General features: G+C 65.1%; 50 protein-coding genes and 1 pseudogene (2 of these 51 only partly in view). 37 read left to right on the forward strand and 14 right to left on the reverse strand.

The features are described 5' to 3' along the window. Nucleotides 1-378, reverse strand: the start of a protein-coding gene (gene mexE, locus DQ397_RS11545; protein ID WP_043214066.1) for a multidrug efflux RND transporter periplasmic adaptor subunit MexE. The gene continues 867 nt to the left of window position 1, outside the view; only the first 378 of its 1245 coding nucleotides appear in the window; it begins with the start codon at nt 376-378; its stop codon lies beyond the left edge, outside the window. A gap of 180 nt (nt 379-558) precedes the next feature. Then, on the reverse strand, nt 559-1041 hold the full coding sequence (locus tag DQ397_RS11550) for a GNAT family N-acetyltransferase (protein ID WP_043214063.1): 483 nt from the start codon (nt 1039-1041) through the stop codon (nt 559-561). Nucleotides 1042-1186: 145 nt separating this feature from the next. Here DQ397_RS11550 and DQ397_RS11555 point away from each other — a divergent pair, with 145 nt between their 5' ends. The 3 genes and pseudogenes from DQ397_RS11555 to DQ397_RS25015 form a co-directional block, all read left to right on the forward strand. Next, nucleotides 1187-1807: a LysE family translocator gene (locus DQ397_RS11555; protein ID WP_043214061.1), complete on the forward strand. Its 621-nt coding sequence runs from the start codon at nt 1187-1189 to the stop codon at nt 1805-1807. A gap of 21 nt (nt 1808-1828) precedes the next feature. Next, nucleotides 1829-2704, forward strand: coding sequence for an alpha/beta fold hydrolase (locus DQ397_RS11560; RefSeq protein WP_043214059.1), 876 nt, complete (start codon nt 1829-1831; stop codon nt 2702-2704). A 54-nt stretch (nt 2705-2758) separates the two neighbouring features. Further along, nucleotides 2759-2854, forward strand: a pseudogene (locus DQ397_RS25015) (AraC family transcriptional regulator); the annotation flags it as partial. Between the two features lie 11 nt (nt 2855-2865). Here the strand turns inward: DQ397_RS25015 and DQ397_RS11565 are convergent. Next, the gene (locus tag DQ397_RS11565) at nt 2866-3564 is read right to left on the reverse strand and encodes a pirin family protein (protein WP_043214056.1); all 699 of its coding nucleotides are present in this window, start codon (nt 3562-3564) and stop codon (nt 2866-2868) included. 220 nt (nt 3565-3784) lie between these two features. On the opposite strand from DQ397_RS11565, the gene DQ397_RS11570 reads away from it, so the two are divergent. Then, on the forward strand, nt 3785-6256 hold the full coding sequence (locus DQ397_RS11570) for a UvrD-helicase domain-containing protein (protein WP_043214054.1): 2472 nt from the start codon (nt 3785-3787) through the stop codon (nt 6254-6256). Here the strand turns inward: DQ397_RS11570 and DQ397_RS11575 are convergent. Then, complete coding sequence (locus DQ397_RS11575) at nt 6250-11220, reverse strand: dermonecrotic toxin domain-containing protein (protein WP_052352497.1); 4971 nt, start codon at nt 11218-11220, stop codon at nt 6250-6252. The two genes, DQ397_RS11570 and DQ397_RS11575, sit on opposite strands and share 7 nt — an antisense overlap. A gap of 193 nt (nt 11221-11413) precedes the next feature. Between DQ397_RS11575 and DQ397_RS11580 the strand changes: the two genes are divergently transcribed. The 6 genes from DQ397_RS11580 (at nt 11414) to DQ397_RS11605 (ending at nt 17576) form a co-directional block, all read left to right on the forward strand. Next, the gene (locus DQ397_RS11580; protein ID WP_043214052.1) at nt 11414-12340 is read left to right on the forward strand and encodes an alpha/beta fold hydrolase; all 927 of its coding nucleotides are present in this window, start codon (nt 11414-11416) and stop codon (nt 12338-12340) included. Nucleotides 12341-12424: 84 nt separating this feature from the next. After that, nucleotides 12425-12835 (forward strand): VOC family protein, encoded by a 411-nt coding sequence (locus DQ397_RS11585; RefSeq protein WP_043214049.1) that lies wholly within the window; start codon nt 12425-12427, stop codon nt 12833-12835. A gap of 125 nt (nt 12836-12960) precedes the next feature. Beyond that, nucleotides 12961-13626 carry a DUF2238 domain-containing protein gene (locus tag DQ397_RS11590; RefSeq protein ID WP_232092024.1) on the forward strand — a complete coding sequence of 222 codons (666 nt, stop codon included), beginning with the start codon at nt 12961-12963 and terminating at the stop codon, nt 13624-13626. Between the two features lie 63 nt (nt 13627-13689). Next, nucleotides 13690-15015, forward strand: coding sequence for an erythromycin esterase family protein (locus tag DQ397_RS11595; RefSeq protein WP_043214046.1), 1326 nt, complete (start codon nt 13690-13692; stop codon nt 15013-15015). Nucleotides 15016-15019: 4 nt separating this feature from the next. Further along, nucleotides 15020-15709, forward strand: a complete 690-nt coding sequence (locus tag DQ397_RS11600; protein ID WP_043214044.1) for a phosphoribosyltransferase — start codon at nt 15020-15022, stop codon at nt 15707-15709. A 190-nt stretch (nt 15710-15899) separates the two neighbouring features. Beyond that, nucleotides 15900-17576, forward strand: a complete 1677-nt coding sequence (locus DQ397_RS11605; protein WP_043214043.1) for an MFS transporter — start codon at nt 15900-15902, stop codon at nt 17574-17576. A gap of 39 nt (nt 17577-17615) precedes the next feature. Here DQ397_RS11605 and DQ397_RS11610 read toward each other — a convergent pair whose 3' ends face one another. Continuing rightward, a complete protein-coding gene (locus DQ397_RS11610; protein WP_043214041.1) occupies nt 17616-18185 on the reverse strand; it encodes a hypothetical protein in 570 nt (189 codons plus the stop codon). A 132-nt stretch (nt 18186-18317) separates the two neighbouring features. On the opposite strand from DQ397_RS11610, the gene DQ397_RS11615 reads away from it, so the two are divergent. Genes DQ397_RS11615 through DQ397_RS11645 form a run of 7 tightly spaced genes read left to right on the forward strand, consistent with a single transcriptional unit; the run spans nt 18318 to nt 24609 of the window. Then, entirely contained in the window at nt 18318-18998 is a 681-nt protein-coding gene (locus tag DQ397_RS11615) for a thermostable hemolysin (protein ID WP_043214037.1), read from the forward strand. Then, on the forward strand, nt 18988-20454 hold the full coding sequence (locus DQ397_RS11620) for an AMP-binding protein (RefSeq protein ID WP_043214035.1): 1467 nt from the start codon (nt 18988-18990) through the stop codon (nt 20452-20454). The genes DQ397_RS11615 and DQ397_RS11620 overlap by 11 nt, the downstream gene beginning before the upstream one ends. An 8-nt stretch (nt 20455-20462) precedes the next feature. Next, a complete protein-coding gene (locus tag DQ397_RS11625) occupies nt 20463-21143 on the forward strand; it encodes a TenA family transcriptional regulator (protein ID WP_043214033.1) in 681 nt (226 codons plus the stop codon). Further along, nucleotides 21130-21936 (forward strand): SDR family oxidoreductase, encoded by an 807-nt coding sequence (locus DQ397_RS11630; RefSeq protein WP_043214031.1) that lies wholly within the window; start codon nt 21130-21132, stop codon nt 21934-21936. Before DQ397_RS11625 ends, DQ397_RS11630 begins: the two co-directional genes overlap by 14 nt. After that, the gene (locus DQ397_RS11635; RefSeq protein ID WP_043214029.1) at nt 21933-22574 is read left to right on the forward strand and encodes a tetratricopeptide repeat protein; all 642 of its coding nucleotides are present in this window, start codon (nt 21933-21935) and stop codon (nt 22572-22574) included. The genes DQ397_RS11630 and DQ397_RS11635 overlap by 4 nt, the downstream gene beginning before the upstream one ends. A gap of 2 nt (nt 22575-22576) precedes the next feature. Beyond that, on the forward strand, nt 22577-23239 hold the full coding sequence (locus DQ397_RS11640; RefSeq protein ID WP_043214027.1) for a response regulator transcription factor: 663 nt from the start codon (nt 22577-22579) through the stop codon (nt 23237-23239). After that, nucleotides 23236-24609: a sensor histidine kinase gene (locus DQ397_RS11645; protein ID WP_148921549.1), complete on the forward strand. Its 1374-nt coding sequence runs from the start codon at nt 23236-23238 to the stop codon at nt 24607-24609. Before DQ397_RS11640 ends, DQ397_RS11645 begins: the two co-directional genes overlap by 4 nt. Here DQ397_RS11645 and DQ397_RS11650 read toward each other — a convergent pair. The 5 genes from DQ397_RS11650 to DQ397_RS11670 all read right to left on the reverse strand — a co-directional run bounded on the left by DQ397_RS11650 (nt 24603) and on the right by DQ397_RS11670 (nt 29374). After that, nucleotides 24603-24989 (reverse strand): VOC family protein, encoded by a 387-nt coding sequence (locus DQ397_RS11650; RefSeq protein WP_043215929.1) that lies wholly within the window; start codon nt 24987-24989, stop codon nt 24603-24605. The genes DQ397_RS11645 and DQ397_RS11650 overlap by 7 nt on opposite strands. 170 nt (nt 24990-25159) lie before the next feature. Then, nucleotides 25160-26266, reverse strand: coding sequence for an acetoin dehydrogenase dihydrolipoyllysine-residue acetyltransferase subunit (locus tag DQ397_RS11655; protein WP_043215930.1), 1107 nt, complete (start codon nt 26264-26266; stop codon nt 25160-25162). Then, complete coding sequence (locus DQ397_RS11660; protein WP_148921550.1) at nt 26263-27285, reverse strand: alpha-ketoacid dehydrogenase subunit beta; 1023 nt, start codon at nt 27283-27285, stop codon at nt 26263-26265. Before DQ397_RS11660 ends, DQ397_RS11655 begins: the two co-directional genes overlap by 4 nt. Nucleotides 27286-27318: 33 nt before the next feature. Continuing rightward, the gene (locus DQ397_RS11665) at nt 27319-28296 is read right to left on the reverse strand and encodes a thiamine pyrophosphate-dependent dehydrogenase E1 component subunit alpha (RefSeq protein ID WP_043215900.1); all 978 of its coding nucleotides are present in this window, start codon (nt 28294-28296) and stop codon (nt 27319-27321) included. 22 nt (nt 28297-28318) lie between these two features. After that, the gene (locus DQ397_RS11670) at nt 28319-29374 is read right to left on the reverse strand and encodes an ATP-NAD kinase family protein (RefSeq protein ID WP_043215899.1); all 1056 of its coding nucleotides are present in this window, start codon (nt 29372-29374) and stop codon (nt 28319-28321) included. 277 nt (nt 29375-29651) lie between these two features. Between DQ397_RS11670 and DQ397_RS11675 the strand changes: the two genes are divergently transcribed. The 20 genes from DQ397_RS11675 (at nt 29652) to DQ397_RS11770 (ending at nt 53018) form a co-directional block, all read left to right on the forward strand. Next, the gene (locus DQ397_RS11675; RefSeq protein WP_090342603.1) at nt 29652-31505 is read left to right on the forward strand and encodes a sigma-54-dependent Fis family transcriptional regulator; all 1854 of its coding nucleotides are present in this window, start codon (nt 29652-29654) and stop codon (nt 31503-31505) included. A 268-nt stretch (nt 31506-31773) separates the two neighbouring features. Next, nucleotides 31774-37620: a manganese-oxidizing multicopper oxidase MnxG gene (mnxG, locus tag DQ397_RS11680; RefSeq protein ID WP_043215047.1), complete on the forward strand. Its 5847-nt coding sequence runs from the start codon at nt 31774-31776 to the stop codon at nt 37618-37620. 17 nt (nt 37621-37637) lie between these two features. Beyond that, the gene (locus DQ397_RS11685) at nt 37638-39614 is read left to right on the forward strand and encodes a cytochrome D1 domain-containing protein (protein ID WP_043215045.1); all 1977 of its coding nucleotides are present in this window, start codon (nt 37638-37640) and stop codon (nt 39612-39614) included. Beyond that, the gene (locus DQ397_RS11690) at nt 39611-40276 is read left to right on the forward strand and encodes an SCO family protein (protein ID WP_043215041.1); all 666 of its coding nucleotides are present in this window, start codon (nt 39611-39613) and stop codon (nt 40274-40276) included. Before DQ397_RS11685 ends, DQ397_RS11690 begins: the two co-directional genes overlap by 4 nt. Continuing rightward, entirely contained in the window at nt 40273-40950 is a 678-nt protein-coding gene (locus tag DQ397_RS11695) for an SCO family protein (protein ID WP_043215039.1), read from the forward strand. Before DQ397_RS11690 ends, DQ397_RS11695 begins: the two co-directional genes overlap by 4 nt. A 5-nt stretch (nt 40951-40955) precedes the next feature. After that, nucleotides 40956-42479, forward strand: coding sequence for an ABC transporter substrate-binding protein (locus DQ397_RS11700; protein WP_080642157.1), 1524 nt, complete (start codon nt 40956-40958; stop codon nt 42477-42479). An 11-nt stretch (nt 42480-42490) separates the two neighbouring features. Next, complete coding sequence (locus DQ397_RS11705) at nt 42491-43132, forward strand: SurA N-terminal domain-containing protein (protein ID WP_043215036.1); 642 nt, start codon at nt 42491-42493, stop codon at nt 43130-43132. Nucleotides 43133-43398: 266 nt separating this feature from the next. Further along, a complete protein-coding gene (locus tag DQ397_RS11710) occupies nt 43399-43929 on the forward strand; it encodes a response regulator (protein ID WP_043215034.1) in 531 nt (176 codons plus the stop codon). A gap of 68 nt (nt 43930-43997) precedes the next feature. Further along, on the forward strand, nt 43998-45776 hold the full coding sequence (locus tag DQ397_RS11715) for a GspE/PulE family protein (RefSeq protein WP_080642156.1): 1779 nt from the start codon (nt 43998-44000) through the stop codon (nt 45774-45776). Beyond that, nucleotides 45757-46539 (forward strand): hypothetical protein, encoded by a 783-nt coding sequence (locus DQ397_RS11720; RefSeq protein ID WP_043215029.1) that lies wholly within the window; start codon nt 45757-45759, stop codon nt 46537-46539. Before DQ397_RS11715 ends, DQ397_RS11720 begins: the two co-directional genes overlap by 20 nt. Before the next feature lies 1 nt (nt 46540). Then, the gene (locus DQ397_RS11725; RefSeq protein WP_043215025.1) at nt 46541-47083 is read left to right on the forward strand and encodes a pilus assembly protein; all 543 of its coding nucleotides are present in this window, start codon (nt 46541-46543) and stop codon (nt 47081-47083) included. Next, nucleotides 47070-47621, forward strand: a complete 552-nt coding sequence (pilO, locus tag DQ397_RS11730; RefSeq protein WP_090342622.1) for a type 4a pilus biogenesis protein PilO — start codon at nt 47070-47072, stop codon at nt 47619-47621. The genes DQ397_RS11725 and pilO overlap by 14 nt, the downstream gene beginning before the upstream one ends. Then, nucleotides 47621-48130 (forward strand): hypothetical protein, encoded by a 510-nt coding sequence (locus DQ397_RS11735; RefSeq protein ID WP_043215023.1) that lies wholly within the window; start codon nt 47621-47623, stop codon nt 48128-48130. The genes pilO and DQ397_RS11735 overlap by 1 nt, the downstream gene beginning before the upstream one ends. After that, nucleotides 48127-49983 carry a secretin N-terminal domain-containing protein gene (locus DQ397_RS11740; protein ID WP_148921551.1) on the forward strand — a complete coding sequence of 619 codons (1857 nt, stop codon included), beginning with the start codon at nt 48127-48129 and terminating at the stop codon, nt 49981-49983. The genes DQ397_RS11735 and DQ397_RS11740 overlap by 4 nt, the downstream gene beginning before the upstream one ends. Continuing rightward, nucleotides 49980-50453 carry a type II secretion system protein gene (locus DQ397_RS11745; RefSeq protein WP_070575883.1) on the forward strand — a complete coding sequence of 158 codons (474 nt, stop codon included), beginning with the start codon at nt 49980-49982 and terminating at the stop codon, nt 50451-50453. Before DQ397_RS11740 ends, DQ397_RS11745 begins: the two co-directional genes overlap by 4 nt. A 5-nt stretch (nt 50454-50458) precedes the next feature. Then, a complete protein-coding gene (locus DQ397_RS11750; RefSeq protein ID WP_043214435.1) occupies nt 50459-50833 on the forward strand; it encodes a type II secretion system protein in 375 nt (124 codons plus the stop codon). Then, a complete protein-coding gene (locus DQ397_RS11755) occupies nt 50808-51335 on the forward strand; it encodes a type II secretion system protein (RefSeq protein WP_043214439.1) in 528 nt (175 codons plus the stop codon). Before DQ397_RS11750 ends, DQ397_RS11755 begins: the two co-directional genes overlap by 26 nt. Continuing rightward, nucleotides 51332-51733, forward strand: coding sequence for a curli production assembly/transport protein CsgE (csgE, locus tag DQ397_RS11760; RefSeq protein ID WP_043214441.1), 402 nt, complete (start codon nt 51332-51334; stop codon nt 51731-51733). Before DQ397_RS11755 ends, csgE begins: the two co-directional genes overlap by 4 nt. After that, nucleotides 51730-52149 (forward strand): curli assembly protein CsgF, encoded by a 420-nt coding sequence (locus DQ397_RS11765; protein ID WP_043214444.1) that lies wholly within the window; start codon nt 51730-51732, stop codon nt 52147-52149. The genes csgE and DQ397_RS11765 overlap by 4 nt, the downstream gene beginning before the upstream one ends. A 29-nt stretch (nt 52150-52178) precedes the next feature. Continuing rightward, a complete protein-coding gene (locus tag DQ397_RS11770) occupies nt 52179-53018 on the forward strand; it encodes a CsgG/HfaB family protein (RefSeq protein WP_043214446.1) in 840 nt (279 codons plus the stop codon). A gap of 120 nt (nt 53019-53138) precedes the next feature. Here DQ397_RS11770 and alkB read toward each other — a convergent pair whose 3' ends face one another. From alkB to DQ397_RS11790, 4 genes are all read right to left on the reverse strand, one after another. After that, a complete protein-coding gene (gene alkB / locus DQ397_RS11775) occupies nt 53139-53783 on the reverse strand; it encodes a DNA oxidative demethylase AlkB (protein ID WP_043214478.1) in 645 nt (214 codons plus the stop codon). 249 nt (nt 53784-54032) lie between these two features. Next, entirely contained in the window at nt 54033-55478 is a 1446-nt protein-coding gene (locus tag DQ397_RS11780; protein WP_043214448.1) for a curlin, read from the reverse strand. A gap of 16 nt (nt 55479-55494) precedes the next feature. Beyond that, nucleotides 55495-55977 carry a curlin gene (locus tag DQ397_RS11785; protein ID WP_043214449.1) on the reverse strand — a complete coding sequence of 161 codons (483 nt, stop codon included), beginning with the start codon at nt 55975-55977 and terminating at the stop codon, nt 55495-55497. Nucleotides 55978-55992: 15 nt separating this feature from the next. Further along, nucleotides 55993-57413, reverse strand: the 3' portion of a protein-coding gene (locus DQ397_RS11790; RefSeq protein ID WP_102081715.1) for an Ig-like domain-containing protein. Its footprint extends 811 nt past the window's final position; the window shows 1421 of its 2232 coding nt (coding positions 812-2232); the start codon falls outside the window, past its right edge; it ends in the stop codon at nt 55993-55995.

Consider the following 57413-nt stretch of genomic DNA (forward strand, 5'->3'; position numbering starts at 1 on the left):
ACGACGGGCTTCGTTCTCGCTACGCAGCGCCGTGGCGCGGGCCTGTTGCAGTTGCGCCTCCAGACGGCGTACCTCGGCCTGGAACGGACGCGGGTCGATCTGGAACAGCAGGTCACCTTTTTGCACCTGGGCGCCTTCGGTGAAAGCCACCAGGTCGATCTGGCCGGAGACTCGCGGACGCACCTCGACGGTTTCCGGCGCTTCCAGGCGACCGGTGAACTCGTCCCATTCGTTGATCGGCTGCTCGATCACCTTGGCCACGCTGACCTTGGGCGCGGCAGGAGCCTGTACAGCCTCCGGAGTACGACCGCACGCGGCGATCACCAGCACTGCCAGGGCAGCGAGGGGAAAGCGCAGGGGTTTGAGTGATTGTTCCATGGAGAACTCCGCCAATGATTGGATAGTGGGCGGATTCTGCGAGTCTTGCGCGCGGGGAACGAATCGAACGGCGCGAAGGTTATTATCAAGCGGAATGATATGTGGCCATGCATCATCGATCAGGACACATGGACGCCAGGCGTCCCGGACGGGTAAGGGCCGGGACGCGGCCCCGGGGTCTCAGGTCTGCGCAGCAAATTGCGCCAACCGCTCCCCATCGAGCCGGTAACGCACCCACTCATCCTGAGGCTCGGCGCCGAGGGACTTGTAGAAACCGATGGCTGGCTCGTTCCAGTCCAGCACGCTCCACTCCATACGCCCGCAGCCTTTGGCCACGGCTTCGCGGGCAATGTGCCGCAAAACTTGCCGCCCGGCGCCGTCGCCGCGTTGTTCGGGCGTGATGTAAAGGTCTTCCAGGTAGATGCCGTTGCGTCCAAGCCAGGTGGAGTAACTGTAGAAGTACACGGCAAAGCCAATGGCCACACCGTCGCGCTCACAGATCAGGCTGTGGACGGTGCTGCCTTCGTCGAACAGGCTGTGTTCGATGTCGGCAACGGTGGCCACCACTTCATGGCGCGCGCGTTCGTATTCGGCAAGCTCAGTGATGAAGGCGAGGATTTGCGCAGCATCGGTACGCACGGCAGGGCGAATGGTCAAGCTCATGTGCAGACGTCCTTGAGGGGGCAGGGCAAGTCGTTTGAAGTCGATACAGTCATGTGTATCGGTGCAATTTGTTGCAACTGTACGGGTCGCGCAGAAAAGCGCTCGGCTAGTGTGACAACACAACAACCCTTTGTGGAAGCCTGCCATGCTTGGATCAGCCGATCTGCTCACCGCCTTCGTGCTCTTTGCCTTCGTTTCATCGATCACCCCAGGGCCGAACAACACCATGCTGCTGGCTTCGGGGGTGAACTTCGGTGTGCGCCAGTCGATCCCTCATGCCCTGGGTATCAGCATTGGCTTCATGGTGATGGTGCTGGGCGTGGGCTTCGGCCTGGGCCAGTTGTTCACTGCCTGGCCGCCGCTGTACAGCATCCTGCGCTACACGGGCGCCGTGTATCTGCTTTACCTGGCCTGGAAGATCGCCACCTCCGGGCCGATCTCCGGCGATGCCACACACACACGCAAGCCTCTGGGCTTCTGGGGGGCGGCGGCGTTCCAGTGGGTCAACCCCAAGGCCTGGGTGATGGCAGTGGGGGCGATTACCACCTATACGCCGGCCCAGGGCTATGTGCTCAACGTGATCGTCATCGCAGCCTTGTTCGCACTGGTCAATTTGCCCAGCGTCGGGATCTGGGTGATGTTTGGCAGTGCTTTGCGCAACTTCCTGCAGAACCCGCGCTGGCTGATGCTGTTCAATGTCCTGATGGCCTTGCTGCTGGTGATTTCGCTGTACCCGCTGCTGTTTGTAGAATCGGCGTTTTCCTGAACCGATGAGTACACAAGGCCGATGCAGTTGATTCCCTGGTCCCACGAAAGCTCCGAAGGTTTCACCTTGCGTGGCTGGCGCTCGCCAGCCAGCGGGCGGCCCTTGTTGCACTTCTTGCACGGCAACGGTTTTTGCTGCCTGGCCTACCAGCCCTTGCTGATGCACTTGGGTGAACACTTCGATCTGTGGCTGAGTGATGTTCAGGGGCATGGCGACAGTGACCACGGCGGGGTGTTTCGTGGGTGGAATCGCAGCGCGGCGCTGGCGGTGGAAGCCTTCGACGCTGGACGCGGCGAATACGGCGACGTGCCCCGCTTCGCGGTCGGGCACAGTTTTGGCGGGGTGCTGACCGGCCTGATTCTGGCCACTGAGCCGCGCCTGTTCGAGCGCGCCGTGCTGCTGGACCCGGTGCTGTTCAGCCGTCGCATGATCGGCGTGATGGGTGCCGCCGCGCTGGTCGGGCTGCACCGTCGTCATGCCCTGGCACGCAAGGCTGCGACCCGCCGCAGCCACTGGCCGGATCGGGAGGCGGCGTTGGCCTCGCTGCAAGGGCGTGGCATTTTCAAAGGCTGGACCGATGCCTCGTTGCACGCCTATGTGGAGCATGCCATCGGTGAATGTGGTGAAGGTGTCGTGCTCAAGTGCCGGCCTAGCCGCGAGGTCGAAATCTTCAGTTCGTTTCCCGAGCGGATGTGGACCCATCTGACGCGGATCCAGACCCCCACCCGCATCCTTTACGGTGAACATACCTATCCCTTCGTACCCCACTCGGTGCAGCGGCTGGCCGCATTGAACCATCAGGTGAGTGCCCAGCAGGTGGCCGGAGGGCACTGCTTCATGCAGGAAGACCCGGCAGCGGCGGCCGAGCAGGTCATGAGTTTCCTGCAAACCCGCTGAGCCCTTCGACAGTCGGTCCGCTTTGAGCGGAGCATCTGATTAATCGCATCCGGTGAGCTCGCGCCGGACGTGGGCCATGAAAGCCCCAGCGCGTTCAGCGTACTGTTTCGCCGAACGCTTGGGGTTTCACCGTCAGCCTACTTCGGGCGTGAAGGCCGGAGTCAGGCCACATCCACCAGGACGATTTCGCTGTCCTCGATCGCAATGACCCGCAGCACGTCTTCTTGCTCGATGGCTACGCCATCACGCGCCTTGGCCCTGAGCCCATTGACCTCGACCAATCCCTTGGCTGGCACCAGGTAGCCCCGGCGGCCGGCGTCGAAGCGGTACTCGGCGGTTTCACCGGCACGCAAGGTGGCGGCCACCAGGCGCGCGTCGGTGCGGATGTGCAGGCTGTCTTCATCGCCGTCCCGGCCACTGGCCAGGGTCACGAAACCTTCGCCGCGCTCGCCTTTGGGGAAGGGCCGGGTACCCCAGGAAGGCGCTTCGCCGACGCGCTCAGGCATGATCCAGATCTGGAAGATCCGAGTGTCGACCTTTTCCAGGTTGTACTCGCTGTGCACGATCCCGGTGCCTGCGCTCATCACCTGAACGTCCCCCGCCTCGGTGCGGCCTTTGTTGCCCAGGCTGTCCTGGTGGGTGATGGCGCCTTCACGTACATAGGTGATGATTTCCATGTCGCGGTGCGGGTGAGGCGGGAAGCCGCTGCCCGCCGCGATCAAGTCATCGTTCCAGACCCGCAGGTTGCCCCAGCTCATGCGTGCTGGGTCGTAGTACTCGGCGAACGAGAAATGATGATGGGCATCGAGCCAGCCGTGGTTGGCGTGGCCGAGGCTTTCGAACGGGCGCAGTTGCAGCATGGTCGTGCTCCTTGAATGGGTGGAATGGCGCCATGATGCGCCAAACAAAGATCGAAAATAAGCGTAAATATCGGCTTGTTTTTATCTATTAATTAGATTCTTTTAGGTGCGCAAATACATGCGATTCATCGCCTAATACCCTGATCTGAAAGCATTCGCTGGCGATTTTTTGCGGATGAGGTGAACATGGCCCGCTGATTCGATCTTCAACGGAGTGACTGTGTCCCACGAGCATCCCCCGGCTCCGGCCGAGCTGACGCCACCCGCCCAACTGCCTTGGTTTCGCCGCTTGGCCGCCCGCCTGTTGGGCCGCGGCCTGACCCGATTGCAGGCACAGCACCGCGACTCCTGGTTCCTGGGCCATGTCACCGGCCAGCGCAGCGGCCATGCCGATGGCCTGCGTGAAGGCTACGAGCGTGGCCGCGTCGAGGGCTATGAGGCGGGGCGCCAGGTGCTGGTGATTCGTGACCTGCGCCCCGAGGCGGCGGCCGTTCCCGGCCAGGACTCCAATCTGTTCGACGACTGGCGTCTCCCACTGACCGTCGAGCTGAAAAAACGCTTCAAGGCCGATGTCGCCCAGCGCCTGCCAGCTTCGGCCCAACCCAGCGCCGCCCAGTGGAAGCTGATCTTCAGCGACACCCCATCCACTTGTGTGGTGGCCGGCGCCGGCGCGGGCAAGTCCACCTCCCTGGTGCTGCGCATCCTGTTGCTGCGCCATTACCTGGGTTATGAGCTGGACGCCATGACCGTGGTGACCTTCACTCGCGAATCGCGCAAGGATTTCATCAAGCGCCTGGTGCAGGTCTTTGCCCTGTGGCAGCTCGACCTGCAGCCAGCCCAGGCCCGGGAACTGGTGCGCACCTTCCATTCCCGCATCCTGCCGTTGGTGCGCAGCCTGCCAGGCTTCGGCCAACTGCGGGCCTTCGAGACCCTGGGTCAGGAACTGCCCGCAGGTGGCGAAGCCAACGCCGACGGCAACCCGTTCGACCTGCGCCTGAACGATGCCCAGCGCCAACAGCTCAATCTCTGCTACCGCGATCTGTTGCAAGCCAGCCCCCGCTTCGCCGAGCTCATCGGCACGTTGCGCCGGGAGGCATTGCAGCTAAAACCCCTGGACCCCGACCACCCCGATGTGCAGAAGCGCGTACAAGTGACCCAGTTGGCGGCCCAGCGCGACGAAGAACTGTGCGACGTGATCGAGGACCTGTGGTTCGCCGCGGGGGCCTGGCCGATCAAAGGCATCGAGCCCTGTCGCGACACGGTGCAGATCCGTGGCAGTCGTTTTCATGTGCATGGCCGTTTGGAAGGGCTGGACGCCTGGGTGGTGCTCGGTTTCGACCCATCCGAAAGTGCCCAGTACCAACGCCCCGGCGCCAAGCTCGGGGTGCGGGCGGAGTGGGCTGTAAAGCGAACGTTGTTTCAAGCTTTCTGCGATAAGCCACTGATATGGCTAGACAATTACACCTCCGCAAAGCGCCTGGCAGCTTCGCTGGCCGGTGATGCGATAGCGGGCCCCGGCTTTGAGTACAAGGTCAAAGGCGAGCTGGCACCGGCGCCGCTTCTGGATGCGTTCGTCGCAGCCGCCAGCTTCATCGAGAACCTGGGGCTGGAAGTGAACACTGCGGTGGCCGGCATGAGCTTCTCGGCCGATGACAGTGATGCAGCGTTCTTCGAGGCGTTGGCATTGTTCTGGAAAGCCCTGGAGGCGCACCTGCTGGCCCAGTCGCCACCGGTAATGACCTACAACCGTATGTTCGCCCTGTTCGGCGAGAACAATCCGGAGAACTTACGCCTGTTGCCTGACCCGCTGCTGCGCCCGCTGGCGCACCTGATGATCGACGAGTTCCAGGATGTCTCCCCGCAGATCGTCAGTTGGCTACGGGCGAGCCTGGCCGAGATCCGCCGACGTGGCCCGGCCATGCATGTCGGGCGCAACGCCGGTCACAGTTCATTGATGTGCGTGGGGGACGACTGGCAATCAATCTACGGCTGGCGGGGCAGCTCGCCGAAATACTTCATGGAGTTCACCAAGGCGTTCCCGTCACCGGCCAATACCCGAGTCATGCTGGTGGAGAACTACCGCAGCCAGCAGCACATCATCGATGCCGCCGAGCACCTGGTCAAAGGCGCGCCGGCCATCACCGGCAAGAAGGCCAAGGCCAGTGGTCTGGCCGCCGAGCTGCCGTTGTCGCCGGTCAAAGTCTTCGACCGCGATGAGGCAGCGCTGGCCGAGACCTTGATGGAACATTACGCGCGCGGCGAAACGGTGATGATGCTGTTTCGAAAAAGTTCGGATAAGGCTTTGATAGAACAGCATTTATCGTTTGTTTATAAAGCTGATTCTAGCTTGCCGCCCGACCAACGTCGGCTGCGCCAGCTCACTTATCACAGCGCTAAAGGGTTGCAGGCCGATGCCGTATTCATGCTCGGCGACTGTCAGTACCTGACCAGCTCGCCGTACAAGAACCAGGCGTACCGCATGGCCGGTCTGGGGCGTGCCGGTGATGCCCAGCCGTTCGACACGGCGCAAAAGGAAGAGGTGCAGCGCCTGGCCTATGTCGCGGTGACCCGCGCGGTCAGGCACTGCTATTGGCACGTGGAAGCCGCCAACGGCGAGTCGGCGGGTGCGCCTCGCGCGTCGGGCCAGGTGGCTGGCCGGCACGCGTTTTTCGAAGACCTCCGCGGTCAATGAGCGTTCGGGTCCTGTTGCTTGGTCAGCTCGAGCAGCAGGGCCTCTTCCTCTTCCCGACGAGCTTTGAGCAGTTCACTGGTCGCTTTGAGATGCACGCCCTCGTTGACCGCTACCCGGCGCGGCTGGCCAGCTGCATCCAATGGCTGCTCTGGCAACACGGGCTCCAGCACCTTGATCACGGCCTCGTCCAGGAACTCGACAGGCTCCGCTTCAGGATCCATGCAGTACTCCAGGTAATCGAGGCCTGACTGCCAGCGCTTGGTCAGGGCGTCGAAGTCTTGGGCATAGCGATCTTTGAGAAACCGCTGCCAGCTCGGCTCTGTGGCGATCCAGACCTGCCGCGGCCCGTCGCTTTTTTCGTCCTCCTCGAACCGTTCGACGGCGTTCACCACCTCGTCCGCCGTGTGATCGGAGATCATCGCGGTCTGACGGTAGAGCATCTCGTGGCTAGGCTCTGGAAATTCCAGCCGAGCAGCTACTGCCTGACGCAAGGCCAAGCGTATTTCGATGTCATCGACCAGGCTTTCCCCCAATTGCTCCAGACCGATGTCATCCAGCGGATCGAGGGGAGGAAGTGCTGGGAGAGGACCCCTCTGCATGGCTGGGAGGTTTTTCCATTCAAGGTATCGCGCCTGACGTTTCAGCCGGGTTGCATAGATACGCGATGCCAGCTTGTTTACTTGGTGGCGCCGGTACAGGCGACCGTAGAAGGTGAACAAGCGTGGCCCGGCAACCTCACCATCGGTGCTTTCGTCATACGCCAAGACTTCTACCTCGAGGGTACTCAGCCCGTCGGTAGCCGCATCGCCGCAGGTGGTCGGGAACTCACTGGCGATCCGATCCAGATGGGCACGCAAGTGTTCATCCTGGCTCGCCGTTTCCAGCAACCCCCAGATTTGCCGGGCCAACCCTTGCGGGCTGGTCCGTGCCTGTGCCGAGCGTCCGGAGCGCTCGATGACCTCACGTAGGTACGGGTAGGCGCCATCCTCGAACATGTGGTTCCACAATTCGCGTTGCGCGTCGGTCGCGTTAGCCAGCCACTGCACCGGCGCGACTTCAGGGGGCACTGCGGGCACGTTCGCCGCCGGGGGCTGAGGTAGCAGCTCGCGTGTTTCCAGAATCCTGACGCCTGCTCCACGCAAGCGCTCGGCCGTCTCTTCGGGGATACCGTTGTCGAAGAAGGTCCAGATGATCAAGCGCCTGCCGGTGCGCAATTCGGTGACGAAGTGGCTTTGCAGGATCCGCTCAAGCGCGGGGAACTCGGTGATGTGGTTGGTGCTCAGCTGCAAGTCGCGCAATCGGCAGTCTTGCCGCTCCATCAGTTCGGTCAGGCCGGTCGGCCATTGGGTGAGCAGGCAGCCGTCCAGGTAGAGCCCTTCGAGATTGTGCAGTTCACCCAACAGCGGGGCGTTCCCCAGCGGATTGTTCGAGAGACTCAGTTCGCGCAGCGATGTCATCTGGTTGAAATGCGCTGCCAAGCCCGGGGTGAGGTCGATGGCGTTGGCATCGAGTTGCAGTATCTGCAGCGGCAGCCTGGCCAGCACCTGCATGTCGGCGACACTCAGGGTCAAACCAGCACGCGAGATGTGCAACGTATGCAGGTGTCGCATGGTGCCCAATACCTCGCGGGCAGCCGCATCCAGTTGCGGGAGCGGTGTGCGGTTGACGGCCAGCGCTCGTAGCCCCGGCGCGCTGCGCAGTGCCCGGAACAGGGCGCGTGTGTCCAGTTGCGGGTTATTGGCCAGCTCCAACCGTTGCAGGTTCGGAAAGCTCTGCAGGAAGTCCTCTGGAATCGTCTGCAAATGCACACTGTCCATGGAGAGCTCGGTGATATGGGGAAACGGGACTGGCAACGAAGGCAGGGTATCGAGCACCAGATAGTCCAGATGCAGGTGCTGACCACCCTCGCGGCTCCACGTGCGGTTGAGCAGGCGGCTGAGCCTGCGGCGGTTATCGTATTCATCCTCCGTGCCCGTATCGGTCCAGTTTTGCAGCGTTTCGGCCAGGGTGGTGCGTTGTTCACCCAACACCCTGATTTGCCCCGCAACATCGCCGTGGCGGGCCATGTCTCGGGCCAGCGTGCGGATCTGCTCCCGGTTGAGCCCCGGATACAGGCTTTGCAGGTGGGTATGGATAGCGTCCCTGCCGCTTCTTAGCAGGTTGGAAAAACGGAATCTGCCGCTCAGTGGATAGCCCGCCCGCCCGTCGCTCAGGCGCATCGGCGAGCGCCAACGAGGCTTGATCGGTTGCTGGCCTATCAATCGAGCTGCCAGGTCCCGGTCTGCCTGCGCCGCTGCACGACGTTCATCCGGGCTGGCATCGGGTTGTTCCACCGCCAAGGCGTCAGCCAGGCGCTGGCTGTCGGCGTTGGCCAGGTCTGCCCGATTAAGCCCCAACAAGGCCCGATCCAACCGGGCACGGGCCTGAAGGCGCCGTGCCTCCTCGGCGATGCGCAACGACACACGGCCTGCTGCCAGGCGCTGTTTCTCGGTGGCGCTGGCATTGTCGATGATCGCGTCCAGGGCATCGATGGGTAAGCCACCAAACTGACGGGCCAACACTTGGGCTGGCGCACTCAAGGCCGGTTGGCGACTTTTATAGAGGCTTTCGAACATTGACGCGCGCTGGCCCGCCAAATGATTGGCCAGGATCTCGTTGAGGGCCAAGGCGTCTTGTTCGCTCACGTTATGGCCCGACAGTAGCGCGCGGATGGCCTGCGGGGCCATCTGCGATATGACCGTCTGACTGAGTTGGCCCTGTTCCAACTCGGTGCGCGTAATCTTGATTTGCACCTCGCCAGCGGTTTGTGCAGCGCCATATCGAGTGGCGTTACCGGTCGATTCTGCGCCTTCGAAAGCGAGGATGACATGATCCTCAGGCCAGCCTGGCAATGTGGGCAGGGCCGGAAGCGCATAGTGCTTGTAGGCGGCAAGCGGTTTGGCGTGGCGCACACGGGAAATGACATCGTCAGTCTCCTGGTCGGTGCGCAAACGCTTGAGCGCGTCGATGAGCAGCGCCGGTGGCCGTTGTCCATCGATGTGCACGCGACGCAGCACATCGGCATCGGTACCGGTGGCAGCCATGGCCATGATCAGGTCGGTATCTTCCAGCCCGTCGGTCACAGGCCCGAGACGACGCATCAGTTGAAGATCGCTCCAGTCCAGCGGTTGTTCCAGGGTCAGACGCCAAGCACCGTGGCCGTTATGGCTCAGGCGCGGACGGTAGGCATCGGTGGAATCGGGTTGGAGCAGGGACCACTCACCGTGCTCGTTTTGTTCGAGGGCATACATCTGGCCTTCGATGCGTACGTAGTGCTTACCGTCCAGCGTATACAGGCCTTGAGCATCGGCAGACAGCTCGGCAGGCAGCTCGACAGGGCTCTGGTAAGCCGTAAGATCAGGGCGCCACAGGCGTTCTTCCCCATCGTGTCGGATCGATTGCAGGGCATCGACGAAGCCCGACGCCTTCAGGGCCGCGAGTCCGGCACCAAGGGCTGCTGCGCTGGCGATGTCGACCGCGATGGATTCCACCTGGGCCAGGGCCTGGGCGGTATCGTCGTCCTCCCAGGCTTCGATGCCATGGAACACGCTGCCCATGATTTGCGCTGCACCGATGGTCATCATGATCGGGTTGAGCAGCGGAACGAACATCGCCGCGACGTTAAGCACGTCCAGCCCCACCGACAGCCAGTGCTCCAGACGCTCCAGGCGCGACTTGGCATCGGCATCGGCGGTGGGTACCGCAATGCTGGCGGCATCGCTCTTGAGTCGGCGTACGTGGTCGCGGTGCAGGGTGACCCAGGGAGCATCGGGCAAAGCCACGCGCTCATAGAGGAGCCTGGGCGCCTTCTTGTTCAGCCGGACCTTGCGTCCGAACAAGCGCTTTTGGACGAACAAGGCCTGACGCAGCTTGGTGGTCAACTCGCCCTGCAGGTTGTGAGGGGCGAAGCCGATCATCAAGCGCAACAGGTCAGTGTCCTGCATGCGCTTGGCGAGATCGCTTGCCGCTTGGCTCGCCGACGGATACTCCTGCAAAGGCGCATCCGGTGCGCCGGGAATGTAGACCATGCACGGGTTGGTCCCCTCCACTTGGTCCGGGCCGATCACCAACACTTCGTTCAGGGGCGTCTTGAACAGGTTGACGCGCCAGCATTTCAGGGTGTGGCCTTGGTAGTTCGGCTTGGCGGCGTTCTCGCACAGTTGCATGAGCGCAGCATGCCCTGCGTCGCTCACCTTTTCACGCAGTCGGGCAATCCATGCCTGGACCCGCAGCTCGTCCTGGCTGGCCTGGATGGACAGGCGCTGGATCCAGGCCGAGGCAGGACCGTCATAGAGGGCGCTGAGATGCGTCTGGTACTGCCGACCAAGGTCCAGATCGCGGCAGATCTTGACGAATCCGGCAGCGGTCAGCCCGGCCACGGGGCCTGTCACCGGGCTGGCGTCGGTCTTGCTGCGCTGCAAGGTACTGAAGGGGCCGGCTTCGTCCGCGCTTTCGAAATTGTGCAGCGCCGCTTCCAGCAGGCTGAGCCTGCGCGGCTTGCCCTCGGGGTCGCGTTCATAGCGTGCTGTGTCAGTCTGTGCGGCGACGGCGGCGGTCGTTTCTGTGAGCACCTCGATGATTTGCCTGAACGGCTGGAAGTGGTACTGCGCCTGATCGACGGGCTGATCGATGCCTAAGCGCGCTTCGAGCAGTGGCTTGCAGAAGTCAGTGATGCCCTTGAGTGGCTTCAGCGCATCCTGCAGGGTCCTGCGGCTGGCGTCCCGGCGGTCGATGGCAGTGTTCAGAGCCTGTTGATCCTCGGCGCTGGCTTTGGTGTACCAGGCGTGGGCGCTGCCATCGGCCTGGAGATAGTCCTTGCGCAGCCGGCTCAGCAGGTCGGGCACGCGCTGGGCGGGCAGGGCCTTGCACCAGGTCGGCAAGGAACGAACGATCTGTGCGTGATGGAAGGGGGGCTCGGTGGTCATGGTCAACTCCGTTACAAAGAGCTGCCATTGAGCGGTCTCGGTGCGTGGCGCGGGTGATAACGAGATAACACCCAAGGGGTCGGTGTCGAACACGTTACCGTCGGTCGCGGGCCAGCGAGCCTAGGCTGCCTGCGCCAAGGTAGGTTACCGGCCTGATGCGCGGGTGCCAGGCCAAAGCCAAGGGAGAGAGTTCATGCGTTCGCAGTGCAGTCCCAAGGATCACCTGCTAGACCTCGATGGCGTCGAAATTGCCGTGCGTTGCTGGGGGCCGGAGGACGGCATCCCCGTGCTCGCCTTGCACGGCTGGTTGGACAATGCCGCTTCGTTCGAGCGGCTGGCACCTTTGCTCGATGGGTGCTTCGTGGTGGCGCCGGACCTGGCCGGCCATGGTCGGTCGGACCACCGGCGCGATGACAGCGGCTATTACTTGTGGGAACACGCCGAGGACATGCTGGCCGTTGTCGACAGCCTGGGGCTCGGGCATTTTCATGTGGTGGCCCACGGCATGGGCACCGGCATCGCTTCGCTGCTGGCGGCGCTCACCAGCAGCATCGCCAGCATGATCTTCCTCGATGGCATGGGCGTGCCGTTTACCGTGGCGGCCGATGACCGCGTCCAGCACCTGGCCCGGGCCTACCGTCTCAAGCGTATGGTCCGGCGCAGCCGGCTGCAGGGGTTCGCCGAGCCTGGCGGCTGTCAGTTCGATGACGTGGAGTCGGCGTTGATGCAGCGGCGCAACCGTCTGGACAGTACGTTGTCGAGTGAGGCGGCACGTCTTTTGGCGTTACGCGATCTGCTGCAGGTGGGCGATGGCTACTGCTGGCGCCACGACCCGCGCCTGGTCTTGCCCGAACCGATGCCGTTGACCGAGCATGAGGCCTGTGACTTGCTCCGCCAGATTGCCTGCCCGCTGTACCTGATGCTGGGGCGCCAGGGGGCGTTCGCTGGCGACGGCTTCGAGCAGCGCCAGGGCGCCTTGCCCGAGCATGCCCGGATCACCTGGCACCCAGGTGGTCATCACTTCCATCTTGAGGCGCCTGACCGAGCGCTGGTCGACCAGATCCTGCGGGTGCTGGCCAGCCACGACAGCGCCCAGTTGCAGCGTCTGGTCAACGAGTAAGCAAAAGGCGGGGCTGTCGGCAGGCGTTGGGATGGGCTATGTTGCCTGGGTACCCTTTCAGGGTCCGCCATATGGAGCAGCGGCATGCCACCTTTCGCCATCCGGCACATCGATCATATCGTCCTGCGGGTCCAGGATCTGGAGCGCAGCATCGCCTTCTACCGCGACCTGCTCGGCTGCCAGGTGAGCCGAACGCGTGAGGATCTAGGAATGGTCCACCTGGCGGCAGGGACTGCGATGATCGACCTGGTGACCCTCGACGGTCCCCTGGGACGCCCGGGCGGGCCGGCGGCGAACGGGCAGGGCAACAACCTTCATCACTTCTGCCTGCGTATCGAGCCGTTCGACGAGCAAGCCCTGACCACCTATCTGCAAGCGGCCGGCGTGACCGTCGAACCTGCGCAGAAGCGCTACGGCGCCGAGGGCGAAGGCCTGTCGCTGTATTGCTTCGACCCGGACGGCAACCAAGTGGAACTCAAGGGGCCGCTGACTTGAACAGGGGGCAGTCGTGCCTCCCAGCGCCTATGGAGAGTACTCAGCTGCGCTAGGCGCTGGCTCAGGTTCAGAACCTCTTCGAAGGAATGACTCTAAGAGGAAACGGCCCTACGAAGAGCACCGTCGTGGTTCGACAGTCGATTGGCTCACCCGCTACCCCAGCTCAAGCGCTGGCCCTGCTGCTTCTGGCCCTGGCGATGATCGTGGTTTCAGGCGTGGCGCCTGCCCACCGCGCCGACTGGCTGATGGAAAACATCGTCCCCTTGGCCTTGCTGCTGGCCCTGGTGTCGGGTTGGCGCTGGCTGCGCCTGTCACCGTCGGCCTATGTTGCGATCGTGCTGTTGTTCGCCATCCATGAACTGGGCGCACATTACACCTATGCCCAGGTGCCCTATGACCGTTGGGCCAAGGCAGTATCGGGCCACTCCCTGGATGCTGCCCTGGGCTGGCAGCGCAATCAGTACGACCGCCTGGTGCACCTGAGCTATGGTCTGCTGTTCTATCGGCCGCTGCGCGAAACCCTGTGGCGCCTCACTGTGCTGCGGGGCGCCTGGCTGGTCGTGCTGACGCTCACTGTGGTGCTGGCCACGTCGGCCCTGTACGAGTTGATCGAATGGGTGGGGGGCCAGTACGTGGGCAAGGACACCGCCCAGGCCTTCGTCGCCACCCAGCGTGACCCGTGGGATGCACAGAAGGACATGGCACTGGCGCTGCTCGGCGCATTGACGAGTAGCGTGCTGGGCGGCCTGTGGCGCGCCTGGCGCGATCGTCGACCGCCGATGCAATGCTGAGGAACATCGCCGGCACTGCTGGCGTCTTCCGGGATATCGGAGCGCGGCCAACAGGAGGTGATCATGTCCGCTCAAGCCAATGCCCGCGAGGCCGCAGACAGCACACTGCTGGAGCTGTTGCGTCGCCATGCCGAGCCGTTGCCGCATATCGATACCCCGATGTTCGGCGCTCTGTTCGACCGATACGCCAATGCCAAGGTGGTGCTCATCGGCGAGTCCAGCCATGGCACGCAGGAGTTCTACCGAACCCGGGCGGCGATCACTCGGCATCTGATCGAGCGGCACGGCTTCAACATCGTGGCCGTGGAGGCCGACTGGCCCGATGCGGGCCAGCTCGATCGCAAGGTCAGGGGGATCGACCCCATGCCGGTCCAGGACCCGGCTTTCGGCCGCTTTCCCAGCTGGATGTGGCGCAACGCCGAGGTGAGCGAGTTCATCACCTGGCTGCGCGGCCACAATCACACCCTGCCGCTTGCCGAGCGCACCGAGTTTCGCGGCCTGGACATCTACAGCTTGCGAAATTCGATGGCACAGGTGCTCAGCTACCTGGACCGCACCGATCCCGCGCTGGCCCACCAAGCCCGCCAGCGATATGGCTGTCTCACGCCTTGGCAGGACGACCCGGCCCTGTACGGACATTTTGTCGAGCGCGCAGGCCAGGCCCCCTGTGAGGACGCGGTCGTGCAACAGCTCAACAGCTTGCTCGCCAAGCGTCTGGCAGATGACGGCGAAGCGTTTTTCAGCGCTACCCAGAACGCCCGGGTGGTGCGTGCCGCCGAGCAGTATTACCGCGCCATGTATCGTGGCGGGGCGGCGTCGTGGAACCTGCGGGACAAGCACATGTTCGACACGCTCCAGGCCGTGCTCGCCCATCGGGGCGCCTCGGCCAAGGCCGTGGTCTGGGCGCACAATTCCCATATCGGCAATGCTGCCGCCACGCTGATGGGCTGGCGCGGCGAGTTCAACCTGGGCCAACTGTGTCGTACCGCTCTTGGTCGTGAGGCGGTGCTGATTGGCATGAGCACCGACCGCGGCCAGGTCGCGGCAGCCGATGACTGGGACGGCGAGGTGCGCATCCAGGAGGTACTGCCTTCGCGGCCAGACAGCTGGGAGCGGCGCTGGCTCGATGCCGGCGTTCCCGCCTCGTTGACCGACTGGCGCGGGGACGGCGCCGAGGCCCTGCGCGACGCGCTGAGCGGGACCTTGCTGGAGCGCGCCATCGGGGTGATCTATCGGCCGCGCACCGAGCGCCAGAGCCATTATTTCGAGGCGGTCCTGGGCGAGCAGTTCGACGCCTTGGTATGGATCGAGCAGACCAACGCCCTGACGCCACTGCCGGTACCCGCCGGTGTCAGCCACGAGGACGATACCTTCCCATTCGGAGTGTGAAGCCATGAAGCCTGATGTTTCTGCGCACGTGTTGTTCAAGGACCGTCGCCAGGCCGGGCGGGCTTTGGCCCAGGCACTTAAACCCCGTCTGCAGGGGCGGCCTCTGGTGCTGGCATTGCCGCGTGGTGGCGTGCCGGTCGCCTTCGAGGTGGCCAAGGCGCTGGGTGCACCGCTCGATGTTGTGCTGGTGCGCAAGATCGGCGCGCCAGGTAATGAAGAGTTTGCCCTTGGCGCGGTGGCCGAGGGCAATCCGCCGTACTGTGTGGCTGACCAGGCGATGATGGCGCTGTTTGGCGCCACGCAGGTCTGGTTCGATGCCGAGCGAGACCGACAGTTGCTGGAAATCGAACGTCGACGGCAGGTGTATTGCGGCGATCGGCGGCCTGAAATCAGCTGGCACGAAGTGGTGCTGGTGGACGATGGTATTGCCACCGGCAACACCGCCCGGGCTGCATTGCTCGCCCTGATTGCCGCCGGGCCGTCGCGGTTGCTGTTCGCGGCGCCCGTAGGGGCGCGGGAGGCGCTGGCCATGCTGAGCCCGTTGGTAGATGAGCTGGTCTGTCTGGAAGCGCCCGAGCCGTTTCGCGCGGTGGGTCTTCACTACGAGCAGTTTGATCAGACCCGCGATGAAGAGGTGGTGCGGTTGCTGGCACAGAGCCGGGCATTTGAATCAGCGCCATCTGTTCGCGGGTAAATCGTCTGGGCGAACGCCCTGTGGTCGGTGTGCCATGGCTACATCGGCAAAGCCGATTATGCTTCAACTGACCTTGCTGCGACCCTTGGCGCTTCGCCTGTCGTGTTTCGCGCAAGTCCTAGGGCCTGGGTGTACGGGATGAGTGCATGAGAGGCACCTGCGGCCTGCAACCTAGAGACGGAGGCAACCCATGGCGGTCATCGACAGCACATCCACAGGCAGCGCGCCCCAGCGTGGCATCACTCGGGAGGAGCGCAAGGTCATCTTCGCTTCATCCCTCGGCACCGTGTTCGAGTGGTACGACTTCTACCTCTACGGCTCCCTGGCGGCGATCATCGCCAAGCACTTCTTCGCCGGGGTCAACGAGACCACTTCCTTCATTTTCGCCTTGCTGGCCTTTGCTGCCGGGTTTGCCGTGCGGCCGTTCGGGGCCATCGTGTTCGGCCGTTTGGGCGACATGATCGGGCGCAAGTACACCTTCCTCATCACCATCGTCATCATGGGCCTGTCCACCGCGGTGGTCGGCGTGCTGCCCGGCTATGCCGCCATCGGCGTGGCGGCGCCGATCATCCTGATCACCCTGCGGCTGTTGCAAGGTCTGGCGTTGGGCGGTGAGTACGGTGGAGCGGCGACCTACGTGGCCGAGCATGCACCCAAGGGTAAACGTGGTTTCTTCACCTCATGGATCCAGACCACCGCAACCTTGGGGCTTTTCCTCTCGTTGCTGGTGATCCTGGCCTGCCGCACGCTGCTGGGTTCGGAGGCCTTCGAGGATTGGGGCTGGCGCATCCCGTTCGTGCTGTCGATCCTGCTGCTGGCGATCTCTGTTTACATCCGCATGCAGCTCAACGAGTCGCCGGTGTTCATGAAGATGAAAGCCGAAGGCAAGGCTTCCAAGGCGCCGCTGACCGAATCCTTCGCCCGCTGGGACAACCTCAAGGTGGTGATCATGTCGCTGCTCGGCGGCACCGCCGGCCAGGCAGTGGTGTGGTACACCGGGCAGTTCTATGCGCTGTTCTTCTTGCTGCAGATGCTCAAGATCGACCCGCAGACCGCCAATCTGCTGATCGCAGGCTCGCTGTTGATCGGCACGCCGTTCTTCATCTTGTTCGGCAGCCTGTCCGACCGCATCGGGCGCAAGAAAATCATCATGGCCGGCTGCATCATCGCCGCGCTGACCTACTTCCCGATCTTCAAGGCCCTGACCGAGTACGGCAACCCGGACGTGTTCGTCGCTCAGGAGCAGAACCCGGTGGTTGTGGTCGCCGACCCGGACCAGTGTGCATTCCAGTTCGACCCGGTGGGTAAGGCCAAATTCACCAGCTCGTGCGACATCGCCAAGAGCTTGCTGGCCAAGCGGGCCATACCGTACCAGAACGAACGCGCCGAGCCAGGCAGCGTGGCGCAGATCCGCATCGGCGAGCGGGTGATCCCAAGCTTTGACGGCAGGGCGTTGCCCCCGGCGGACTTCAAGGCCCAGAGCGAGCGTTTCACCGCCACCCTCGGCAGTGCGCTCAAAGAAGCGGGCTATCCTGAAAAAGCCGATCCCGCCAAGACCCACTACCCGATGGTGCTGTTGCTGCTGACCTTGCTGGTGATCTACGTGACCATGGTCTACGGGCCGATCGCCGCATGGCTGGTGGAGCTGTTCCCGGCGCGCATCCGTTACACCTCCATGTCGCTGCCGTACCACATCGGTAACGGCTGGTTCGGCGGTTTCCTGCCGACCGTGGCATTTGCGATGGTGGCCGCGACGGGCGATATCTACTACGGGCTGTGGTACCCGATCGTCATTGCGGTGATGACCGCGATACTGGGGACTTTCTTCCTTCCCGAAACCAAGGATCGGGACATTCATCACGCCTGAGTGGCGCAGTCGAAGGGGCGCTATGCGCCCCTTCGCGGGTCAATCGAAACAGCCGCGCAAGGCGAAGCGGTAACCGATATCGACCCCGGTGGCGCTGCCGCGACCGGGGGTTTTCTTCAGCACGAATTCGAAGGCTGGCTCGTACAAGCCGTCGCGCAGCACGGCACCTGCGAGCACCTCCACGTGGTACCAGCCGTTGTCCAGCTCGATGATGGGTCGGCCGGGTTGCTGGTAACGTGCGAGCAAATCGCCCAAGGCCTTGGGCGTGAAGTGCTGCAGAATGCGCCAGGTAAACAGCATCAACGAGCGGTTCTGCACCTGAAGCACATAGCCCGGCCGACGGTGCTTGAGGCGGCTGCCGGCGGCGAGCAGGGCGGGGGTGTCGTCGCCCAGGCTGAAGATGATCCGGTAGGGCAGGTTCTCGACCCCGGCCAACGGCAGGACGATGCCCTCGAGCACTGCCTGGTCGCCGCTGTCGCCATGGGTAAAGGCGTGGGCCAAGTCGTCCGGCAGCGCGTGTTCTTCCTTGAAGCGATGAAGCAGCTGGATATCGCCCAGGATGAAGTAGTCGATCAGATCGTTCAGGACTTCGCTGAATTCGTAGCGCATTGGGTTTTCCTTGTTATGGCTGCGCTGGTGAGGGCCGCTGACTGTAGCGCAAGGCCTTGAGGCTGTCTTCAGATAGCCTTCAGATTAGCCGCCGATACTCCCCCCAACGAAACGTCCCCTGGGGGGATTTCCATGAGCGACGCACATTGGCGTGCCTTGTTTCCGCTGGCCATCGGTACTCATGCCGAGCGCGGTATGGCGCACCTGACCCTGAGCCTTGCGGGCGAGCCAGACCGCAACTCGATCGAACATTTCATCCATCAGCGTTTTGCTTCGATCCACCACGCCGATGTCCATCACTATCTGCCTGAGCTGCTCGGGCTGAGCGACAGCCATGGCCGCCTGATCGCCGCTGCAGGCATGCGCCTGGCCGGGGACGGGCCGTTGTTTCTCGAGCGCTACCTGGACGAGCCCGTGGAGCAGGCGGCCTCGCGCCTGGCCGGTGCACACGTCAACCGGCAACAGGTGGTCGAGGTGGGCAATCTTGCAGCGCTCAGCGCCGGCAGTGCCCGCATCATGATCATCGTCGTGACCTGGCTGCTGGCTGCGCGAGGGCTGGAGTGGGTCGCCTTCACCGGCGCCTCGACGCTGGTCAACAGCTTTCACCGCCTGGGTTTGGTGCCGACGTTGCTGGCCGACGCTGACCCGGACCGGCTCAATGGCGAGCGCGACCATTGGGGCAGTTACTACAACCAGCACCCCCACGTGTTCGCCGGCAACATCGGCCTGGGCCATGACGCGCTGATGCGCGCGGGCGTGTTCCAGCGCCTGGGGTTGCCTGCGGCGTTACAGGAGTCCGGTCATGCCGCATGAGTTGCAGGCGTTTCGCGAGGTGCTGAACCTGCATGCCCGTCAGCGCGCAGCGCTGGTCGCGCTGCAAGGGGCCGTAGGCCGTTATGACTATGGCCAGTTGTCGAGCGAGGTCCAGCAGCGCGAGGCCTGGTTGCGCGCTCAGCCGCCAGGTACCTTCGCCCTGGCCCTGGACAACGGGCCCGAGGCAGTGTTCTGGGACCTGGCGGCGCTACTGGCCGAACGCCCGTGCGTGATCGTGCCGCCGTTCTTCACGCCGGCGCAGGTCCGTCACAGCCTCGACGACAGCGGGGTGACCCTGATGCTGGCCGAACCTGACCTTGCACCGACGCTGCAGGCGGCAGGCTTCAATGAGAGAGAGGGCGTCTGGTCCCGCCAGGTGCAGGTGGCCAACGCCCTGCCGGCGGGCACCCTCAAGATCACCTACACCTCCGGCAGCACAGGGGCTCCCAAGGGGGTGTGCCTGGGGGCCGACGCGATGCTGCGGGTGGCCCGTGAACTGGAGGCGGCCAGTCGGCCGTCGGCGCCGAGCACGTACCTGGCGGTGCTGCCCTTGGGTGTGCTGCTGGAAAACCTCGGCCTGTACGCGGCCTTGCTGGCCGGCGCCCGTGTCATGGTCTATCCGCAGGCACACCTGGGCATGCGGGGCGCAGGACAGATCGACTGGAAGCGCTTGCTGGGCAGCATCGCCTTGAGCGGTGCCGAAAGCTTGATCCTGGTACCGCAGCTGCTGCTGGGGCTGGTGAGCGCCATCGAGCATGGCTGGACCCAGGTCGGCCCGCTGCGTTTCGTCGCCGTGGGCGGGGCACGCGTGGCGCAAAGCTTGTTGGCGCGCGCCGAGGCGGTGGGCCTGCCGGTGTTCGAGGGCTACGGGCTGTCTGAATGCGCATCGGTGGTTTGTCTGAACCGTCCGGGGGCACAGCGACCTGGCAGTGTCGGGCGCCCCTTGCCCCATGTGCAGGTGCGTATCGCCGAGGACGGCGAAGTGCTGGTGGCCGGCTCGACCCTGCTGGGCTACCTGGGCGAGCCGCCCTTCACCGGGCAGTGGTGGCCCACGGGCGATATCGGCCACTTCGACGGCGATGGCTATCTGTACCTCGCAGGACGCAAGAAGAACCAGTTCATCACCAGTTTTGGGCGCAACGTCAACCCTGAATGGGTCGAGGCGGAGCTGACCCAGGGTGGGGTGATACTCCAAGCCTTCGTCCATGGCGAGGGCTTGGCCCGCAACGTGGCGCTGCTCTGGCCACTGGACCCGAACATCGGGGACCCGCTGATCGAGCAGGCCGTGGCCCAGTGCAATGCCGGCCTGCCGGACTACGCCCGTGTACACGCCTGGCGACGCCTGCCCGAACCCTTCAGCGCCGCCAGTGCCACCCTGACCGCCAATGGCCGTCCGCGCCGGGACCAGATCCTGCAGCGCTACCACGGCTTGTTATCCGCGATTGCTGACTCATGAGGCCTGTCATGTCCTTCTTTGAAACCCTCCAAGCACGAACCACCCAGGAACGCGGCGCCCTGTTCAGCGTGCCTGTCATTCGCGATGCACTCGCCGGTACCGTCAGTCTGGAGGGTTACGTGGCTTTCCTGACCCAGGCCTATCACCACGTGCGCCATACCGTGCCGCTGATGATGGCCTGCGGCGCACGACTGCCCGTGCGCCTGGAATGGCTGCGCGGTGCGGTGTGCGAATACATCGATGAAGAATACGGCCACGAGCGTTGGATCCTAGATGACATCGCGGCCTGCGGCGGTGACCCCGACCAAGTGCGCAACAGCCGCCCGGCGCTGCCGATCGAACTGATGGTAGCGTTTCTCTATGACACCATCGCCCGGGGCAATCCGGTGGGGCTGTTCGGCATGGTCAACGTGCTCGAAGGCACCAGCATTGCCCTGGCCACCCAGGCTGCAGGCACCATCCAGAGCAGCCTTGGTCTGCCGGACAAGGCTTTCAGCTACCTCAGTTCCCACGGCGCGCTGGACCAGGACCACATGGTCACCTACCGCGGCCTGATGGATCGTCTGGACCAACCCGAAGACCAGGAGGCGGTGATCCACGCCGCCCAAGTGGTGTACCGGCTGTACACCGAGATGTTCCAGGGCCTGCCGCGTGCCACCGGGCAAGAGGTGCGCCATGCGTCTGTCTGAATGCTCGGCGGTACTGACCGGGGCCAGCGGTGGCATTGGCCTTGAGCTGGCGAGCCAGCTGTGCGCGGCCGGAGCCAGGGTGCTGGCGGTCAGCCGGCACATGGGCCCGCTGGCGGGGCTGATGAACCGCTACCCCCAGCAGTTGCGTTGGCAATCGGCCGATCTGCGCAGCCCGGCCGGGCGCCAGGCCGTGATCGCTGCGGCACGCGCCCACGGCGGGGCCAATCTGCTGATCAATGCCGCCGGCGTCAATCGTTTCGCGCTGTTCGAGCAACTCGACGAGGCAGCCCTGGATGACCTGATCGACCTCAACATCAAGGCCACCCTGCAGCTGACCTGCGGGTTGCTGCCACTGCTACGCGAGCAACCCCGGGCGTTAGTGGTGAACGTCGGCTCCATCTACGGCTCGATCGGCTACCCCGGCTATGCCACCTACAGTGCCAGCAAGTTCGCCTTGCGCGGGTTCTCCGAAGCCCTGCGCCGGGAGCTTGCCGACACCTCGGTGAACGTGCTGTACGCCGCACCCCGGGCGACCCGCACCAGCATGAACAGCAGCGCCGCCACCGCTTTGAACCAAGCGCTCAAGGTCGGGATGGATGACCCAGGCGACGTCGCCAAGGCCGTACTCGACGCCGTGCAGGCCGAGCGTAGCGAGTTGTACCTGGGCTGGCCGGAAAAACTCTTCGTGCGCCTCAACGGCATGCTGCCCGGCATAGTCGACCGGGCGCTGCGCAAGCAGTTGCCGTTGATCCGCCGCTACAGCGATGCCAACAGCAAGGAGTCGAACAAATGAGATACCTGATCCTCGCCGGCCTGCTGGCCGTCGCCCCCTTCACCTGGGCCCTGGACCAGGCGGGTACCCAGCGTCTGACGGATGTCCAGCAGCGCTGGGCGCAGATCCAGTACACATTGCCCAAGGCCCAGCGCGCCGATGCGCTGGAAAAACTCGCCGCTGACAGCGGTGCGTTCGTGCGCCAATACCCAAGCTCGCCTGAGGCGCTGATCTGGGACGGCATCGTCAACAGCAGTTGGGCTGGCGCCACGGGCGGTCTGGGGGCGCTGGGCAAGGTCAAGGCTGCCCGCGCCAGTCTGGAAAAGTCCATCGCCATGGACCCGGCCGCCCTCCAGGGCTCGGCCTATACCAGCCTTGGGGCGTTGTACGACCAGGTGCCGGGTTGGCCCATCGGGTTCGGTGACAGCGACAAGGCCGAGGCGATGCTGCGCAAGGCACTGGCGCTCAATCCCGAAGGGATCGACAGCAATTACTTCTGGGCCGACCATTTGGTGCGCGAAGGCCACTATGCCCAGGCCAGAGCGGCCTTGCTCAAGGCACGTCAGGCACCGGCCCGACCCGGACGGGAGCTGGCGGACCAGGGCCGGCGTCAGGAAATCGATGCTTTACTCAAGAGCATCCAAGACAAACAGGACTGAACATGCGGCTGCTGCTGGTGGAGGATGACAGGGCATTGGGGGAGGGGATTTGCGACGGCTTGCGTCAGGAGGGCTATACGCTCGACTGGTTGCAGGACGGCATCAACGCGCTGCACGCCCTGCGCCATGAGCCTTTTGACCTGGTGGTGCTGGATCTGGGGTTGCCGCGCCTGGATGGCGTCGAACTGCTTCGGCGTGTGCGCTTGGACGGCAATGCGGTGCCGGTGTTGATCCTCACGGCGCGTGATGCCACCGAAGACCGGATCGCAGGGCTGGACGCCGGCGCCGACGACTACCTGATCAAGCCGTTCGATCTCAACGAGCTCAAGGCCCGTCTGCGCGCCTTGTTGCGCCGCAGTGCCGGCCGGGCCCGGCTGGTGATCGAACATGCCGGGGTCGCGCTGGACCCGGCGACTCAGCAGGTCAGTTACAACGGCCAACCGGTGGTGCTCACGCCCAACGAGTACCGGCTGCTGCACGAGTTGCTGGCCCAGCCGGGCAAGGTGTTCACCCGCGAGCGCTTGACCCAACTGCTGTATGGCTGGGGTGAAGAACCGGAGAGCAATACCCTGGAAGTGCACATCTATCACCTACGAAAAAAGCTGTTCAACGGGCTGATCCGTACCGTGCGTGGCATCGGCTACCTGGTGGAAGGCAAGCCATGAGTTCGCTGCGTCGACGCACCTTATGGCGGGTCATGCTGGTGCTAGTGCTCGGCAGTGCTTTGCTGGCCCTGTACAACTATCACGACAGCCGCCACGAAATTGCCGAGGTCTATGACGCCCATCTGGCACAGAACGCCCGGCTGCTGCAGGGCGTGTTGAGCCTGCCACTGCACGAGCAGCACCGCGAAGACCTCTATCAAGCCTTGGACGTTGCCTTGGGCAAGGCCGGGCGGCGCGGGGTCGGGCACCCCTACGAGAGCAAGCTTGCGTTTCAGGTCTGGCGCGACGATGGCCCGTTGCTGGTGCGTACACCGAGCGCGCCAGCATTCGTCACGCCGCCGGCCACGCCAGGGTTTTCCGATGTGGTGGTGGATGGACGGCAATGGCGCAGTTTTGTCCTGCCGGTGCCCGACCAGCACTGGATCATCTGGGTGGGGGAGCGTAGCGATGTGCGCGCCGACCTGGTCGGGCGGATCGTACGCCACACCCTCCTGCCGTTTCTGTTGGGCAGCCTGGCACTGGCGCTGTTGGTATGGTTGGCCATCGGTCGCGGCCTGATGCCGCTGCAGAACATGGCCCAGGTCATCCGCGGGCGGCACGCCGAATCCCTGGCGCCGCTGCAACTGGTGCCGTTGCCGCGCGAGCTTGAGCCGATGCAGGCGGCCATCAACCGGCTGCTGGCACAGATCGAGCAGTTGCTGCGCCGCGAGCACCGCTTCATCGCCGATGCCGCCCACGAAATGCGTACGCCCTTGGCGATCCTGCGCCTGCATGCGCAGAACGCCCAGACCGCCACCTCCGAGGAGGAACGGCAAAAGGCCTTGGGCTTTTTGATTGCAGGTGTCGATAGGCTTGGCCGGGTGGTCAACCAATTGCTGACCCTGGCACGGTTGGAACCGCGCCTGGCGCAGCACAACCGGGAGGTGATCGATCTGGAGGAACTGGTGACCGAGCATCTGGCCGAGCTGACGCCGTGGATTCTCGAGCAGGGCCAGGAGCCTTCGCTGGAGATCGCCCCCGGTGACTATCACCTGGCAACCGATGCCAGCGCCTTGGTCATCGCTCTGCAGAACCTGTTGACCAATGCGGTGAACCATTCCCCGCCTGGCGGCCGGATCCGCGTGTCGCTGGCGCAGGTCGAAGAACAGGTACTGCTCTGCGTGGAGGATGAAGGGCCCGGAATCGACGAAGCGGACCTCGAGCGGGTGTTCGAACGCTTCTACAGCAAGGATTCCGCCAATGGCGAGGGGTTGGGGTTGTCGATCGTCAGCATGATCGCCAAGCGCCTGGGTGGCAGCGTGCAGCTGTGCAACGTTGCCCCCCATGGGCTGCGGGCGACCGTGCGCCTGGAGGCCGGCACGTCTCAGTGACGCTGGGCGATCTGGATCAGGTTGCCACAGGTGTCGTCGAACACGGCCACGGTCACCGGGCCCATGGCGGTCGGCGGTTGGGTGAAGCGCACCCCGGCTGCGCACAGGCGGGTGTACTCGGCCTGGATATCGCGCACCCCGAAAGATGTGGCCGGGATGCCATCCTGCTTGAGGGCGGTCTTGTAGGTCTTGGCGGCGGGATGGGCATCGGGTTCGAGTAGCAACTCCACACCGTTGGGGTCGTTGGGCGAGGTGAGGGTCAGCCAGCGGTGCTGGCCCATGGGAATGTCATGCTTGGGTTCGAACCCCAGCACATAGTGGTAGAAGGCAAGGGCCTTGGCTTGGTCGTCGACCAGAATGCTGGTGATCACGATCTTCATAGGCGTGCGTCCGTTCTGCGGGCAGTTACCTGCAAGTAAAGACGCTCTGGACACGTTCACCACTCCCTGTATGGGTGAGCCCAGTGTTGCATCCAGGGGCTGCGGACACAGCGGCGTCGCCAGCACGCCGCCGTCCCGGGTGTTGAAAGGGCCGCGGGGCGGCCCTGGACTCAGTGTTGGCGCAGGAACGCCAGCAACCGCTGGTTGACCTGCTCGGCCGCCTCCATCTGCACCATATGGCCCATTCCTGGAATCACCACCGTCTCGGCGTCCAGCCCCTGGGCCTGGGTGGCCGGAATGATCGCGTCCTCCGCGCCCCAGATCACCAGCACCGGATGCTGTCCCAAAACGCCGCGCAGATCGTGCCGTTGCCGATTACCGTCGGCAATGGCCGAGGCCAGTTGGCGCAAGGCGCTGTCGACGCCTTCCAGGCGCTTGAACTTGAGCATGTCCTCGAGCATTTGCCGGGTCACCAGGCCCGGGTCGGCGAACAGCTGGCTCATCGCGGGCTTGAGGGCATTGCGGCTGCCGGCCTCGACGAAGGCTTGCAGGTAGCCTGCATTGATCGCTTCGCCAAGGCCCGCGCTGGCGATCAGCCCCAGGCTCGCCACCCGCTGGGGAGCCAGGCGGGTGAGGTTCAGGCTCACGGCGCCGCCCATGGAATGGCCGACGAAATGGGCGCGGGGAATGTCCAGGTGGTCGAGCAACGCCAACACCGCTTCGCTCAATTCATCCAGATCCCCCTGTTGCAGGGCTTTGGTCGATTCGCCGTGGCCGGGCAGGTCGAGGGCGATGACGCGGCGCTCGCCGGCCAAGGTCGGGTGATTGAACAGCCAGTTGTTGAGGTCACCGCCAAAGCCATGTACCAGCACCAGCGGCGTGCCGCCTTCGCCGAGTTCGAACCAGCGCAGCAAGCGATTGCCTACCTCGGCCTTCTGCGGGACCGGCCCCTGGCTTTGGTCGGCACTGCCCTCGGCGACGAACTCGGCCTGGAAGCGCTGTACCACCGCGTCGATCTGTGCCTCGTCGGCTTCGCCTTCGACCACCACCGCGAGCAGGGCGCCCACTGGCAGGGTTTCGTCAGGCCTTGCCACGACGCGGCGCAGCACGCCGCTGAACGGCGCCTCGACGCTGCTGCTGATCTTGTCGGTCTCAACGTCCAGCACTTCATCGCCTTTATTGATGACGTCGCCTTCCTGCTTGAGCCAGGTGTCGACCCGGCCTTCGGTCATCGACAGCCCCCATTTGGGCATGGTCAGGGTATGGATCTGGCTCATGCGGCGCTCCTTTTGGCTTCGATCACCTTGCGCACGGCGGTTTCGATTTTCGTAGCGTCCGGTATGTACAGGTCTTCGAGTGCGTCCGAGAAGGGCACCGGTGTGTGGGGCGCGGTGACCATCTCGATCGGGCCCTTGAGGGCGCCGAAGGCCTTCTGCGCCACCAGGGCACTGATGTCGGTGGCCATGGAGCAACGCGGGTTGGCTTCGTCGATCACCACCAGCCGACCGGTCTTCTCGACGCTTTCAAGGATGCTGTCTTCGTCCAGCGGGCTGGTCGTGCGCAGGTCCAGCACTTCGCAGTCGATGCCCTGACGCGCCAGGTTGGCGGCCGCTTCCATGGCCACATGGACCATGCGACCGTAGGTCACCAGGGTCACGTCGTCGCCGTCACGCAGGAAGTTGGCCTCGCCGAACGGGATGCTGTAGACCTCCTCGGGCACCTCGCCCTGCAAGCCATAGAGCAACTTGTGCTCGCAGAAGATCACCGGGTCGTTGTCGCGGATCGCCTGGATCAACAAGCCTTTGGCGTCATAGGGCGAGGATGGGCAGACCACCTTCAGGCCGGGGATGTGGGTCCACAGGGAGGTGAGCATCTGCGAATGCTGGGCGGCGGCACGCAGGCCCGCGCCGTACATGGTGCGCATCACCAGGGGGGTGACTGCCTTGCCGCCGAACATGTAGCGGAATTTCGCCGCTTGGTTGAGGATCTGGTCCAGGCAGCAGCCAGCGAAATCCACGAACATCAGTTCGCACACCGGCCGCAGGCCTTGGGTCGCGGCGCCGACGGCAGCGCCCACGTAACCGATTTCCGACAAGGGCGCGTCCAGCACGCGGCCAGGAAACTGATGGTAGAGGCCCTTGGTGACGCCGAGCACACCGCCCCAGGCATCGTCCTCACCGGGGGCGCCGGCGCCGCCAGCCACGTCTTCGCCGATGATGAACACCGTGCTGTCGCGGCGCATTTCCTGCGCCAGCGCTTCGTTGATGGCCTGCTGGTAGCTGATCTTTCTTGCCATGGTGGTTCTCCTGTTGTTCTTGTAATCCGCAGCTCATGGGTAGGCGACGTAGACGTCGGTGAGCAGGTCGGCGGGCTGTGGCTTGGGATCGGACTTGGCACGGCGCACGGCGTCTTCGATCAAATCCTCGACGCGGGCGTCGATGGCATCGAGCTGGTCGTGGGTGAGCAGGCCGGCGTGGGTGGTCTTGTTGCGAAACTGCAGCAGGCAGTCGCGTTGTTCGCGCAGGTTCTTCACCTCGTCCGGGGCACGGTAGGTCTGGGCGTCGCCTTCGAAGTGGCCGTAGTAGCGGCTGAGCTTGACCTCGATCAGCGACGGACCTTGCCCTGCGCGGGCGCGCTCGATGGCCGCCCCCGCGGCCTCGTACACGGCGAAGAAATCAAATCCATCGATGGTCACGCCGGGCATGCCGAAGCCGGCGGCGCGGTCGGCAATGTGATCGCACGCCACCGACCAGGTCGACGCGGTGGCCTCGGCGTAGCCATTGTTTTCGGCGACGAAGATGCAGGGCAGGTTCATGATCGAGGCCAGGTTCATCGCCTCGAACACCGCCCCTTCATTGGAGGCGCCATCGCCGAAGAAGGCCACCGACACGTCATCGCGGCCCTTGATCTTGGCTGCCAGGGCAGCGCCAGCCACCAGTGGAGCGCCGGCACCGACGATCCCATTGGCGCCGAGCATGCCTTTTTCCAGGTCGGCGATGTGCATCGAGCCGCCCTTGCCGCCACAGACCCCGGTCTTCTTGCCGTAGATCTCGGCCATCATGCCGTACACGTCCACGCCCTTGGCGATGCAATGGCCATGGCCGCGATGGGTCGAGGCGATGCAGTCGCTGTCGCGCAGGTGGGCCATGACCCCGGCAGCAGAGGCTTCTTCGCCGGCATAGAGGTGGACGAAGCCAGGAATCTCGCCGGTGGCGAACTCCACGTGCAGGCGTTCTTCGAAGGCACGGATGGTGCGCATCACTTCATAGGCATGCAGCAATTGTTCGGAACTGAGGTGAGTGGACATCTTGTTGTTCTCCAGGGTTGTCTCAACACGGGTGTGCAGCGAAGTGCCGGTGATCGCGAGGGACCTCCAGCAGGTGATGGCGGGCGGCGTAGGCCAGCACGGCCTCGACATCGACCGTGAGGGGGCCGTTGGCATCGAGGGTCACGGTGGGGGTGTCGTGGGGGGCGAATTCGATCTCGCGCTCGCCATCGAGCGCCAGGGTGCCGCTGGCGAGGGTCAAGGGGTAGGCGACGCCGGGCTCCAGCGGGCCGCAGGCGTTGATGCCGCACGCTTGCAGCAGGCCAGGGGCCAGGGGCGCGAGTAGGGCCTGTTCGCTGTCGGCGTCCAAGTGCACCCAGGCGCCATGCCGGTCCTGGCGCGACACCGGGCACCATAATCCGCACAGGGCCGAGAGACCGATGGCGTGGGGTTCGGCGAAGCAGGCAAACACCTCGGCCAGGTCATCGCTGCGGCTCAGGGCGCGGGCGCCGATGAAGCGCTGGGGCGATACGGCGACCTCCACCAGCGCCCACTCGCACAGGCCCTGTTCGGGGACGTGCACCAACAGACGCTTGTTGCGGCGCAGGCCGATTCCGGCCGGGACTCGTCCACTGGCTTGCAGCCCTCCGGCCAGGCCCGCGCTGGTGGCCTCGCGCAGCTCGGGGAAGGCATTGTTGGTGCCGGTGGACAAGGTCAGCAGGGGTACGTCACCGGCCTCGGTGGCCACCGCCTTGTGAGTGCCGTCACCGCCGAGCACGGCGATCATCGCCACGCCGCGCTCGACCATGCGGCGGGTGGCCAGGCGCGTATCGGCCACGGTCTGGGTGAGCGGCAGGTCGAGTACTTCCAGGGCGGGCCAGTGTTGGCTGCGGGCGATCGGGCCGGCGCTGGCCTTGAGTACGGCGGCGGCGATGCCGGTCATGTCGGTTGGCAGCAGTACCTGGGCGATGCCGGTGGCGCCGAAGGCGGCGAGCAGGCGCTGGATAGCCGAGGCCTTGTCGGTACTCGAATAAAGCCCGGCGTTGGCGGTCAGGCGGCGCAAGTCGCGGCCGGAGGCTGGGTTGGCGATGATGCCGATGGTCGGGGCAGGTTGCGGCATGGCGCACCTCGGTTTCTTGTTTGCCAGTGCTTGAGCAAGCGCAGTGCCAGGTTGGCCTGGCTCGCCTGTAAGGCCTGTGGCAGAGCGTCTTCATGTTTCTCTGGCCGCGATTGGCGCAGTGCCGGGCGAGACGCCGGGTGCCAGCCAGGCCCGGACGCAGGCGAGACGCTGAGACGCAGCGTCTCAGGTCGGCCGATGATCACGCAGCGCTTGTCGGGCACGGCTTGCAGGCGCTTAATGGCCGCACAACGACAAGAACATGAGAACCGGAGGCCCAATGCTTGCCGCGAACTCCCGAGCCCATGTCGATTGCGTCAGCCGGGTGCTGAAGAACGCCGAGCGCCTGCCCCAGGCGCCGGTGCCGACGCTGATCCTCGACTCGTGGCGCCGCTCCATGGACCTGTACCGCCTTGATCCTGGATCCTTGCAGGGGCCGCGCATCCTGTCCCAGGCGGTGCTCAACGAGTGCCGTGAGCGTGCCGAGCTGTTCCTGCGCATTGCCAGCGACGCTGTGGCCCGCTTGCACGCGCAGGTGCGCGGTGCCGACTACTGTGTACTGCTCACCGACGCCCAAGGGCGCACCATCGACTATCGGGTCGAGTCGGCCATCCGCAACGACTGCCGCAAGGCCGGGCTGTACTTGGGCACGTGCTGGTCGGAAGGCGAAGAGGGTACCTGCGGGGTGGCGGCGGTGTTGACCAGCAAGGCGCCGATCACGGTGCACAAGCGCGATCACTTTCGCGCTGCGTTCATCGGCCTGACCTGCACGGCCGCGCCGGTGTTCGATCCGCAGGGGGAGTTGCTGGGCGTGGTGGATGTGTCTGCGTTGCAGTCACCGGACGACCGGCGCAGCCAGCACCTGATCCGCCAGTTGGTGGAGCAGACCGCACGCGAGATCGAAAACGCGTTTTTCATGCACAACGCCCAAGGCCACTGGGTGATGCGCGCCCACGGCACCCCCGGTTACGTGGAAAGCCAACCGGACTATCTGCTGGCCTGGGATGCCGATGGTCGCCTGCAGGCGATCAACAGCCTGGCTCGCCAGCGCCTGCTGGAGGGCCTTGGGCGGCTGCCGGTGCATATCGGTGAATTGTTCGACCTCGACCAACTGCGCGATGCCAGCGATGCCTGCGCCCAGCGCCTGCCTGGCTGGGGCGGGCTCTATGGCCGGGTGAGTGCACCCCAGCGCCGGGCCCGGCCAGCGGTGGTGCAGCCGGCCCAGGACACGCGCATCGAGCAGCACCTGCGCTTGGCCACGCGGGTGAAGGACTGCAACCTGGCCGTGCTGGTGCAAGGCGAGACCGGTGTGGGCAAAGAAGTCTTCGCCCGCCAGGTGCACCAGCAAAGCCTGCGCCGTGAAGGGCCTTTCGTCACCCTCAACTGCGCGGCGATCCCGGAAAACCTCATCGAGAGCGAACTGTTCGGTTATGTGGCCGGGGCCTTTACCGGCGCGTCGAGCAAGGGCATGCAAGGCCTTTTGCAGCAGGCCGATGGCGGTACGCTGTTTCTCGACGAAATCGGCGACATGCCCTTGAACCTGCAGACGCGTCTGTTGCGGGTATTGGCCGAAGGTGAAGTGGCGCCTTTGGGCGCGGCACGTCGCCAGCGGGTGGACATGCAGGTGATCTGCGCCACCCATCGGGATCTGGCTGCGATGGTGGCCGAGGGGCGTTTTCGCGAGGACCTGTACTTCCGCCTGGCCAATGCGCGCTTCGAGTTGCCACCGCTGCGCGAGCGGCACGACCGGTTGGGGTTGATTCATCGACTGTTGGCCGAGGAAGCCGCGGCCTGCGGCGTCGATGTGACACTGACGGACGCAGCGCTCGAAGCGCTGCTCACCTATCACTGGCCGGGCAACCTGCGCCAGTTGCGCCAGGTGCTGCGCTACGCCTGTGCGGTCTGCGATGGCGGGCAGGTGAGGCGCGAGGATCTGCCCGAAGCGGTGCGCGGCGTGGGTGCGACAGCTGCCGAGACGACCTGCGACCCTGCGCGCCAGTTGCTGCTCGACGCGTTGATTCGGCATCGCTGGAAACCGGCAGATGCGGCCAAGGCACTGGGCATCTCGCGGGCGACCCTGTACCGGCGTGTCCACGAGCACGGCATCGAGATGCCGAGGATGAAAGGCTGTTGAGGTATCGGTAGGCCTGTGCGCCATTCGCGGATGAACCTGCTCCTACCCGGTCAGCGCAGCCTCTGTGGGAGATTAGCCCTGGCGCAGTGTGTGGTGCTCGCTCCAATGCGATCTCGACGCATTACCCCCGAATCGGGGAATCGGCTGGGGAATCCTCCCCAGTCGGTGTTGAATGTCAGCTTAAGCCTTTGAAAAAACGATAAAAAATTTATGGCATGCCACTTGCTCCGGCTTTGCGCAGAACGTCTGTGTTTTCCGGAGGTGCAGCATGATGACCCCGTCGAAAGGCTCCGTCCTGACTTCACTGGCCCTGACCCTGCTGGGGTGGGGCGCGGTGAGCGAGGCTGCGGTGCAGTGCCAGCGCACGCTGGTGGCCAACGTAGTGGCACTGGATCAGCCGCTGATGTTCAACCGCCTGGGGGCACAGAATGCCAATGGAATGATCTTCGCCCTGCGCCAGGACGTGGTGGACGAACACCTGGTGCCGCTGAGCAACGGCGGGGCGGCGGTTCCCGGCAAGGTCACCTTGCGGCCGGACAAGCGTCCGCGGCCGATCGTGCTGCGGGTTGCGGCCGGTGACTGCCTGACAGTCAACCTGACTAACCTGCTGGCCTACCAGGCCAATCCCAACAAACATGGCTTCGATCCCGAAGACAACGTAGTCGAGGGCGAGCAAGCCCCGGAACTGGAAATCGAAAACCTCGAAGGGCCTGTGGCCGACGAGCAGGTCACCGACCGCTTCGTGGGCTTCCAGGTCAACGGTATGCAGGCGGTCAACGGCATCAGCGACATCGCCGCCAACACCGGCCGCAACGGCAACTTCCTGGTGGCACCGGGCAACACCCGCAGCTACACCCTCTATGCCGAGCGTGAAGGCGCGTTCGCCGCTACCAGCAAGGGCGCCACGTTCGGCGGCGAAGGCACGGCGGGCAATGTCTCCAACGGCCTGTTCGGCCAGGTGGTGGTGGTTCCCAAGAATGGGCGAACCTTTCGCAACACCCTGACCGAAGAGGAAATGCGCCTGGCCACCACCGGCCGCACCGCCACCGGCCAGCCGGTGATCGACTACAACGCCCGCTATCCACAGGTCGAGCCATGGATCGCCGAAGGCAAGGCGGGCAAGCCGATCATCGCGATGGTCGATGGCAACGAGATCCTCAGCAGCGAAACCGACGCCATCGTCATGGGCCCCAACCAGGACGGTAGTTTCCCGCCCTCGACCTACCCGCTGGAGTCCATCGGCAAGCGCAACCCGGCGCTGCCCAACCGGCTGGAAGCCTTCCGCGACTTCGCCTCGCAGTTCGCCGATGAAGTGGCCGGTACCCAGGCCTTCCCCGGTTACTGGGCGGACCCGGTGATGGGGCATGTGCTGGAGCCGACCCGTGATTCGTTCATGATCAACTACGGCTCCGGCGGCATGGGCGCCGAGGTGATCGCCAACCGCCTGGGCGTGGGGCCGATGCATGACTGCCTGTCCTGCGCCTACGAGGAATTCTTCCTCAGTGCCCACACCGTGGGCGACGTCGGCACCTTGGTGGATGTCCCGGCCAACGTTGGCCTGGAGCACATCCGCCCCGGCGAGACGCCGCCGGCCAATGCGGTCGGGGTCAAGGCCACCATGGCCCTGTACCCCTCGGAGCCGGCCAACGTGCACCACAGCTACATCGGTGACTTCACCAAATTCCGCAATACCCACAATGGCCATGAGCAGCACATCTTCCACCTGCACGGCCACCAATGGCTGTTCAACCCCAACGACGACAACTCCGACTACATCGATGCCCAAGGCATCGGTGCCGGTGGCGGCTATACCTATGAAATCGCCAACGGGGGCTCGGGTAACCGCAACCGGGTGGCGGGCGATGCTATCTATCACTGCCACTTCTATCCGCATTTCGCCCAAGGCATGTGGGCTATGTGGCGGGTGCACGATGTATTCGAGCAGGGCACCCGCCTGGCCGTGAGCGGCGAAGGCGAAAATGGCTTCCATACCGTGCCTTTCGGCCTGCGCAGCGGCAAGCCGGCAGCAGGCGCGCGGGCGTTGCCGGATGGCGAGATCATTGCCGGCACGCCGATTCCGGCCATCGTGCCGCTACCCGGCAAGGCCATGGCGCCGATGCCTGGCAAAGTCACCGTGGTGCCGAAGCTGGCCGAGACCCTCGTGGCAGAGCAGGACGACGATGACGAACCTGAAGCGGGCGATGACGATCATCCGCAGGAAACCAACGCGCCGCGTGCCGTGGGGTCCCTGGCCCTGGTCGATCGCAGCGAGAGCAATCGCAACGCCGATGGCACCCTGAAGAACCCCGGCTATCCGTTCTGGGTCGGGGGCATGGAGAGCAGTGTCGGCCAACGTCCGCCGACCCCGCCGCTGGACATGCTCGACCCGGCCCTGGCCCGTCAGCTCAAGGACAGCGGCAAGGCCCTGTGGGCCAACCTCGACCCCAACCAGGTCGACGGCTGGAACGGTGGCCTGGGCCGCCATGCGCTGGACGGCGTCTCCGCAGGCGGCGAAGCCGAGATCACCACCACCAAGCTGGACTTCTCCAAGTCGGTGCAAAAGGCCAAGCCGATCTACCTGCCGGAAGAAGGCACCGACGTCGAACAGGCTGCCATGCAGTTCCATGCCAAGGCCGAGCATCCCAGCTATGCGCTGATGCTCGGCAGCGCGCCGGTACCGCGCAACTTCCGCACCAACGGTGCCTTGCCCACGGCCGGCGCGCCGTACTACGAGCCTTGCATGGATGACCGCGGCAAGCGCCTGACCCAGTCCTCAGGCGTGGGCGAGTTCATCAGCGGCGAAAGTCTGGGCGCCATGAGCTTCCGTGGCAGTTCCACCTTCACCGCCGACCGTCCGCGCATCTACAAGGGCGCCAACATCCAGTTCGACGCGGTGTACAACAAGGTCGGCTACCACTTCCCGCAGGCGCGCATCATCGCCCTGTGGGAGGACGCGTGGCCGGTGATCACCAAGCAGCGCCCACCGGAGCCGCTGGTGATGCGCATGAACACCTTCGATTGCACCATGTACCAGCACACCAACCTGATCCCGTCGTTCTACGAGATGGACGACTACCAGGTGCGCACCCCGACCGACGTGATCGGTCAGCACATCCACCTGCCCAAGTGGGACCTGACCGCTGCCGACGGCTCGGCCAACGGCTGGAACTATGAAGACGGCATCCTCTCGCCCGGCAGTGTGGTCGAACGTATACAGGCCATCCGCAGCTTCAACGGCTGTACCGAGGGCGATCCACGCGACGGCACCGACACCTGCCCGAAAGCCAAGCAACACCCGTACTTCGGGCGCTTCGGTCGGGCCGATTGGCTGGGCGCGCGTACCGCCATGCAGCGTTGGTTCGCCGACCCTTTGATCAACGTGCATAACGTCGACCGGGGCCTGGGCACCATCTTCACCCACGACCACCTCGGCCCATCGACCCACCAGCAACTGGGCCTGTACGCCACGGTGCTGGCCGAGCCTGCCGGCTCGACCTGGTACCACGCCGAAACGGGCGAAAAGCTGTACAACCCGGCCACACGCCAGGATGGCGGGCCGACCTCGTGGCAAGCGGTGATCCAGACCGGCGATCATGACGGTGACGGTAAGAATGACAGCTATCGCGAGTTCTTCCTGGAGTACAGCGACTTCCAGCATGCCTATGAAGCGGGCGTGTATGTGGGGGCAGGCCCGGACGGCAAGCCTGACGGCCAGGCTTATCCGGCCACGGCTGACAGCTTCCGCTACGCTATCAACCCGCCTGTGCGGCAGAAGGCCTCCAACCTGCTCGAAGCGATCGTCGAGTCGCGCGGCGGGCTGGCCCCAGGCTGCCCAAGCCGTCCGTGCCCGCAGGCGATCTCGGTGGATGACCCTGGCATGTTCGTCGTCAACTACCGCAACGAACCACTGGCCTTGCGCGTGTTCGACCCGAACAAGGTCGGCCCGGATGGCAAGCGCGGCATGCAGGCCGACGGCATGGCCGGCGACCTGGCCTACGCCATGCAAAGCCGCACCGACCGCGCCATCCCGGCGATGAACCTGGCACCCTCGGCGATCACCTCGGCGGTCGGGCCGACCGGCGGCACCACGCTGTTTCCGCCGCACATCAACCAGGGCACCGAGCCGGGCGACCCGTTCACCCCGATGCTGCGCACCTATTCGGGTGACAACGTGCGGCTGCGCATGCATGCCGGTGGTCATGAGGAGGAGCACAACATCACCCTGCACGGCGTGAAATGGCTGCAGAACGGCTCTGGCTTCGGCAACAGCTCCAACTCGGGCTGGAAGTCGTCGCAAATGATCGGGATTTCCGAGCAGCTGGGCTTCATGGCGCCGGTGTCGATGATCTCCAGTTCCGCCGCCACCAACGGTGACTACCTGTACTCCCTCGATGCGGCGCTGGAGGGTTACTGGAACGGCATCTGGGGCCTCATGCGCAACTACACGGCCCAGCGCGCGGACCTGTTCGCGCTGCCGAACAACCCGCAACCGGTGGCCATGCGCAACACCGTGGCGTTCGACGGCATCTGCCCGAAAACCACGGCCAACGCCAATGGCATCGGCAGCCGGCCGACGGTCAAGCGCAGCTATGAAGTGGTTGCGGCTTTGGCCAACGACATCCTGGAGAACCGCAACGGGGTCAGCATCGCCGACCCGGCCGGTATCGGCCAGCATGTCGGCGGCCCGCTCAAGGCCAACGGCGGCACGTTGGTGTTCAACAGCCGTCGGACCAGCATCCCACTGGTGTCTGGGGTCGATCCGGAAGATGGCGAGACCTTCACCATCGGTGGCCATGCCGCACCGCTGCATGACCCGACCGCGATCCTGTACGTGCGCAAGGCCGACCTGGACCCGACCACCGGCAAGCTCAAGGCTGGCGTCCCAGTGGAGCCGCTGGTGCTGCGCGCCAATTCCGGCGACTGCATCAGCATCACCCTGGAGAACCGCCTGCCGATGGTCATGCCGGATCTGGCAAGCACCGCGGTCATGCATGGGGTGGTCAAGCGCGATCGCAACGCCAGCGAAGGCTCCACCGCGTTCAACAACAACCAGATGCGGCCATCGAGCCACGTGGGCCTGCACGCCCAGCTGCTGGCCTACGACATCACCAAGTCCGACGGTGCCAACGTTGGCCTGAACCCGGTGCAGACCGTACCGCCACGCGTGGGCACCAGTGGCGCCTACCCCAGCAAGGTGTACCAGTTCTATGCCGGGCACCTGGAGCGCGAAGGCAAACCGGTGCTGCAGTTGGGCCGCACGGTGGACAACATCAACACCACGGCCATCGAGTTCGGCGGCCTCAACCTGACCCCGGCGGATGTGATCAAGCAGCCGCAAAAAGGTCTGGTCGGCGCCATGAGCATCCTGCCCCAAAGCGCGACCTGGACCGAGGACACTGCCAGCCGTGCCCAGGCCACCGTCAAGGTCACTGGCCAGCCGGACTACCGCGACTTCGTCACGGTGTGGCAACGCTCGCTGAACATGCGCTGGGCCGATGGCCGGCCAGTGGAGGGCATCAACACCGAGGGCAATGGCGCAGCGGGCGACCCGCAGGACAACGGCAACATGGCCGTCAACTACAAGACCGAGCCTTTGTGGCTGCGCTTTGGCATGGCGCCTGACTCGCCGTTCGGCCGTGCCGATGGCTTGGGCTTTGGCGATGTGCCCAACGCCCATATGGCCTACAGCAACGATCTGGTCGGTGGCGACCCGCAGACCCCGGTGCTCTGGGCCAAGCCCGGCCAGCCGCTGCGCAACCACATCCTCATGCCCAGCGGTGGCAGCCGCGGCATGATCTACCAGCTCGATGGGCACCTGTGGCCACTGCACGCTCACCAGGCGGAGAAGAGCGACGTCAATGGCTACCCCATGGGGTTGCCTGGCATCGGCTCGGTGCGCTTTGGCTACAACCCGATGGCGATGTACATCGGCGCCCAGGAAAGCGTGCTGCCGGCCGCGCACTTCAGCTTCATGCTGCCCAGCGCAGGCGGCGCCAACGGCGTGCCGGGCGACTACCTGTTCCGCGACTACGGGGCCTACGGCAACCTTTCCGGGCTGTGGGGGATTTTGCGGGTCACCAATGAAGCCCCGCCGGCCACCGCCCCGGCACAATGAGAAGAGGGGGAGCGCGCATGAACAAGAAGACTCGTCCCGCCTACCTGGGGTTGATGGTGGGGTTGACATTGATCGGCCTGGGTCTGGCCTACGACAAGCTGTGGTGCGACCCGCGCGAGCTGCTGCAGGAGCAGGCCGATCCCCAGGGCCTGCACCGGCTCAGCCGGGACGGCGTGACCGTGGAGTTCGAGGCGCGCCCCCTCGATGGCGGCGAACTGCGCGAGGGCAACTTCGCCAACATCCGCTTCAAGGTCAGCGACCAGACCAGCGGCCAGCCGCTCTCGGGGATGGCCCCTGGCGCCTGGCTGGACCCGGCCCAGTCGGCGCCGCCCGGCGATCGCCAGAGCAGCTGCAAGGCGCGGGTGGCGCTGTTTCTCAAGAGCAGCATCGGCGCGCGGCCCTTGCTGGATCTGAACAGCTACTTCCTGCTGGTCCTGAACAAGGATGCCAGCCTCACGGTCATCGACCCCACCGTTTCGGTGGGCGGGGTCACCAGCACGCTGGCGCGCATCGACCTGCCGGGCCGGCCGATGGACTGGGTGGCCACCGGCGATGACCGGCAGGTGTTCGTGTCCATGCCCGAGCGCAACCAGGTGGCGGTGATCGACACCGAGACCTTCACCCGCGTGGCCACCCTGGAGGCGGGCGAGCAGCCGCTGCGGGTGGCCTTGCAGCCGGACCAACGCCGGCTGTGGGTGGGCAACAACAGCGACGATCCGGCCAAGGGTGGGGTGACGGTAATCGATGTGCCCAGCCGCACCATGCTCAAGACCTTCGCCACCGGCTCCGGGCATCACGAGATCGCCTTTAGCAGCGACTCACGCTACGCCTTCGTCAGCAACCGCGATGCCGGCACCCTGAGCATCATCGACATCGCCGACATGCGCCTGGCCAAGACCCTGCCGGTGGGCCCCCATCCGCTGTCGGTGGCCTATTCGGCGCTGTCCCAGGCGGTTTACGTGGCCGATGGCAAGGAAGGCACGGTGCGGGTGATCGACGCCCGCAGCCACCAGCTGCGCAACACCGTCAAGGCTGAGCAGGGCCTGGGGCCGATGCGTTTCAGCGAGGACGGTCGCTACGGCATCGTGCTCAACACCCTGGAAAACCAGGCCCTGGTGATCGACGCCAGCAACGATCAATTGATTCACCGCCTCCCGGTCGCGGCCGAGCCGTACCAGCTGACCTTCACCAAGGGCTATGCCTACGTGCGCGGCCTGGCCTCGCCGAAAGTCAGCATGATCAACTTGGCCAGCCTGGGGGCCGGGCGTGAGCCGATCATCCAGGGCTTCGAGGCCGGCCCCGCCGCGCCACGCCAGGCAGGCGATTTGCCGTTGGCACAGGGGCTGACCGTGGCCCGCGACGACAACTCAGTATTCGTGGTCAACCCGGTGGACAACACCACGTACTTCTACGCCGAGGGCATGAACGCCCCGATGTCGGGCTACAACAACCGTGGGCACCAGGCCCGCGCGGCGATCGTGGTCGACCGCAGCCTGCGCGAAATCGCCCCGGGGGTATACGGCTCGACGGTGAAACTGCCGGCGGCAGGCACCTTCGACGTGGCGTTCCTGCTCAACCAGCCGCAGATCATCCACTGCTTCAGCACCCAGGTCTCGGCAGCGCCGGACGCGGTCAAGCGCAAAGGGGTGCATGCCGAATTCCTGGGTAACGAGCAGCCTGCATTGCAAAACACTGCCTATATCGCCCGCGTGCGCATCCTCGGGGACGACGGTGAGCCACGCCTGGGCCTGCGTGACCTGAGCCTGCGCTACTTCCTGGCGCCTTCGTCGATGCCGCGCAGCCTGCCGCTGCAAGAGATGGGGGATGGTGTTTACCAAGGATCGCTGCAACTGGCCGAGACGGGCGCCTGGTACCTGCACGTGCAGTCGCCGACCTTGGGCCGCAAGTTCGCCGAAGAGAACTACACCAGTCTGCGCGTCCTGCCGGCCGCCGTACCTACCGCTTCCCACGTGGAACCCAGGAGTGTGAGATGAACGCCAAGCTCGCCTGCAATCTGCTTGCCCTGAGCCTGCTGCTCGGAGGCGAGCACGTCCTGGCCCACGCCGGGCATGACCACAGCGGCCATGCCGAGCAACCGCCGGCAGCCCGTCAGGAGAAGGCCAGCGTGCGCTTTGCCGACGTGTCGTTGCTCGACCAGAACGGCATGCCGGTGCGCCTGGAGAAGGACCTGGTGGGCGACCGCCTGGTGGTCATGGGCTTCATCTACACCCGTTGCACCACGGTCTGCCCGGTGGTCTCGTCGATCATGTCCAAGGTCCAGCAGCAGTTGGGTGGACGTGTGGGCCAGGAGATCCAGCTGGTATCGATCAGCGTCGACCCCCAGCGCGATGATTCCAAGCGCTTGCTTGGCTACGCCAAGGCATTCCAGCGTGGCCCGGGGTGGAGCTGGTTGACTGGCTCGTCCTATGCCATCACCGAGACGCTCAAGGGCCTGGGCAGCTTCAGTGCCGACCTGAGCCAGCATCCACCATTGATCCTGGTCGGTGACGGGCGCAGCGGCCATTGGACCCGCTACTACGGCTTTACCGATCCGGCCGTGCTGATCAGCGAAATCAACCGCCTCAGCGCTCGCCGTGTGCACGCCAAGAGCACCGCCATCGCCGGTGGGCCGGACAGCCAGGAGGTGCAGCCATGAGCAGCTCGACGATTCGCCGCGTCGGCATGCGGGGCCTGGATTGGCTGACCCTGGTCGGCTGCCTGTGGATCCTCGCTTCGGTGGCCGTGGCCCATGACGGCGGCCATGACGGCCAAGCGCCGAGCGCGCCCCAGCCACAGCCCGCGCCCCAAGCGATGAGCAGCGGTGGCGGCACCCGCGATGCGCAGACCTGGTTCACCGACACCGTGCTCAAGGACCAGAACGGGCGTGAGCTGCGCTTCTACAGCGATGTGCTCAAGGACAAGGTGGTGATGCTCAACGTCATCTTCACCCACTGCAACGACGCCTGCCCCCTGATCACCCGCAAGCTGCGCGAGGTACGCGAAGCCATGGGCCCTGAGCTGGCCGGGCAGGTCACCTTCGTGTCCATCAGCAGCGATCCGCTCAACGACACCCCCGAGGCGCTCAAGGCCTTTGCCCAGAAACAAGGCGCGGATGGACCGAACTGGCTGTTCCTGACTGGGGACAAGGCCAATGTCGACCTGGTGCTGGGGCGTCTCGGGCAGTTCCTGCCCAGCCCCGAGCAGCACTCTACCCAGTTGATCGCCGGCGACGTGGCCGGCAAACGTTGGAGCAAGATCCGGCCCGACGCACCGCCCGTTGCCATCGCCCAGCGCATGCAAGTGCTGGCCCAGCCCCTGGCGGGACGGTGAGTGCCATGCGCCTTCTGCCCCTGGTGGTGTGGCTCGGCCTGTTCGCGAGCCACACGGCGCTGGCCTTGGACCTGACCGAGCAGGAGCAGGCGGGCAAGCGCTTGTACCGCGAAGGGGTGTCCAGCAGCGACGCGCAGTTGATGGCCCGGGTGGGCGCCAGCGACATCAGTGTGCCGGCCAGTGTGCTGCCGTGTGCCAGTTGCCATGGCAACGATGGCCGTGGCCGCGCCGAAGGCGGGGTACGCCCGCCGAGCCTGGATTGGCAGCGCCTGGCGTTGGGGCAGGGCGAGCGTGAGGCCAATGGCCGACGCTACCCGGCCTATGCCGAAGCAACGCTGGCGCGTGCCGTCGGGCAAGGCATCGACCCTGCAGGCAACCGCCTGGACCCGGCCATGCCACGTTTCGAATTGACCCTGGCCGACCAGCGCAACCTCACCGCCTACCTCAAGCGCCTGGGCCAGGAACGCGACCCAGGCGTGGAAGAGCACATCCTGCGTCTGGGCACCTTGCTGCCGGCCAGCGGGCCGCTGGCCGAGGCGGGCAGGGTGGTGCGCGCAGTGCTGGAGGACGGCCTGGCGCAACTCAACCAGCAGGGCGGGCTGCACGGTCGGCGGCTGGAGCTGGTGGTGCTAGACCCGGGTCATACGCCCGCCAGCGCCGAACAGGCCCTCGAGCGTTTGCTCGACGACGCGCAGGTCTTCGCCCTCATCGCGCCGTTGGCGCCGATGCTCGACGCGCGTCTGGGCAGCGCACTCGAACAACGTGGCGTGCCGCTGGTCGGCAGCTCCCCTGGCAGTGTCGGCAGTGCGCAGATCTTCGATCCGTTGCCAAGCCTGCCCGAGCAATTGCAGAGCCTGGCCGGTTTCGCCCGTGACCGCCTGGGCGTGGGGCCTGACGGGCTGCGGGTGATCTATGCCGGCAGCGAGCAGGCGGCACCTGCCGAGGCGCTGCGCCAGCGACTGCTCGCCGCCGGCTGGACGCCGGGGCCGGTGCAAGTCTTCGCGGGGCAGGCGGTGGAGGGCGAGGGCGTCGTCTTCCTGGGGCGCGCCCAGGCGTTCGGCGAGTTGGCGCAGGCGCAGCAGGCCGCAGGCCGCAAAGCCTACCTGTTCGCGGCCTCGAGCCAGGTCGCAGGTGCCCTGGCGGGGTTGTCTGCCGACTGGTCGCAGCGGCTGTTCCTGGCCTATCCCTTCACGCCCCAGGACTGGACCGAGCAAGGGCGGGCCGCGCTCAACGGGCTGCGTCAGCGCCAAGGGCTCGATGGTCGCCAGGCGGCGTTGCAGGTCAGCACCCGCTGCGCGCTGCTGCTGATGGCCGAGGCCCTTAGACAGGTAGGGCGGGACGCTAGCCGGGAGCAGTTGGTGCGAGCCCTGGAGGGGCTGCATGACCTGGACACCGGCCTCACGCCGGCGCTGGGATTCGGCCCCGGCCGGCGTCAGGGCCTTGCCGGTGCCCACGTGGTGGCGGTGACGCTGCCTGGCCCGCAGTTCCAGACTGTCGCTGCGTACAAGCCACTGCCGCTTACCCCTTGAAGGAGGTCGTCATGCGCATCGTGTTGCTGTGTCTGCTCCTGGGGTTCGCGCCGTTGGGTCAGGCGGACGTCGCCGTGGCGAGGGTCAATGGCGTCGAGATCAGCAGCATGCGCCTTGAGCGCTACTTTGCCGAATACCTCCAGGATCAAGGTCGACCGGTCGCCAGTATACGCAGCCCGAGCCTGTACAAGCGCTTGCGCGACCAGGCCCTGGACGAGCTGATCGACAAGGAGCTGCTGTGGCAGGAGGCCCAGCGCCGTGGCGTGGTCGTCAGCGAGGAGAGCGTATCGGCCCGTCTCGCTGAGCTGGAGCGGGCCTTCGGCAGCGCTGCGGTGTTCGAGCAACGTCTTGCCGAGGCCGGCTTCGATAGGACTGAGTACGCCGACTACACTCGTCACGAGATGGCCGCGCAGCAACTGTACGCCCAGATGACCGCCACCGATGAGCCCACCCCAGAGCAGGTCGAAGCCTTCTATCAGGCAAACAGGGAAAGATTGCAACGGATGCAGAACCAAAGTACCAATACCTTAGTCGAACGAGAGCAGGGTCTGGCCTTGGCCAGGCTCGCGCTCGTGGACGAAATGCAGGCCCAGGCCCGCCAGTCGGTGCGTAAGCGCTTGCGCGAAGGTGCGAAGGTCGAGCTTGCCGACTGAATGTGAGAGGCCGCTTGCACATTGCGCTGCCACGGGCTTGCCCGGCAGGGGGTTTTCCCCAATGCTGGGGGTAAGCGATCGGGCAAAGTGCCATCAACTTCCCCGCAAGTGGGGGAGCCGGTCCTCGCCTGGATTGAGTGATACCGCAAAATCAACGACTTACAGTGGTGCGACATGACTATTCACGCCTGGCACGAAGGATGCTCAAGCCTGTACAAGGCCGAACTCCAGAGACCGGGCAACCGGGAAGTTCTTGGGAGTCGACCTTGGTGAACAGAGTATTGGTAGTCGATGACGAACAGACCCTTGCGCAGAACCTGCAGGCCTACCTGCAAGCGCAAGGCCTGGAAGTCCATGTCGCCCACGACGGTATCAGTGGCATTGCCCAGGCACAGGTCCTGGCACCGGATGTGATCGTACTGGATTACCGCTTGCCCGATATGGAGGGGTTCGAGGTCCTGGAGACCGTGCGCAGGAGCATGCAGTGCCATTTCGTGCTGATCACCGCCCACCCGACCGCCGAAGTCCGTGAGCGGGCCGCGGCACTCGGTGTCACCCATGTCCTGTTCAAGCCGTTCCCATTGGCGGAACTGGCCCGCGCAGTCGCCGACCTGACCGGCCCACAGCACCAGACTCGGACAGCGGATACACAGGCCGAGGGGTTCGTCGAACGACGCCAGAACAGGAACCAGACGTTCCCCCTGCAGATGTACGATGGCAGCTGGGTACTGGCCGACCGCCGACGCAACGGCGTGAAACCGCCCACACCTGACGACGAACTGCTCACCGGGGAATAGCGGCGCCCGCGGCCACCCCGGCAACCCCGAGCCAGCCTGCGACGCGCCCCTGAGCGGAGTCGCAGGCCATGTCAGACGTCGTCGATACAGCCCAAGCACCCCAGCCTGTACAGGGTCCTTCGCGGGTAGACCCGCTCCCACAGGATCTCCATTGCCTCCAGGCGCGCACTGAGCCTGTGGGCGATGCACCACGGATTGGTGCCTACCCCCGCGAACTGCTGGTCCAGGCCCGCCTGCAAGCCGGTGACGAGCGCCTGCTCAGCTGCCTGGTGCGCCTTGCCGGCGACGACGCCGCCACCTTCACCCAACGCCTGGGCGCCACCCTCCATTACCCCGTACTCGACAGCCAGGCACTGTTCGCCAGCACGCCGCTGTTCGAGCAGGTCAGCCTGGCACAGTGCCTCAAACGCGAGTTCATCCTGGTCCAGCACCAAGGCCAGGCCGTCGGCGTGTTCGCCGACCCCTTCGACAATACCCGCCTGGCCTGGATCGACGATTGCCTGCAGGGCGCGCCGCTGTACCTGGCCCATGCCGCCGACATCGCCGCCTTCCTGGCCCGCCAGGAGGAGAGTTTCCATGCCGTCGACGCCCTGGAGCACGATGCCGAGCCCGGCACCGAGACCGATCCGCTGCAGCGTCTGTCGCTGACCAGCATCAGCGAGGACCAGAGCAAGGTGGTCAAGCTGGTCAACTCGACCCTCTACGACGCCCTCAAGCAGCATGCCAGCGACATCCACCTGAGCATGACCGGCCAGGGGCTGACCATCAAATACCGCATCGACGGCGTGCTCAACGGTGCCGGCAAGGCCAGTGGCAGTGCCTTCGCCGACCAAGTGATCTCGCGTATCAAGGTCATGGCCGAGCTGGACATCGGCGAAAAGCGCGTGCCCCAGGATGGCCGCTTCAAGGTCGCGGTGGGCGAGCGTCAAATCGACTTCCGCGTCTCGATCATGCCGAGCATCTTCGGCGAAGACGCCGTGCTGCGGGTACTGGACAAACAGGACTTGTCCGACCGGGTCAGCGGGGTGCAGTTGCAGGCCCTGGGCTTTGCCGACCACACCCTGGTGGCCCTGCGCCGCCTGGCCGCCGAGCCCTACGGCATGATCCTGGTGACCGGCCCCACCGGCAGCGGCAAGACCACCACGCTCTACGCGATGATCAGCGAGATCAACCACGGCGTGGACAAGATCATCACCATCGAAGACCCGGTCGAGTATCAATTGCCGGGTGTGCTGCAGATTCCAGTCAACGAGAAGAAGGGGCTGACCTTCGCCCGGGGTCTGCGCTCGATCCTGCGTCATGACCCGGACAAGATCCTGGTCGGCGAGATCCGCGACCCGGACACCGCCCAGATCGCCGTGCAATCGGCCCTGACCGGGCACCTGGTGTTCACCACCATCCACGCCAACAACGTCTTCGATGTGATCGGCCGCTTCAGCCAGATGCAGGTCGACCCCTACAGTTTCGTCTCGGCGCTCAACGCCGTGCTGGCCCAGCGCCTGATTCGCCTGGCCTGCCCGCATTGCGCGGTCCACGCCGAGCCGGATGACGAAACCCTGGCCGCCTCGGGGCTCACCCGTGAAGGCGTGGCTGGATGGACCTTCGTTCGCGCCCAGGGCTGCGGCCAGTGCCGTGGCAGTGGTTACCGCGGACGCAGCGCCATCGCCGAATTGCTCCACCTGGATGACGACCTGCGGCAGATGATCGTCGAGCGCCGGCCCCTGTCGCAGATCAAGTCGCTGGCTTGCCAGCGGGGTCTGCGTCTGCTGCGCGCCTCTGCCCTGGACCTGGTCCGCGAGGGCCGTACCACGCTTGAGGAGATCAACCGTGTCACATTTATCGCTTGATCGCTATTGCGCCGTGCTCGGCGCCGAGGGTGTCGGCCTGGGTCGCTGGCACGCCAACCAACATCAGTGGCTGGGCAGCCGCGCCTTCACCTGCGATCCCGCCCAACCGGCCTGGGCACCGGCACTCGAGGCCCTGGGCGAATTGCTCGCCGAACATGCGCCACGGCGGGCCCAGTTGCGGTTGCTGCTGTCGGCGCGCTACAGCCGCTTCTGCCTGGTGCCCTGGAGCGACGCCATCGGCCATCCGCGTGAGCTGGACGCCTACGCCCGGGCCTGCTTCGAGAACCTCTACGGTCAGCCGCTGGACGACTGGCGCATCGTGCTCTCGCCGGAGCCGGCAGGGGCTTCGCGCATCGCCACGGCCTTGCCCGAAGCACTGCTGCAGGCTCTGCAGGCACTGGGCCGGGAAAGCCGCCTGAGCCTGCGCTCGGTCCAGCCTTATCTGATGGCCGCCTATAACCGCTGCTCGGCGCAACTGGAGGAGGGCGATTTTCTTTTCGTGCTCGCCGAGCCACGGCGCAGTGTGCTGCTGCTGGCCGCTGGGGGGGCCTGGCAACAGGTATTGGCCCAAGGCTGCGCCGACAACGACCAGGCGCTGCAGGCGCTGATCGAGCGCACCTGTGAGCTGTACGGCGAGCACCTGCCCAGGGTCTACCTGCATGCGCCGGGGCGAGGGGATGTGCCGCGGTTGGCCGCCGTGCAACTGTGCCAGCCGGCAGGCGACAGCGATCCGCTGTGCGCCATGTGGCGGGCGGTGGCTTGACATGCGCCGCCTCGATCTGGAATTCCAGCCAGCCCCCGGCAGCCCGATCGCCTGGTCGCTGTTGACCCTGGGATGCGCCGTACTCGCAGCGATGCTGCTGATCGAGCAGCACTTGCAGGACGAACAGGCGGACCTTCAGGCCCGGGTCCATCTGCTCGAGCAGCAGCTGGGGCGCCGCCCGGTCAGCGCCGCCCCCCTGAGCAGCGCCGCCAGCCGCGAGCAGGCCGAACAACTGGCGCAGATGCGCAGCGTCTCGCAGCAACTGCAACGGCCCTGGCAGCAACTGTTCGCCATGCTCGAGGGCATGCCCCAGGAAGACGTGGCACTGCTGAGCCTGACTCCCGATGCGCGCAAAGGCCAAGTCCGTATCGCTGCCGAAGCCCGCAACCTGGAAGCCATGCTCCAGTACCACCAGCGCCTGGAGCGCAGCGAGGAGCTGCGCGATGTCTCGCTGCTCAACCATGAGGTGGTGACCGGCCAGCCCGAGCATCCGGTGCGCTTCAACCTGACCGCGACCTGGGAGACCGGCCATGCGCGTCCCTAGTCTGATTCTCCATGAGCGCCTTGCACGCCTGGGCCGTGTCGGGTGCGCCGCAGTCGCCGTCGGCACCCTGGCGCTGTTGGTCGGGGTCACCTGGGTGCTGCCGCAATGGCAGGCCGTGCGGGAACTGCGGGCCAGCGAGGCGGACGCGGCGGTGCAGGTGCAACGGGTCAAGCGCGGCGAGCTCAAGGTGGCGCTTCAGCCTGAGCAGCAGGCGCTGGACAGTCTGCGTCAGCAACTGCCTGGACAACCCCAGGCCAGTGAGCTGATCGAGCGCCTGTATCACCTGGCCAGCGCCGAGCGCATCAGCCTGGCGCGTGGCGAGTACGCCCTGGGCGTCGACCCGAAAACCCAGCTGGCGCGCTACCAGATCGTGCTGCCAGTGCGCGGCAGCTATCCGCAGATCCGCGGTTTTCTCCAGGCGCTGCTCGGCCAGGTACCGACCTTGGTGCTCGAGGACCTGGAGCTGCAGCGCAAACGCATCGGTGAGCGCGAGCTCAACGGTCGTCTGCGCATGACCCTTTACCTGTCGAGGTCGTGATGAACACTCAACGCGCGGTGATGTGGGTCGGCTTTCTCGGGCTTTCAGGCGCTCTGGCCTGGGCGCCAGGGCACTGGTTCGGCGAGCAAGACGGTGTCGAGCCCTTCGCGGGTAAGCCTGCGCCCACGACAACCAGCGCCCGCACAGCACCTGTGGCAGCGGATTTGCCCGCGAAAGGAAAAGCAAAGGCCTCGACAGACCTGTTCCCGGCCCAGCAATGGACCGCGCCAAAAACCATGGCCACCGTCACCGAGCAACCCGTTGCCCCGGCGCCGGTGGTGGAGGCCGCACCCACCGCCCCGGTGTTGCCTTTCCAGTTCGTAGGCCGCCTGGGGGATCGCGACGACCTGCAGGTGTTCCTGCAGAACGGCGAGAAACTCTATGTCGTGCGCCAGGGCGATGTCATCGAACACACCTACCGCCTCGACCGGATCTCGGCCACCGAGCTGGACCTGGTCTACCTGCCTTTGCACCAGTCACAGACATTGTCTGTCGGGAGCGCACCATGAAGCCTTCGAAGTTGTGCAAGCCTGCTCCGTTCATGATGCTGGCTTTGTGCGTGGCCCTGGCGGGCTGCGGCTCCAGCGGTACGCGCAAGGACAGCGCCGAGCTGATGAAGGAGGGCCAGTACGAGGCGGGCATCGCCATGCTGGAAGACGCGCTGCGTGAAGACCCGCGCGATACCGAGCTGAACATCGCTCTGGCCCATGGTCGCCAGCAGGCTGTCGAAGCGCTGCTGACCCAGTCCGACGCCGACCGCATCCGCCATGACTTCGCCAGTGCACGCATGGGCTATGGCCGGGTCCTGACCATCGAGCCGAACAACCGTCGCGCCCAGGAAGGCATTCGCCAACTGGAGCTGGTGCGCAACCTCGACGAACGTGTGGCCATGGGCCAGGCCGCGCTGCGCCAGGGCGATCTGTTCGGTGCCGAACGCTACATGCGCGATGTGCTGCGCCTGGATCCGCAGAACCAGAAGGGCATTGCGCTGCGCAGCGACATCGAAAACGTTCAGGCGCGCACCGCGCAGCCGTTCCCGCAGTTGCGCAGCAAGCTGGAGCGGCCGGTGACCCTGGAGTTCCGCGACGCCAATCTCAAGACCATCTTCGAGGTGCTGTCCCAGGTCGCCGGGATCAACTTCATCTTCGACAAAGACCTGCGCCCGGACATGAAAACCACCATCTTCGTGCGCGATGTGCGCATCGAAGACGCCGTGGCCCTGCTGCTGGAGCAGAACCAACTGCACCAGAAGATCGTCAACGACAACACCTTGCTGATCTACCCCGATTCCCCGCAGAAGACCAAGGACTACCAGGAACTGGTCATGCGCACCTTCTATCTGACCAGCATCGACGCCAACACCGCGTTGAACATGGTCAAGACCATGCTCAAGACCCGTGATGTGTTCGTCGATGAACGCCTGAACACCCTGACCATGCGCGATACACCCGATGCCATCCGCATGGCCGAGAAGCTCTTGCAGTCCCAGGACCAGTCCAACCCGGAGGTGGTGCTGGAGGTGGAAGTGATGGAGGTGGCCCGGTCACGCATCCTCGACCTGGGCCTGCAATGGCCCAGTACCTTCGGTGTGCTCAACGACGAGGGCAACCCGGTCAGCGTGCTCGACCAGCTGCGCGGCATCGACTCCAGCCGCATCAGCATCGCCCCGGCGCCCCAGGCCAAGATCAACGCCGCCGACAAGGACATCAACACCTTGGCCAGCCCGGTGATCCGCGTCAGCAACCGTGAGCAGGCGCGCATCCACATCGGCCAGCGGGTGCCGATCATCAGCGCCACTTCGGTGCCGTCGACCCAAGGCCCGGTGATCACTGAAAGTGTCACCTACCTGGATGTAGGTCTGAAACTCGAAGTGCAGCCCACCGTGCACCTGAACAACGAAGTGGCGATCAAGGTGGCCCTGGAAGTGAGCAACGCCACCCCGCTGGAGCCGACTCGCCAGGGCACCATCCCGGTCCAGGTCGATACCCGCAACGCCCAGACCAGCCTGCGTTTGCATGATGGCGAGACTCAGGTACTGGCGGGCCTGGTACGCAACGACCTGACCTCCAGTGGTAACAAGATCCCCGGCCTGGGTGACATCCCCGGCCTGGGGCGGCTGTTCGGCAGCAACCGCGACGACAAGAGCAAATCCGAGCTGGTGCTGGCGATCACCCCGCGCATCGTGCGCAACCTGCCGTACCAGAGTCCGTCGGACATGGAGTTCGCCACGGGTACCGAGTCGAGCCTGCAGGTCCGTCAGCAGATGATGGCCCCTGTCGTGCAGCCTGAGGCCGAGCCGACCCAGGGCACGGTCGCCACCGTCCCGGCCGCGATCACCACCCCAGTGGGCCCACGGCCATGAAACGCCAGCAGCGGGGGTTCAGCCTCATCGAAGTGGTGGTGACCCTGGCACTGCTCGGGTTGCTCGCCAGCATGGCCGCGCCCTTGACCGAAACCGTGGTGCGCCGGGGCAAGGAGCAACAGCTGCGCGAAGCGCTGTATCAGATTCGCGACGCCATCGACGCCTACAAACGTGCCTTCGATGCCGGCTACATCGAGAAGCGCCTGGACAGCAGTGGCTACCCGCCGAGCCTGGAGGTGCTGGTCGAAGGGGTGCGCGACGTACGCAGTGCCAAAGGGGCGAAGTTCTACTTCCTGCGGCGCATCCCCCATGACCCGTTGGTGGCGGCCAAGCGTGAGGACGAAGGGGGCTGGGGGCTGCGTGCCTACGACAGCAGCGCCGACAATCCGCGTGATGGCAAGGACGTCTTCGATGTGTACTCCAAGGCCAGCGGCATTGGCCTGAACGGCATCCCTTACGGGCAATGGTGACGGTCATGAAACGCAACCGTGGCTTTACCCTCATCGAACTGCTGGTGGTCATGGCGATCATCGCCACCCTGATGACCATCGCCTTGCCGCGCTATTTCAACAGCCTGGAGGCCTCCCGCGAGGCCACGCTGCGCCAGAGCCTGGCCGTGCTGCGCGAGGCCCTGGACCATTACTACGGCGACACCGGCCATTACCCCGAGTCCTTGGAGCAACTGGTGGAGCAGCGCTACCTGCGCAACACCCCGGTGGACCCGATCACCGAGCGCAGCGATGCCTGGCAACTGGTGCCGCCGCCGGAGGGCGTGACGGGCGGGGTGGCCGATATCAAAAGCGGTGCAACCGGGAGGGCGCGTGATGGCAGCCTCTATGCCGAATGGTAAGGCCTGCGCGGGCTTCACCTACCTGGGCGTGCTGTTTCTGATCGCGGTCAGCAGCATGGCCCTGGCCGCCACCGGCACCCTGTGGGCCACGGCCGCCCAGCGCGAACACGAGCGCCAGCTGCTGTGGATCGGTGGCCAGTACGCCCAGGCGCTGCGCAGCTACTACCGTGCATCGCCTGGCCTGGCCCAGTACCCGCAGGCGCTGGAAGAGCTGCTGGAGGACAACCGGTTCCCATCGCCCCAGCGGCACATCCGCCGCTTGTACCCCGACCCGATCACCAACGGCGAAGATTGGGGCCTGCTGCGTTCGGAGGACGGGCGGATCACCGGTATTCACAGCCGTTCGGATGCCACGCCACTCAAACGCAGCGGGTTCGATGCCCAGTGGTCCGGTTTCGAGGGGCTCGAGCACTACAGCGACTGGCAATTCGTCGCCGAGCAGCCGTTCGCCGAGGGTAGCGGCGCAGCCCGTACCCACAGCGGCCCAGGAGATACGCCATGAAGCCGCTCGCTGCCCTGTGCTGCCTGTGCCTGCTGCTTGCCTTGCCTGGCACCCCGGCCCGTGCTGACGCCGAGGACGAGATGAAGGGGTTCATCGTCGACAACACCATCTCGCACATCGGCCATGACTTCTACAACGACTTCACCGACCGCCTGCGCGCCACGAGCCGCCTGGATTTCAACCTGGTGGTGCGCGAACGCCCCGACGCCCGTTGGGGCAGCCTGGTGACGGTGGAGTACGAACGCGAGGTGTTGTACCGGCGCTTCCTGCCGCCCAATACCACGCAACTCAAAGACGAGGCCGTCGCGGCGGCGGACCTGGTCAAGCAGCAGATCATCCAGCGCAAGCTGCAACGGCTGCTGCAGGACACCACTGATCTGGAGAGGGACGAGCTATGAGCAACCACATTTCCCGGTGCGTCGCCGTCTGCCTGCTGGCCGGCGCCTTTGCCGGTCACACCCAGGCCACGGAGCTTGTGTACACCCCGGTCAATCCGGCGTTCGGCGGCAACCCGCTCAACGGCACCTGGCTTTTGAACAACGCCCAGGCGCAGAACGACCATGACGACCCAGACCTCAAGGACCGCGCCTCGGCCTTCGCCGGCACCTCGGCCTTGGAGCGCTTCAGCAACCAGCTCGAGTCGCGGTTGTTGTCCCAGTTGCTGGACAACATCAACGACGGCAAGACCGGCAGCCTCTCTACGGATTCGTTCCTGATCGATGTGATCGACGACTCCGGGGCCCTCAGCATCAAGGTCACCGACCGTGCGACAGGGGAAGTCTCGATCATCGAGGTCAGCGGCCTGAACCCCTGAGAGGGACGGGCCAATAGGGGAGAACGACCATGAAACGCTTGCTGAGCACACTGCTGATCCTCGCCACCTTGCAAGGCTGCGGCCTGCGCGAGCCGATGCCCGCCGAACAGGATACGGAGACCCCGACCCTGACCCCGCGCGCCTCGACCTACTACGACTTGATCAACATGCCACGGCCCAAGGGCAGGCTGATGGCAGTGGTGTACGGCTTCCGTGACCAGACCGGGCAGTACAAGCCGACCCCGGCAAGCTCCTTCTCCACCAGCGTCACCCAAGGCGCGGCGAGCATGTTGATGGACGCCTTGAGCGCCAGCGGCTGGTTCGTGGTCCTGGAGCGCGAGGGCCTGCAGAACCTGTTGACCGAGCGCAAGATCATCCGCGCTTCGCAAAAGAAACCCGACGCGCCCTTGAACATCCAGGGCGAGTTGCCGCCACTGCAGGCGGCCAACCTGATGCTCGAAGGCGGCATCATCGCCTACGACACCAACGTGCGCAGTGGCGGGGAGGGTGCTCGGTATCTGGGCATCGACCTATCCCGTGAGTACCGCGTCGATCAGGTGACCGTGAACCTGCGGGCGGTGGATGTGCGCAGTGGCCAGGTGCTGGCCAATGTGATGACCAGCAAGACCATCTATTCGGTCGGTCGCAGCGCCGGGGTGTTCAAGTTCATCGAGTTCAAGAAACTGCTCGAAGCCGAGGTGGGCTATACCACCAACGAACCGGCCCAGCTGTGCGTGCTGTCGGCGATCGAGGCGGCTGTGGGACACCTCCTGGCCCAGGGCATCGAGCGCCGGTTGTGGCAGGTGGCGGATGCAGGGGAGGGCAACGGGCAGGTGGACAAATTCCTGAGCCAGAACCAGCAGCAGTGATTGGCCTAACTGCCACTTCGCGGGAGAACCCGCTCCCACAGGTACAGCGTCGCCTCCCGATGCGGTGCGATCCTGGTGGGCGCGGGTTCATCCGCGAACAGGTCAGAGCGCTTTCTATCGTCAACGCGCCTTGCGCAGTGTCAGGTTGATCCGCCGCTCACCCATTCTCGGGTGCACGCCAGGCTTGATCGGCATCACCCCGTGATAGCGCAGTCGATCCTCGCCTCCCCATACCAGCACATCGCCGTGGCTCAAGGGTATCCGTTGAGTCCGGTCCGAGCGCTGCAGTCCACCGAAGAGAAACACCGCTGGTAATCCCAAGGACAGCGACACGATCGGCTGGCCGAAATCGCGCTCGTCACGGTCCTGGTGCAAGGTCAAGCGAGTGCCGGGGACGTAGTGGTTGATCAGGCAGGCGTCCGGGACGAAGCCATCGAAACCGGCAGCGCAGGCGGCGCGATCGGCAAGATCGAGCAGAACCTGGGGCATGGCCGGCCAGGGCAGGCCGGTCTTGGGGTCGGTGGGGCTGTAACGGTAGCCTTGCTCGTCGCTGACCCAACCCTGGGCGCCGCAGTTGGTCAGTGCCACGGCCATGTGCAGGCCGCCCGGGGTGCGCATATGGCGAAAGGGCGCGGCGCGCAATACCGGGCGCAGGGCATCGAGTACAGCCTCGATTTCGGCCAGGGCGAAGCCTGGCAGCAGCACCGTGTGGCTGGCCAGGCGTTGCGGCTGCGGGCCGAACAGGTCGAGGTCGGATTGGATCATGGGGTTGGCGTCGGTTGGGTCTGCACGCATTGTAATGCCGGCGGCCTGTCCGTGGGCCAGTCGAAGCGACGAACCGCTCAGCCTGCGCGGTGTGAGCGCTGCCCCCTTTGCGGGTGTATCCGGGAAGGAGCAGCGGCGACTTCAAGCCAAGCGCTGTGACAGGGGAGAGGGTTTACCGCCAAGGAAGGGGGAGTAAAAAGGAACCGCGGCGCCAGGGAGAGGGAACACCGCGGTCCAAGGGGGGACCCGCTACTGCTGGGTGACGATGGCAGTGTTGGTGCTGCCGTACTGGGTAATGGCGGCGTTCTGGTTCATGTTGCTCTGGGTGACGGTCGCCAGGTTGCCGGTGCCGCCCTGGGTGACATAGGCGACGTTGGCGACGTCGGTCTGGGTGATGTTGGCGGTGTTGCCACTGCCATACAGTTGGTAGGTGTAGCTTTGGTTGCCCTGGCCGGACTGGTCGAGGTTGATGACGTTGCCGTTACCGGCGCTCAAGCCCTCGGCGTAGTTGCCGCCGTCGCGTTGCGCGGCGATGAGCAGGTTGTCGCTGCCATTTTGCTCGAAGTACAGCTCGTTGTTGCCATCGACCTGGTTGGTCTCCATGGTGTTGCGGTTGCCGTTCTGCTCGAGCTTGGCCACCTGGTTCATGCCTTCCTGGTTGAAGTTGACGCTGTTGCCGTTGCCGTTCTGCTTGACCTGGGCTGTCTGGCTGCTGCCGAACTGGCCGCCGAACTTCTCGCCCTTCCAGTTGCTGGCCAGGACCTTGTTACCGTTGCCGGTGGTGTCGATGGTCAGGCTGTGGTTGTCGCCGGTCTGGTAGGTGAAGTGCAGGTTGTCCTTGCCGTTCTGGGTGATGTCGACCACCGAGTGGGTGGACTCGAACTGGTCCGACCAACTGGCGTTACGCTGGCCGCTCTGGGACAGATGGGCGGAGTTGGCCTCGCCGAAGCTCTGGTCGATGTAGCCCTCGTTGAGCTGGCCTTGTTGATAGACACTGGCCTGGCTGGCGACCTGGGTGTCCTGCCATACCTCTACAGAGTGGCCGCTACCGACCTGCTGGATGTCGATGGTGCCGCCCAGGCCGTTGCGCTGGTCGCCATAGGCCCAGCTGGCCTGGCCCTTCTGCCCGATGCGGATGTCGCCGTTGTCATGGAGGATGTGCTCGGCGGCGGCGGTGTTGCCGGTGCCTTCCTGCATGATCTGGGCGCGGTTGTTGGTGCCGCCGATCAATTGTTCGACCACGGCATCGTTGGCACTGCCTTGCTGCAGCGTGGTGGCCTGGGCTCCAGTCTGGAACTCCTGGAACACCCTGGACATGTTGCCGGTGCCCTGCTGGACCTGCAGCACCTGGTTGTCCTGGCCCAGCGACTGGCTGGAGAAGTTGTCGTTCAGGCTGCCGCCGGAGCGCTGGAGGGTCTTGCTGCCGTTCTCCAGGATCTGGTCGGCGTAGCCGGCGTTGAAGGAGCCGGTAGCGCTCTGGCTGATATCGCTGGTGCTGGTGTCCTGCACGGCCAGGTGGTTGTGGCCCTGGCCGTTCTGGTCCTGGGTGGCCGAGGCGTAGGGGGCGGCGGTCTGCTGGACTTCGGCGATGTTCGCCTTGCCCTGCTGGCTCTGGGTCGAAAGGCTGTCATCGGCCATGACCTGGCCGGCGATCGCCAGGACAACGGCGGCGCTTAAGGGAGCGAGCTTGAACATGGTGGTGCCTCCAGGTCTAACGGTATTGAGTGATCTGAACATGTTGGCCATTGCCAGCCTGGGTCACGGCGCTGGTGAGCCCCGTGCCGCTTTGCTGGATGCTGGCGGTGTTGTAGTTGCCGAACTGCTCGATCGAGGCGCTGTTGTTGCTACCGCTCTGGCGGATGGCAGCGTTGTTGCCCTGGCCCTGTTGCACGATCGAGGCCATCAGGTCGCTGCCTTCCTGCAGGATGTACGCCTCCTGCGCCCCCCCGGCCTGGACGATTCGGCCCAGCAGGGCCTGACCGTTCTGATTGAGGGCGGCGCGGTTGCCCGAACCTTGCTGCTCGATGACCGCCATCTGGCCGGCACCTGCGGGGATCAGGCGCACGATCACCGGTTCTCCCAGGTCGTTGCCCAGCGCAAGGTCGGCATTGTCCATCAGGTCGTCGGCCCAGCCGCTCTGGAGGGCCTGGCCCGCCAGGGCCAGGCAGAGCAGCAGTGGATTCAGGCGTTTCATGGCAGCCTCCCGGGCTTACTGCAGCCTGACCGGCACGGTGCGAACAGTGCCTTGGCTGGTACGGATGGTCGCTGACGGCGTGGCGGTCGGTACCAGGGTGGTGCTGTTGCTCACGATCACCCGCCAGCGTCCGGTCAGTGGTACTGCAGTGCTGCCCAGGGTCACCAGACCGTTACGGGTGGTCACCTGCACCGTGACGGTGTTGCCGGTGGTCACCGAGGACGTACCGCTGATGTCCCAGTTGTAACGGTTGTTGGAGCGTGCGGTGACCGTCGCCGCGGTGACCGTGAGGGTCTCGGTCGGCGGCTTGGGCGAGACCTGCACGGTGACGGTGCCATTGCCGGACAGCGCGCCGATCGAGTCCCGTACCACATAGGTGAACGTGGTGGTGAAAGGCGCGGTGACGGTGGCCGGTGGCGTGTAGGTGACCGTGGTGCCGTTGTGGCTGACCGTGCCGCGACCGACGGGTGGCTGAGTGACACTGGCCACGGCCAGCGGCAGGTTGCCTTCAGGGTCGGTGTCGTTGGCCAGCACGTTGATGGTCAGCGGTACACCCAGGGTCGCGACACTGTCGGCGACAGCGGTCGGTGCGCGGTTGGGCACGACGTTGACGGTCACCGTGGCAGGCTCGGACTTCAGCCCTTTGGCGTCCTGGGCGCGGTAGCTGAAGATCGCCGGGAAGGCCGTGGTGGCACCGACAGGCGGGGTATAGGTCACCGACGTGGTGCCGTTGAGAACCACCGAGCCCAGGCCGGTACCCGGTTGGGTGAGATCGGTGATGGTCAACGGCATGTCGCCGTCGGGGTCCGTGTCGTTGGTCAGCAAGTTGAGGGTCAGCGGTACGCCGACACTGGTCCCACCGACATCGGCCTGAGCCAGCGGCGGCTGGTTCTCGGCGACGACCGGTGCGTTGCCCACCACCGTTACCGGTTCGACGTCACTGCCGCCGCGGGCGGACTTGACCGTGACGGTGGCAGGTGGCTGGGTCAGGTCGGTGACGGTCAAGGTCTGCAACGTGCCGGACTTGGACAGGCGACCATAGCCCTGGGCTACCAGGTCCGGTATCAGCACTTCGTCACTGGAGCTGGCCTCGATCACCAGGCGTTTGCTGGCCCAGTCGAAATGCGCGGTGCGAATCTTCACCACGTCGCTGAGCTTGCTGGACAACGCTGTTGGCCGAGTGCCACCTGTGGTGCTGCTGGCGGTGACCACCAACACAGGTGGCGGTGCGGCTTGGTTCAACTGCTGGCTGAAGAACAGCCCGTTGTTGTCGGACAACAAGGTGAACTCGCAGGGCGAGCCCGGGGTGCCGACCAGGGCCAGGCCATAGCGCATGCACAGGCTGGCATCGCTCGGTGCCTTGGCGAACACCTCGACGCGGGTGCCGTTGCCGTTACGTTGATAGGTGGCACGCTCCAGGTTCACGGGTGTCTGCG

Source organism: Pseudomonas sp. CK-NBRI-02, from assembly GCF_008124495.1.
Classification (GTDB): domain Bacteria; phylum Pseudomonadota; class Gammaproteobacteria; order Pseudomonadales; family Pseudomonadaceae; genus Aquipseudomonas; species Aquipseudomonas guariconensis.

Bases quoted from the DNA above. Each gene is read 5' to 3' on its own strand.
- DQ397_RS11625 (WP_043214033.1), top strand. From the start codon at position 20,463: ATGTCCTTCTTTGAAACCCTCCAAGCACGAACCACCCAGGAACGCGGC.
- DQ397_RS11585 (WP_043214049.1), top strand. From the start codon at position 12,425: ATGCCACCTTTCGCCATCCGGCACATCGATCATATCGTCCTGCGGGTC.
- DQ397_RS11670 (WP_043215899.1), bottom strand. From the start codon at position 29,374: ATGCCGCAACCTGCCCCGACCATCGGCATCATCGCCAACCCAGCCTCC.
- DQ397_RS11600 (WP_043214044.1), top strand. From the start codon at position 15,020: ATGAAGCCTGATGTTTCTGCGCACGTGTTGTTCAAGGACCGTCGCCAG.
- DQ397_RS11565 (WP_043214056.1), bottom strand. From the start codon at position 3,564: ATGCTGCAACTGCGCCCGTTCGAAAGCCTCGGCCACGCCAACCACGGC.
- DQ397_RS11660 (WP_148921550.1), bottom strand. From the start codon at position 27,285: ATGGCAAGAAAGATCAGCTACCAGCAGGCCATCAACGAAGCGCTGGCG.
- DQ397_RS11610 (WP_043214041.1), bottom strand. From the start codon at position 18,185: ATGCGCTACGAATTCAGCGAAGTCCTGAACGATCTGATCGACTACTTC.
- DQ397_RS11630 (WP_043214031.1), top strand. From the start codon at position 21,130: ATGCGTCTGTCTGAATGCTCGGCGGTACTGACCGGGGCCAGCGGTGGC.
- DQ397_RS11725 (WP_043215025.1), top strand. From the start codon at position 46,541: ATGCGCCGCCTCGATCTGGAATTCCAGCCAGCCCCCGGCAGCCCGATC.
- DQ397_RS11755 (WP_043214439.1), top strand. From the start codon at position 50,808: ATGGCAGCCTCTATGCCGAATGGTAAGGCCTGCGCGGGCTTCACCTAC.
- DQ397_RS11620 (WP_043214035.1), top strand. From the start codon at position 18,988: ATGCCGCATGAGTTGCAGGCGTTTCGCGAGGTGCTGAACCTGCATGCC.
- DQ397_RS11550 (WP_043214063.1), bottom strand. From the start codon at position 1,041: ATGAGCTTGACCATTCGCCCTGCCGTGCGTACCGATGCTGCGCAAATC.
- DQ397_RS11785 (WP_043214449.1), bottom strand. From the start codon at position 55,977: ATGAAACGCCTGAATCCACTGCTGCTCTGCCTGGCCCTGGCGGGCCAG.
- DQ397_RS11765 (WP_043214444.1), top strand. From the start codon at position 51,730: ATGAGCAACCACATTTCCCGGTGCGTCGCCGTCTGCCTGCTGGCCGGC.
- DQ397_RS11700 (WP_080642157.1), top strand. From the start codon at position 40,956: ATGCGCCTTCTGCCCCTGGTGGTGTGGCTCGGCCTGTTCGCGAGCCAC.
- alkB (WP_043214478.1), bottom strand. From the start codon at position 53,783: ATGATCCAATCCGACCTCGACCTGTTCGGCCCGCAGCCGCAACGCCTG.
- DQ397_RS11655 (WP_043215930.1), bottom strand. From the start codon at position 26,266: ATGAGCCAGATCCATACCCTGACCATGCCCAAATGGGGGCTGTCGATG.
- pilO (WP_090342622.1), top strand. From the start codon at position 47,070: ATGCGCGTCCCTAGTCTGATTCTCCATGAGCGCCTTGCACGCCTGGGC.
- DQ397_RS11705 (WP_043215036.1), top strand. From the start codon at position 42,491: ATGCGCATCGTGTTGCTGTGTCTGCTCCTGGGGTTCGCGCCGTTGGGT.
- DQ397_RS11780 (WP_043214448.1), bottom strand. From the start codon at position 55,478: ATGTTCAAGCTCGCTCCCTTAAGCGCCGCCGTTGTCCTGGCGATCGCC.
- DQ397_RS11685 (WP_043215045.1), top strand. From the start codon at position 37,638: ATGAACAAGAAGACTCGTCCCGCCTACCTGGGGTTGATGGTGGGGTTG.
- DQ397_RS11665 (WP_043215900.1), bottom strand. From the start codon at position 28,296: ATGTCCACTCACCTCAGTTCCGAACAATTGCTGCATGCCTATGAAGTG.
- DQ397_RS11750 (WP_043214435.1), top strand. From the start codon at position 50,459: ATGAAACGCAACCGTGGCTTTACCCTCATCGAACTGCTGGTGGTCATG.
- DQ397_RS11595 (WP_043214046.1), top strand. From the start codon at position 13,690: ATGTCCGCTCAAGCCAATGCCCGCGAGGCCGCAGACAGCACACTGCTG.
- DQ397_RS11575 (WP_052352497.1), bottom strand. From the start codon at position 11,220: ATGACCACCGAGCCCCCCTTCCATCACGCACAGATCGTTCGTTCCTTG.
- DQ397_RS11715 (WP_080642156.1), top strand. From the start codon at position 43,998: ATGTCAGACGTCGTCGATACAGCCCAAGCACCCCAGCCTGTACAGGGT.
- csgE (WP_043214441.1), top strand. From the start codon at position 51,332: ATGAAGCCGCTCGCTGCCCTGTGCTGCCTGTGCCTGCTGCTTGCCTTG.
- DQ397_RS11580 (WP_043214052.1), top strand. From the start codon at position 11,414: ATGCGTTCGCAGTGCAGTCCCAAGGATCACCTGCTAGACCTCGATGGC.
- DQ397_RS11770 (WP_043214446.1), top strand. From the start codon at position 52,179: ATGAAACGCTTGCTGAGCACACTGCTGATCCTCGCCACCTTGCAAGGC.
- DQ397_RS11690 (WP_043215041.1), top strand. From the start codon at position 39,611: ATGAACGCCAAGCTCGCCTGCAATCTGCTTGCCCTGAGCCTGCTGCTC.
- DQ397_RS11555 (WP_043214061.1), top strand. From the start codon at position 1,187: ATGCTTGGATCAGCCGATCTGCTCACCGCCTTCGTGCTCTTTGCCTTC.
- DQ397_RS11615 (WP_043214037.1), top strand. From the start codon at position 18,318: ATGAGCGACGCACATTGGCGTGCCTTGTTTCCGCTGGCCATCGGTACT.
- DQ397_RS11735 (WP_043215023.1), top strand. From the start codon at position 47,621: ATGAACACTCAACGCGCGGTGATGTGGGTCGGCTTTCTCGGGCTTTCA.
- DQ397_RS11695 (WP_043215039.1), top strand. From the start codon at position 40,273: ATGAGCAGCTCGACGATTCGCCGCGTCGGCATGCGGGGCCTGGATTGG.
- DQ397_RS11645 (WP_148921549.1), top strand. From the start codon at position 23,236: ATGAGTTCGCTGCGTCGACGCACCTTATGGCGGGTCATGCTGGTGCTA.
- DQ397_RS11650 (WP_043215929.1), bottom strand. From the start codon at position 24,989: ATGAAGATCGTGATCACCAGCATTCTGGTCGACGACCAAGCCAAGGCC.
- DQ397_RS11560 (WP_043214059.1), top strand. From the start codon at position 1,829: ATGCAGTTGATTCCCTGGTCCCACGAAAGCTCCGAAGGTTTCACCTTG.
- mnxG (WP_043215047.1), top strand. From the start codon at position 31,774: ATGATGACCCCGTCGAAAGGCTCCGTCCTGACTTCACTGGCCCTGACC.
- DQ397_RS11640 (WP_043214027.1), top strand. From the start codon at position 22,577: ATGCGGCTGCTGCTGGTGGAGGATGACAGGGCATTGGGGGAGGGGATT.
- DQ397_RS11745 (WP_070575883.1), top strand. From the start codon at position 49,980: ATGAAACGCCAGCAGCGGGGGTTCAGCCTCATCGAAGTGGTGGTGACC.
- DQ397_RS11675 (WP_090342603.1), top strand. From the start codon at position 29,652: ATGCTTGCCGCGAACTCCCGAGCCCATGTCGATTGCGTCAGCCGGGTG.
- DQ397_RS11605 (WP_043214043.1), top strand. From the start codon at position 15,900: ATGGCGGTCATCGACAGCACATCCACAGGCAGCGCGCCCCAGCGTGGC.
- DQ397_RS11635 (WP_043214029.1), top strand. From the start codon at position 21,933: ATGAGATACCTGATCCTCGCCGGCCTGCTGGCCGTCGCCCCCTTCACC.
- DQ397_RS11740 (WP_148921551.1), top strand. From the start codon at position 48,127: ATGAAGCCTTCGAAGTTGTGCAAGCCTGCTCCGTTCATGATGCTGGCT.